Genomic DNA, 41,522 nt, shown 5'->3' with positions numbered 1-41,522 from the left:
GTTGATCGACATGGTGGCGGCTCCTTGAAAGAACACCGCCAGCTTCTCAGGCTACAGGCTCACCAGATGAGCCTTGCTGAGCTTCATGCCTAATCAGGTGACGTTAAGACTGTGCTCGCTGAATTGCGGACAGGCAAGCAGTTCAGCGGCACGCACCACGAAACGTTTGGCATGCGCGCAGAGCAGGCTGACGCCGTCGGCAAGACACTCAATTACTACCGGTCGATCTGGACTGAAGATCCGCAGGCCGCTCCGCGCTTCCTGTGGAACGCCAAGATGCGTTTTGGTAAGACCTTCACCACCTACCAACTGGCAAAGAAGCTCCTGGCCAAGCGGGTATTGGTGCTGACATTTAAGCCTGCGGTTGAGGACGCTTGGAAGACGGATTTGCAAAATCATGTTGATTTCGATGGATGGCAATATCTGTCACGATCCTCAGGCAGCGACCCCACGCAGATCGAAAAGCACAAGCCAGTGGTCTATTTCGGCTCGTTTCAAGACCTGCTCGGACGCGATGCTGCAGGCAATATCAAGCCGCGCAATGAGTGGTTGCACACGGTGAATTGGGATTTGGTGGTCTTTGACGAATACCACTTTGGAGCTTGGCGCGACACGGCCAAGGAGCTGTTCGAAGGAGAAGAGGATGTAGTTGCCAATAAGGAGTCCAAATATGCTAATGACTTAGACGCCATCAATGAAGAGTTGACAGTCTTGGCAGGCAAGGAAGCCGAGTTCCTCCCCATCACCACGCGGGCCTATCTCTACCTTTCTGGAACGCCGTTCAAGGCTTTGGCGATGGGGGAGTTCATTGAGGAGCAAATCTTCAACTGGACCTATACCGACGAGCAGCGAGCTAAGGCCGAGTACTCAATCGAGCATCCGGGCCAACGCAACCCTTATGCCGCCTTGCCGCAAATGCGACTGCTGACCTACGAGATGCCCGAAGAGTTGCTGACCGTTGCCAGCGGTGGCGAGTTCGATGAGTTCGATCTCAATGCCTTTTTTGAGGCCACAGGGTCAGGTGCAGGCGCTGAGTTCAAGCATAAGAGCGATGTGCAGAAATGGCTGGACATCATTCGCGGCGGGCACATCGATCACGCTAGAAAACATCTGAAAGTGGGCAGCCGGCCCCCACTTCCGTATTCGGATGTCCGCCTGCTGCCTTTTTTGCAGCACTCGTTTTGGTATATGCCCAATGTGGCTTCGTGCCATGCCATGGCGAACTTGTTGGCGGAAAAGCACAACACGTTTTGGCATGCGTACAAGGTGGTTGTGGCGGCAGGTGCGTCCGCAGGCATTGGGTTAGAGGCTTTGCTGCCCGCTCGCCGTGCTATCGGCAACGGTTTTGACGGGCAGACCATTACTCTGTCCTGCGGCAAGCTCACCACGGGTGTCACGGTGGCACAGTGGTCTTCCATTTTGATGCTGCGAAACCTCAAGTCACCAGAGACCTACTTTCAGGCCGCGTTTCGCGTGCAGTCGCCGTGGTCCATCAAGAACCCGAATGGTGACAACCCCAACGAAGAAGAGGTTCTCAAGCCCATCTGTTATGTTTTTGACTTTGCGCCGACGCGAGCGCTCAGGCAACTCTGTGAGTACGGCATGAGCTTGTCGCCAAACCAGGCCAATCCCGAAGCTGCTGTCAAAGATTTAGTGGCATTTTTGCCCGTGCTGGCTTATGACGGCGCGAACATGACACAGATTGACGCGGGCGCCATATTGGATTTGGCGATGTCTGGTACGTCGGCGACGCTTTTGGCCCGAAAGTGGGAGAGCGCGCTGTTGGTCAACGTGGACAACGGCACCCTGAAACGCCTTCTTGACAATCCCGAGGCTATGAAGGCTTTGGAGCGCATTGAGGGCTGGCGCACGCTGGGCGATAACGTGATCGAGACCATTATCAACAAGAGCGAAAAGGTCAAAGATCTCAAGAATAAGGCCAAGGACAAGAAGCTGTCAGCCAAAGAGCAGAAGCAGCTCTCAGAAGCGGAGAAGGAGTACAAGTCCAAGCGCAAGCTGATTCAGGAAAAGCTGATCAAGTTCGCGACACGCATCCCAGCGTTCATGTATCTGACAGACTTCCGTGAGAACACGCTGCAAGACGTCATCACCAAGCTGGAGTCAGGGCTTTTTTTGACGGTCACTGGATTGACGGTGCAGGACTTTCATCTCTTGGTGAAACTCAAAGTCTTTAACACCGAGCACATGAACCAAGCGGTGTTCGCCTTTAGGCGCTACGAAGATGCATCCCTGAGATATACAGGCATTGATAGTCACCCCGGGCTGAGACATGTAGGCCTCTATGACACCGTCGTGGCGAAAGAAGCTGATCCTGTGCCGTATGCTTGATTGAGTGCCGCAAATCGGAGGAGACATAGATGGCCGAAGTCACCCGCCGCCGCACTGGCGAATTCCTGCGCGAGCTGTTCAGCATTTTGATGGCCGCACCTGATGGGCTGCGCGCCAGCGATGCTTTGCGGGTGCTGGCCGGTCGCTTCACCTTGTCGCCCTACGAGGCCGAGAATTACGAATCCGGCTCCCGGCGCTTTGAAAAGATCGTTCGCTTTGCCACGGTGGACTGTGTCAAGGCGGGCTGGTTGCTCAAAGACAAAGGCGTGTGGTCCATCACCGACGAGGGACGAGCCGCACATGCTGAGCTGCCCGACCCCGAAGCCTTTTACAAGCGTGCGTGCAAGCTATACGCCGAGTGGAAGGCTGCACAGCCAGACGCCGAGGGCGGCGCAGCAGCGGCGGCCTCGGCCGCCAGCACGGTGGCTGAAGAAGTGGACAACAACGCCAAGTCCGTCAGCGTGACTTTTGAAGAAGCAGAAGAGCAAGCCTGGGCCGAGATTTCTCAATACCTGCGCTCGATGAACCCCTATGACTTTCAAGACTTGGTGGCCGACTTGCTGCGGGCCATGTCGTTTCATGTGACATGGGTATCGCCACCGGGCAAAGACGGTGGCCTAGACATCCTGGCTTGGCCGGACGCTTTGGGCACCCGGCCGCCCCGCATCAAGGTGCAGGTCAAGCGCCAGCAGCAAGCCGTCAGTGTCGACGGCCTGCGCTCGTTCATGGCCTTGCTGGGTGACGGCGATGTGGGCTTGTTTGTCTGCACCGGTGGCTTTACCAAAGATGCCGAAGCCGAGGCGCGCACCCAAGAGAAGCGCCGTGTCACCCTCATCGGCCTAGAAAAGCTGTTCGACCTGTGGGATGAACATTACGACAAGCTCACAGACCGGGCACGGCGCCGCCTGCCGTTGAGGTCGATCAGGTTCTTCGCGCCGGAAGGATAGGCAATTTCTGAACACTGTGGCGCTAAGGCAGCGCTGGTGACTTGGAAAGCGCACACGAATCCGTTCGATCAAGGTCAAACGACTCGTTCACATCATCAACATCTTCACCGCCACCGCGCCCAGCACGATGGCGATCGCATAGCGGATCAGCGCCAGAGGGGCGCGGGTGCTGATGACGGCGCCGATCAGCACGCCGGGGATGGAGCCCACCAGCAGGCTGAGCAGCAGCGCGTAGTCCACATTGCCCATGGTCAGGTGGCCGAGGCCCGCGATCATGGCCAGTGGGATGGCATGGGCCAGGTCGGTGCCCACCAGCTTGGAGGGGGTCAGGCGCAAGGGGTAGAGGTAGACCAGCATCACCGTACCCAGAGCACCGGCGCCGATGGAGGTCAAGGTCACCAACACGCCCAACACCACGCCGCCCAAGACGGTGAGCACGGGCTGTACGTGCTTGAACTGGTCGGAGTTTGTGACGCGGATCTTGCGGCCTAGGCCCTGCAACTGGTCTTTGAACAGAATGCCCAAGGCCGTGACGATGAGCATCACGCCCACCATGTCGATGATCAAGCCGCTTTTGACGCGGTTGGCGCCCGAGAAGCTCATCCAAGCGAGTGTCAGGGCCGCTGCGGGTAAGCTGCCCCAGGCCAAGCGCTTGACCACCTGCCAGTCCACCGTGCCGTGGTTGTGGTGCACGCCCACGCCAAACATTTTGGTGATGGAGGCATACAGCAGGTCGGTGCCCACGGCCGTTTGCGGCGAGACACCAAACACCAGCACCAGGATGGGCGTCATCAAGGCGCCGCCACCCACGCCCGTGACCCCGACCACCAGGCCCACCAGCAAGCCCGCGAGGGAGTTCATCCAATCCAGTGCCACGTTCAGATCCCTCATTTCAGCCCAGCAGGGGCTGACCAGGGCGCATTCTGTCTGCCGCTGTGGTGGCCCAGCCGACATTCGGCCCACCAAGTGCCTGGATCCCCCACGCTTGAGGGGCTCTTTCAAGGGTGTGTGGTGTGATTCAGCGCACCAAAGAGGTGAAATGCAGGGTCCAGCGTTTCAGGAAGCCTATGCACACCGCCGTCCTCTCGTTTTGGTTTGAAGAGATAGAAGAGCGTCTTTGGTTCGCCACCGACAGCGCGTTTGATGCGCTGATCCGTCAGCGCTTTGAGGGCGTGATGAAGCAAGCTGCAGCGGGCGAGTTGTGGGCTTGGCGGGCCACAGCACCAGGGCGGCTGGCCGAGGTCATCGTGCTGGATCAGTTCTCGCGCAATGTCTATCGCCAAACCCCGCAGGCTTTTGCCCAAGACCCCATGGCGCTGGCGCTGGCGCAAGAGGCGGTGGCCGCCGGGGCGCTGCAGGCGCTGGGGGAGCGCCAGCGCAACTTCTTGCTGCTGCCCTATATGCACAGTGAATCAGCCGCCATTCATGCAGTGGCTGAGCCCTTGTTCAAGGCGCATGCATCGGCGTCTAACCATGATTTTGAGCTGCGCCACAAAGCCATCGTCGATCGCTTTGGGCGCTATCCGCACCGCAACCACATTTTGGGCCGCACCTCCACACCCGAGGAAGAGGTCTTCTTGACCCAGCCGGGCTCGGGCTTCTGACGCCGAGCCGCCTGCGAGCCTTAGTAAGGGTGGCTGTGCAGCAGCATCTGCGCCACCACAGCGGCCGCGATCACCCCCGGCTCTTTGCCGCTGATACCGGCCAAGCCGATGGGGCACACCATCTGGGCCAGCGCCGCTGGGGGGTGGCCCCGCTCGGCCAGCCGGTGCTCAAAGCGCGCACGCTTGGTGGCCGAGCCGATCAGGCCCAGCCAGCCGGCGTCGCCACGCTGCAGAACGGCATGGGTTAACGCCAAATCTAAGGCATGGCTGTGGGTCAGGATGAGGTGAAAGTCGCCCGGCTGTGCGTCGGCCACTTCATCCTCTAGAGGCTGAGCGGCCACGGTGTGGATGTGGGCGGGTAGTGTGGCGGCCGGAAACTCATCGTCGCGCTCGTCCAGCCAGCGCACGGTGCAGGGCAGGGTGGTGCAAGCCTGCGCAATGGCCCGGCCCACATGGCCGGCACCATAGAGCTGCAGCCTGAAGCGTGGCGGCGGGGCGGCCCATGCCGCCAGGCTCTGGGCGCTGAGGGGCTCAAAGTGCAGGCTCAGCGCACCGCCGCAGCATTGGCCCAGGGTGGGGCCAAGGCTGACACGCCACTCGTCCGGGGCCGTGTGGCCCTGGGCCAAGGCGGCGCGGGCGCGGGCAATGGCCTCCCATTCCAGGTGGCCGCCGCCAATGGTGCCCGCCACGGCGTCGGCGCTCACCAGCATGGTCACTCCTTCCTCGCGTGGCACCGAGCCGCGCGTGGCGCCCACCCGCACCAGCATGGCGGGCAGGCCGCTAGCCAGCCAGGCCTGGGCGGTGGCAGCTGTCAGCTCCGGCGCTGCAATCACGGGGTTTGCACCGCCTGGATGGCGCGCAGCAAGGCCTCGGGCGTGGCCGGGGCTGAGAGCGGCGGCTGGCAGCTTGGCGCGCCACAGGCGGCCACCGCATCGCGCAGCGCCAAGAACACGCTGAAGGCCAAGAGCAGCGGCGGCTCGCCCACCGCCTTGCTGCGGTGGATGGTGTCCTCCACATTGCGGTTGGCAAACAAGCGGGTGTGCAGGGCCTCAGGCACATCATTGGCCGTGGGGATTTTGTAGGTCGAGGGGGCGTGGGTCAGCAGCTTGCCGCTCTGTGGGTGCCACACCAACTCTTCGGTGGTCAGCCAGCCCATGCCCTGCACAAATGCACCCTCAATCTGCCCGATGTCCAAGGCCGGGTTCAGCGACTGACCCACGTCATGCAGCAGGTCGGCGCGCAGCAGCTTCCATTCGCCCGTCAGGGTATCTAGCAGCACTTCGCTCACCGCCGCGCCATAGGCAAAGTAGTAGAAGGGTCGGCCATTCAGGGTTTGGCGGTCCCAGTGCAGGCCGGGCGTGGCATAGAAGCCATCGGCCCACAGTTGCACACGCGCCAAATAGGCCTGGGCCACCGCGTCTTTGAAGCTGAGGCGCTGGCCCGCCGGGCCGTGCAGCTCGCCTTGGCTAAAGCCAATATCAGTGGCCGCGCAGCCCCAAGTCACGGCCACCATCGCGGCCAGGCGATCGCGGATCTTGCGGGCCGCGTCTTGGGCGGCCTTGCCGTTCAAGTCCGCGCCGGTGGAGGCCGCCGTGGCCGAGGTGTTGGCCACCTTGCTGGTGTCCGTGGCGGTGATGCGCACCTGGGCCATCTCCAGCCCCAGCTCATGCGCCACCACCTGCGCCACCTTGGTGTGCAGGCCTTGGCCCATTTCGCAGCCGCCGTGGTTCACCAGCACCGTGCCGTCGGTGTAGACATGCACCAGCGCACCGGCCTGGTTGAAGTGGTTGACGTTAAAGGAGATGCCGAACTTCACCGGCGTCAAAGCCAAGCCTTTTTTGAGCACCGGGCTCTCGGCGTTGAAGCGGGCGATGTCGGCCCGGCGCTGCGCATAGTGGGCTTGCTCAACCAGCTCGGCGGCCAAGGCGGGCATGACGTTGTCGACCACCGTCTGGCCATAAGGCGTGTTGTTGCGCTCGGTGTGGCCATACCAATTAGCTTGGCGCACGGCCAAGGGGTCAAGCTGCAGATGGCGCGCAATGTGGTCGATGACGACTTCGGTGATCAGCGCCCCCTGCGGCCCCCCAAAGCCTCGGAAGGCGGTGTTGCTTTGGGTGTGCGTGCGGGGCAGGGCGCCCAGCAGCGAGACCTCGGGCAGCCAGTAGGCGTTGTCGATGTGGCAGAGCGCGCGCGTCATCACCGGCGGCGAGAGATCAGCCGAATGCCCGGCATGGCCCAGCAGGGTCACGTCCAGCGCCTTGATGCGCCCGGCCTCATCAAAGCCCACAGCCCAATCAAACTCAAAGCCGTGGCGTCGGCCGGTGATGAGCATGTCGTCATCGCGGTCTGGCCGCAGCTTGACCGGGCGATTCAGCTTGGCTGCCGCCAAGCCCGCCACGCAGGCGAACAAGGCCGACTGCGACTCTTTGCCGCCAAAGCCACCGCCCATGCGGCGGCATTCCACCTGCACGCGGTGCTGGGGCCAGTGCAGGGCATGGGCCACCAAGGCCTGCATCTCGCTGGGGTGCTGGGTGGAGCACCAAATCTTCAGCCCGCCATCGTCTTGCGGTGCGGCATAAGAGATCTGCCCCTCCAGATAAAACTGCTCTTGCCCGCCCAGGCTGAACTGGCCGCTCAAGCGATGCGGCGCTTGCGCCATGGCGTTGGGCACGCCGGCGCCTGAGGCACTGCGCTTGAGCTGCATGGGCGGCACGACGTGCTCACCGGCGGCATGGGCGGCACGCAAAGAGAACTGTGCGGGCAAGGCCTCATGCTGGATCACCCGGGCGGCCTGTGCCGCTGCGCGGCGTGCGGCCTCTCGCGTGGTGGCGACGACTGCAAACACTGGCTGGCCCAGATAGCGCAAGCTGCCCTCGGCCAAGATCGGGTCGTCATGCACGATGGGGCCGCAGTCGTTGGGGCCGGGAATGTCTTGGGCGGTGAACACGGCCACCACGCCGGGCAAGGCCTTGAGCGCGGCGACATCAATGCCCAAGAGGCGGCCATGGGCCACGGGTGACAGGCCCAGCGCCGCATGCAAAGTACCTTGTAGCTCGGGCAGGTCGTCCACATAAGCGGCGCGGCCGGTGACATGCAGCGTGGCGGATTCGTGGGCCAGTGACTGGCCGACAGGCCCAGGGGTGGCGGTGGGCATCGCGGCGGGTGTGCTCATGGCTGGGCCTCCGTGCTGATGCGCCAGGCCGAGGCCGGCAAGGGCTTGAGCGGCCGGGTGGCCAGCCACAGCCGCCGAAGCAGCGCGGCCGTGCCTTGCTGGCGGTAGTGGCTGCTGGCGCGCAGGTCGCTCAAGGGGCTGAAGTCTTGGGCCAAAGCCGCCTGGGCGGCTTGCAGCGTGGCTTCGGTCCAGGCTTGGCCTTGCAGGGCAGCTTCGGCGTGGGCGGCGCGTTTGACGATGCCCGCCATGCCGCCAAAGGCCAAACGTACCTCCGCAATGCGGGCGGCTTCGCCTTGGCCCTCCAGCCGCAGCGCAAAGCCCGCGCTCACCGCGCTGATGTCGCAGTCCCAGCGTTTAGAGAGCTTGTGCGCTTGCACCTGCCAGCCTGGCTGGCCGGGCGGGGCGCTGGCGCGGGTGTCCAGTGGCACGCTCACGGCGGTGATGAACTCGCCGCGCTGTAACTGGTTCTTCATGTAGTCGAGATAGAAGTCTTGCAGCAACAGCGTGCGGTGCTCATCCCCGCGCCGCAAATGCAGGCTGGCGCCCAGGGCGATCAGCACCGGCGCCGCATCGCCAATGGGTGAGCCATTGGCCAAGTTGCCCACCAAGGTGCCGGCATGCCGCACGGGTGGGCCTGCAAAGCGCTGGCCCATCTCTGAAAGCAGGGGCCAGTGGCGGGCAAGGGCCTTCCAGGCGTCTTCCAGGGGCACGCCCGCGCCGATGAGCAGGCTGTCGGGGTGCTCCTGCACCTGCCGCAGGCTGGCCACATCGCCCAGCCAGATCATGCCGGGCAGGGTGCGCATCTGCTTGGTCACCCACAGGCCCACATCGGTGGCTCCGGCCACCAGGCGGGCGTCGGGGTGGGCCAGGCGCAGCGCGGCCAAGCCCTCTTCGGTGCGTGGCGCCCAGAAGGGGGTGTCGGCATGGGGCCAGTGCAAGGGGTCATCGTTGCGCAGGCTTTGCAGTTGCTCGCGCAAGCCCTGCAGCGGCAGTGCGGGTGCACTGCCGGGCGGCAACATGTGAATGCCAGCGTCCACGATGGGCCGGTAGCCGGTGCAGCGGCAGAGGTTACCTGCCAGGGCATCGCCCACCTCCGCACGGCTGGGCGTGGTGCCTGCGCGGGCGTGGTGCTCATGAAAGGCGGCCAGCGTCATGACAAAGCCCGGCGTGCAAAAGCCGCACTGGCTGCCGTGGCAGCGGGCCAGGGCGTCTTGGGCGGGGTGCAGTGGGCCGTCAGGCGCGCCCAGGTCTTCGACGGTCAGCAAAGCCTTGCCGTCTAAGGTGGGCAAGAAACGGATGCAGGCATTGACGGTGCGTAGCGCCAGGCCGTCGGCCTGCACGGCGGCAGAGTGGGCAGGGGAGTTGTCTTCCGTCAGCTCGGCCACGATGACGGTGCACGCACCGCAATCGCCTTCGGCGCAACCTTCTTTGGTGCCGCAGGCGTGCTGGTCTTCGCGCAGCCACTGCAAGACGGTCTGTTGCGGGTTTCCTCGGGGGATCTCGACCACCTGGCCTCGGAAGACGAATCGCAAGGGGCGCTCAGTGCCGTGTTCTGCCATGGTGGTCGAGGAGAAGAGGGGGTGAGAAAGGCCAAGCGCTGATGCGCCAAGCCCACACGGTAAACCCAGTCGGGGTGATTGTGTATATGGTTTACATCATGATTGGAATACGATTGAACATATGACGCAACAGCCGGATTTGGCGAACATCGACCTTCATCTTGTGAGGGTCTTGCATACCGTGATCAGTGAACGCAGCGTCTCGCGTGCCGCTTTGCGCCTGGGCAGCACCCAGCCGCAGGTCAGCGCCCAGCTCAAGCGCTTGCGCGGGCTGACGGGCGACGCGCTCTTGGTGCGTTCAGGCACGGGTTTGGTGCCCACCGATGCCGCGCTGGACTTGCTGGCCCCCGCCGAGCGCCTGTTGCAAGAAGCGGCCCAGCTCTTTGGCGCCCAGCGCAAAGCGGCGGCCTTTGAGCCCGCACGTGCGCAGCTCACCTTCAAAGTCGCGGCGGCAGACTATCTGGACCCTTGGTTTTTGCCCGGCGTGGTGGCGCGCTTGCAGCGCGAAGCGCCGGGCGTGACGCTGGAGATGCACCCGTTGTCGGCCGACTCCAACTACCAACGCAAGCTGGCCCTGGGCGAGGTGGATCTGGTCATCGGCAACTGGCTCTCGCCCCCGGGCGAGTTGCACCTGGGCAAGTTGCTGAGTGACGAGGTCGTCTGTTTGGTGGCAGCCGATCACCCGGCGGTGAAGAACCCCCGCGCTTGGGACACCGAGCGCTATCTGGCCAGCGACCACATCGCCCCCACGCCGCTGCACCCCGGCGCTTTAGGCGTGATTGACGAGTTCTTGGCCGAGCAAGGCATGGCGCGGCGCATCACGGTACGCACCGCGCACTTCAGCTTGGCCCCCATGATGGTGGCCCGCAGCCATTTGGTGCTGACCACCGGGCGGCTGTTTTGCCAGCGTCACATCCATACCCTGCCGGTGCGGGTGGTGCGCTGCCCAGTGGCCTGCCCGCCGCTGGCCTATTACCAACTTTGGCATGAGCGCAACCACCACTCGCCCGCCCAGCGCTGGCTGCGCGAGCAGGTGCGCGAGGTGACGCGCGAACTGCAGGCCCTGGGTGGCGCCACTCGGGTAGTTACATGAACAAGCACTCTTCTACACGCTTGGCCCTGCGCGGCGACCTGATCGACTTCACCGCCCCGCCCGCCCTGGAAGACCCACACTCGGCGGGCGTGCGGGTGCGGCCTGACCATTGGCTGCTGATCGAAGACCAGCGCATCGTGGCGGTGCAAGCCGAGGCGCCGGGGCCAGAGTGGCCGCAAGAAGACCATCGTGGTCGTTGGATCTTGCCGGGCTTCATCGACACCCATGTGCACAGCGCGCAGATCGATGTGATCGGCGCCTGGGGCACGCAGTTGCTGGATTGGCTGAACACCCACACCTTCCCCGCCGAGGCGCGCATGGCCGACGAGGCCCATGCGCAAGCGCTGTCGGCGCTGTTTTTGGACAGCCTGTTTTCGCACGGCACAACCTCGGCCATGGTCTTCCCCACGGTGCACAAGCATTCGGTAGACGCACTGTTTGCCGCCGCCCAGGCGCGGCAGATGCGGCTGATCACTGGCAAAGTGCTGATGGACCGCCATGCGCCAGATTTTTTGCGCGACGACGTGGCCCAGGCTGAGCGCGACTGCACCGAGCTGATCACCCGCTGGCACGGCCAGGGCCGCTTGGCCTATGCCGTGACCCCGCGTTTTGCGCCGACCTCCACCGACGCGCAACTGGCCATGGCCGGCGCCTTGATGGCCGCACACCCCGGCCTCTATATGCAAACCCATGTGGCCGAAAACCGCGACGAAGTGCGCTGGGTGGCCGAGCTGTTCCCAGAGGCGCGCAGCTACCTGGATGTCTATCAGCGCTTTGGCCTGCTCGGCCCCGGCGCGATGCTGGCCCACGGCATTTGGCTGGACGATGAAGACCGCGCCCTGCTGCGCAGCAGCGGCGCCGCGCTGGCGTTTTGCCCCTCGTCCAACCTGTTCTTGGGCAGTGGCTTGTTTGACTGGGCGGCGGCGCAAGCCGCAGGCACGGCCGTCAGCATGGCGTCCGACGTGGGTGGGGGCACCAGCCTGTCCCTGCTGCGCACCTTGGCCGACGGCTACAAGGTGCAGGCCATGGCGGGGCGGCATGTCTCGGCTTGGGCCTTGTTGCACGCCGCTACCTTGGGCGCCGCCACGGCTTTGGGCCTGGCGCACGAAATCGGTGCCTTAGAGCCCGGCCTGATGGCCGATGTGGTGGTCTGGGACAAGGCGATCACGCCCCTGGAGGCCCGCCGCCAAGCCGTGGCACAGGATGTGCATGACGCTGTGTTTGCCTGGATGACCCAGGGCGATGACCGCCATGTGGTGGAAACCTGGGTGGCTGGGGGATTGCGCTATCGGCGCCCGTCGCTGGCCGAGCCACAATTGAGAGCTTGACCAGCCACTCCAAAGAATGTTGTTGAGGATGCCTGCATGACCGCTCCCCCGAAGTCCAACGCGCCGCTGAGGCTGGAGCTGCGCGGCATCACCAAGCAGTACCCGGCGGTGCGGGCCAATGACGCGGTCAGCCTGCGCGTGGCCCCCGGTCAGATCCATGCCGTGCTGGGCGAAAACGGCGCGGGCAAGTCGACGATGATGAAAATCATCTACGGCGCCGTCAAACCCGACCAAGGCCAGATCCTCTGGAACGGCCAAGCCGTGCAAGTGGCCAGCCCAGCAGCGGCGCGGCAGCTGGGCATCAGCATGGTCTACCAGCATTTTTCGCTGTTCGACACCCTGACGGCGGCCGAGAACGTGTGGCTGGGCCTGGACAAAGCCATGCCCCTGCCCGAGGTGGTGGCCCGTATCCGCGAGGTCTCTGAAGGCTATGGCCTGCCGGTGGACCCGCTGCGGCCGGTGCACACCCTGAGCGTGGGCGAGCGCCAGCGCGTGGAGATCGTGCGCTCGCTGCTGACCAAGCCGCAATTGCTGATCCTTGACGAGCCCACCTCGGTGCTGACGCCCCAAGCCGTGGAAAAGCTTTTTGTGACCCTGCGCCAGTTGAGCGCCGAGGGCTGCAGCATCCTCTACATCAGCCACAAGCTGGATGAAATTCGCGCCCTGTGCCACCACTGCACGGTGCTGCGCGGTGGCAAGGTCACCGGCGAGGTCGACCCCACGCAAGAGAGCAACGCCAGCCTCTCGCGCCTGATGATTGGCGCCGAGCCGCCCACCTTACACCGCCAGGGCAGTGCGGCGGGGGCGGCGGTGCTGGAGGTCCAAAACCTGTCGCTGGACCAGCAAGACCCGTTTGGCGTGACGCTCAAGGGCATCAACCTGCAAGTGCGCGCCGGCGAGATCGTGGGCGTGGCGGGGGTGTCGGGCAACGGCCAGCAAGAGCTGATGGCCGCACTCTCGGGCGAAGACCCGCGTGCCCAAGCCGGCAGCGTGCAATTGTTTGGCAGCGACATTGCCCGCGCCTCGCCGCGCAAGCGCCGCGCCCTGGGCCTGCACTTTGTGCCCGAAGAGCGCTTGGGCCGCGGTGCGGTGCCCACGCTGTCGCTGGCGCAAAACACCTTGCTGACCCGCACGGCGGCGGTCAAAGCCGGGGGCTGGCTGAACTTGGCGCAGACGCGGCAATTGGCAGCGGACTTGATCGCCCGCTACAACGTTAAGGCGGGCGGGCCGGATGCGGCGGCGCGCTCGCTGTCAGGCGGCAATCTGCAAAAGTTTTTGGTCGGCCGCGAGATCGACGCCAACCCCAAACTGCTGATCGTCTCGCAACCTACGTGGGGCGTGGACGTGGGGGCGGCGGCGCAAATCCGTGGCGCCTTGTTGGCCCTGCGCGATGCGGGCTGCGCCCTGCTCATCGTCAGCGAGGAGTTGGACGAGTTGTTTGAGATTTCGGACCGCATGGTGGTGATGGCCCAGGGCCGCATCAGCCCTTCACTGCCCACAGCCGAGGCCACGATTGAGCGCATTGGCGCTTGGATGTCTGGTTTGTGGGACGCGCCCTCAGCCACGGCGGCCGCAGCCGCTGCAAGCAAGGAGGGCGCTCATGTCGCTCATTAAGCTCGAAGTGCGGCCGCAGCCCTCGCGGGCCTTTGCTTTGGCCTCGCCGCTGATCGCCCTGGCCATCACCGTGGTCATCGGCGTCATCATGTTTTGGCTCCTGGGCAAAGACCCGGTCAAGGGCTTGCAGGTGTTCTTCTATGAGCCCATCAAGAACGCCTATGCCTGGTCGGAGCTGAGTGTCAAAGCCACGCCGCTGATCCTCATTGCGCTGGGCTTGGCGGTGTGCTTCCGGTCCAATGTTTGGAACATCGGCGCCGAGGGGCAGTTTGTGGTGGGCGCGCTGGCGGCAGGCTGGGTGGCCATGCAGGCGGGGCCCGACACCGGCCGCTGGATCGTGGTGGCGGTGCTGGTGGCGGGCATGCTGGGCGGCATGGTCTGGAGCGGCATCGTGGCCCTGCTGCGCGACCGCTTCAACGCCAATGAGATTTTGGTCAGCCTGATGCTGGTCTATGTGGCCGTCATGCTCTTGTCTTGGCTGGTCTATGGGCCCTGGAAGGACCCGAATGGCTATAACTTCCCGCAGACCATCACCTTTGAGGCGGTCACCAAGATTCCGCGTCTGTTTGACGGCCTGCGGGCCAATGCGGGCAGCCTGATCGCGCTGGTGGCCATGGGGCTGTTGTGGGTCTTCATGTTCCGCACCTATCGGGGCTTTGCCATGCAGGTCGGGGGCTTGGCCCCGGCGGCGGCGCGCTATGCAGGGTTTTCCTCGCGCACCTCGCTCTGGACGGCGCTGCTGATCTCGGGTGCGATGGCCGGCTTGGCTGGGGGCTTGGAGGCCGCCGGGCCGCTGGGCCAGTTGACGCCTTATGTGCCAGCAGGCTATGGCTTTGCCGCCATCATCGTGGCCTTTGTGGGGCGGCTGCACCCGGTGGGCATTGTGTTCTCGGCCTTGCTGATGAGCATGTTCTACATCGGGGGCGAGCTGGCGCAATCGCGCTTGGGGCTGCCCAAGGCCTTGACGGGGGTGTTCCAGGGGCTGCTGCTGTTCTCGCTGCTGGCCTGCGACACCTTGATCCACTACCGCATTCGCTGGGGCCGGGAGCAGAGCGCATGAACGAAATTTCATTGCTGATCGCCGCCACGCTGAGTGCTGGCACGGTCTTGGCCATCGCGGGCTTAGGCCTGCTCATCAATGAGCGCGCTGGCATCGTCAACCTCGGTGCCGAGGGCATGATGCTGGTGGCCGCGATTGCCGGGTTTGCCGTGGCGGTGCGTACCGGCTCTGACAGCTTGGCCTTCATGGCCGGCATGGGGGCGGGCGCGGTGTTGGCGCTGGTCTTTGGGTGGCTGGTGATCTGGCTGAATACCAACCAATACGCCACCGGTCTGGCCTTGAGCCTGTTTGGTGTCGGGTTTTCTGCGTTTGTGGGCGCGCCCTTCACGCAAGAAAAGCTGGGCGACCGGTTCAAGTTTGAGATTCCTTGGCTGGCGGATATCCCGGTGCTCGGCCCGGCGCTGTTCAAGCAGCACCCCATGGTCTATGCGGCCATGCTGCTGGCGCTGGGCTTGGCCTGGTTTCTCTACCGCACCCGTGCGGGGCTGGTGCTGCGGGCGGTAGGCGAGTCGCCCGAGTCGGCCCATGCGCTGGGCTACCCGGTGCGGCGTATTCGCTTGTTGGCCGTGGTAGTGGGCGGCGCGCTGTGCGGCTTGGCCGGCGCTTATCTGTCAGTGATCTACACCCCGCTGTGGGTCGAGGGCATGGTGTCTGGTCGTGGCTGGATTGCCCTGGCGCTCACCACCTTTGCCACCTGGCGGCCCGCGCGCATCTTGCTGGGGGCGTATTTGTTCGGGGGCGTCACCATGCTGCAATTCCATCTGCAAAGCGAGGGCGTGGACATCCCCAGCCAGTTCCTGACCATGCTGCCTTATCTGGCCACCATCGTGGTGTTGGTGCTGATCTCGCGCAACCCCACTTGGATCAAGATGAACATGCCCGCTTCTTTGGGCAAGCCTTTCACACCCGGCGGATAATGTGCGCCGCAACCACCCCCCCTCTTGAGGAGACCCCATGACACTTCGCTCCAAGCGTACCTTGTTGAAGCTCGCTGGCTTCTCGACCCTGGCTGCCACGGCAGCGCTGGTCGGTTGCGGCAAGCCCGCTGAAGCCCCCAAGGCCGCAGCACCTGCGTCTGCCCCGGCCGCCTCGGCACCTGCGTCGGCCGCCGCCAAGGCTGAGCCGCTGAAGATCGCTTTTGCCTATGTCGGCCCGGTGGGCGACGGCGGCTGGACCTTCGCCCACGACAACGGCCGCAAGGCCATCGAAAAGGAATTTGGCGACAAGGTCGTCACCACCTTCGTCGAAAAGGTGCCTGAAGCCGCTGACGCTGAGCGCGTGTTCCGTGACCTGGTTGGCCAAGGCAATAAGCTGATCTTCGGCACGACCTTCGGCTACATGGAGCCCATGCTCAAGGTGGCCCCCGACGCCAAGGATGTCAAGTTTGAACATGCCACCGGCTACAAGACCGCCGAAAACATGCGCACTTACGACAGCCGCACCTATGAAGGCGCGTACATGGCGGGCGTGATCGCAGGTTCCATGACCAAGTCCAACACCTTGGGCGTGGTCGGCTCTATTCCAATTCCTGAAGTCATCCGCAACATCAACAGCTTCACCATGGGCGCGCAGAGCGTGAACCCCAAGATCAAGACCAAGGTGGTCTGGGTCAATGAGTGGTTCAACCCGCCCAAAGAAACCGAAGCTGCGACTGCCCTGATCAACGGTGGCGCCGACGTGCTGATGCAGAACACCGACTCGCCCGCCGTGCTGAAGACGGCGCAAGAAAGAGGCAAGCGTGCTTTTGGTTGGGACAGCGACATGACCGCCTACGGCCCCAAGGCGCACCTGGGCTCGGCCGTCATCAACTGGGGTCCGTACTACATCAAGTCCACGCGTGAGGCCCTGGAAGGCACCTGGAAGGGTGGCGAGTCCGTGTGGTGGGGCGTCAAGGAAGGTGCCATCGACATGGTCGGTGTGGCTGAAGACGTGCCTGCAGACATCAAGGACAAGGTCGAGAAGATCAAGGCCGGTTTGAAGGATGGCAGCTTCCATATCTGGAAAGGCCCCATCGTCGACAACACCGGCAAGGAACAGATCGCCAAGGACACCGTCGCTGACGACAAGTTCCTGGGTGGTGTGAAGTTCTACGTCAAGGGTGTTGAAGGCAAGGTGCCTGGCGAGGGCAAGTAAGCCCTTCTCATGCGGCGGAGGGGCCCTGCGCGCCTCCCCGCTCCAACACAAAGGCCGCCTCTTGAGGCGGCCTTTGTCCTTCTGGGCGCTGGTGCTTACTTGGCTTCAATGCGCCCATAGGCGCCGCCCGTGCCGCCACCGGTGCTGGAGGCATAGAACAGCTGGTTAATGGCCTGGTTTTGCACGCCGTTGCCAAAGGCAAAGCCCCACAGCCCTTCAATGCGCAGCAGGCTGCCATCGGCCTTGCCCAGGCTGCCGCGGTAGCTGCCGGTGCTGGGGTCATAGGCGTGGATCACGCCGTCCGCCACGCTGCCCACCAAGAGTGAGCCGCTGAGCGTGCCGAAGTTGGCGGGGGCCATGGCCAGGCCCCAGGGCGAGTTCAACTGCGCCCCTGCCGACACCAGGTGTTTGATCAGCCGACCCTCAGTGTCGAACACACTGACTTGGCCGTTACCTGCTTCATTCAAAGGCTTCAAGCCGCTGGCATCGGGCCGCGCGTAAGCCACATAGAGCTTGCCGCCGATCTGCTGGATGTTGAAGGGCTTGTAAGCCGAGGGACGAAGGGTGTCGCTGAAGCTGGCCGACAGCGTGACAGGGGCAAACTTGGCATCAAAGGCATCGATGCGGCCGTTCTTGAAATCGGCCGCATACAGGCGCCCAGCGCCCGCGGCGTCCGTGGCCACGGCCAAGCCCAGATAGGCACTGCCCTTGCTGCTGTTGTTAATGCTTAATATGGCGTTAGTTCGGTTGACGGTAGGCGCCCAGGCCGAGATCGTGCCGTCTTCTGTGGCGAAGATAAAGCGCGAGGCTGCGGTGACCGTGCCATTGCTGACGCTGAAGTCGGTGGCCGACCCGCTGAACACAATGCCCGTGGGCTTGGACTTCGCCGCGCTGCCCGACGGCACGGCCACCACCAAGGCATTGGGCGTGCCATTGCCGTCATACAAGGTCGAGGTGGCGGTACCCGCGTTGTTCACCCACACCAGCCCGGTGGGGTTGAAGGTCACACCGCGCACATCCACCAGATTGGCGTCTGTTTTGGCGGTGGCTGTGGTGTTGGAGACCAAGGGGGTCGCCAGGTAATTGCCCACGGGGGTTGTCGGGGCATCATCTGCGCCTCCGCAGCCCGCCAGGGCGGCGGCAGACAGGGCAGACAGCACAAGCCAATCACGGCGCGATGGCGCCAAAAGGCGCACAGGGTTGAAGCGAGACATCGAGAGCTCCTCAAGGGGGTGAAGGCAGAAAGACCTGCCACGCTGCGTGTGTGCCGCTGGACGCCACTCTGGTTGCAAGCACCCTCGCCGAAACCGTGTCAGCAGTGCCATCACCCGGCGATACTTAGGCCTATCTCACACGCCACGCCTGTGCGTCTTGGAGCCCCTATGCCGACTGTTTCGCCCGCCTTGCTCTGTGCCCTGCCCAAGGCTGAGCTGCACATCCACATTGAAGGCTCACTAGAGCCCGAGTTGATCTTTGCCTTGGCCCAGCGCAATGGTGTGACGCTGCCCTATGCGAGTGTGGAGGCCTTGCGCGCGGCCTACGCCTTCACCGACCTGCAGAGCTTCTTGGACATCTATTACGCAGGTGCCAGCGTGCTGCTCAAAGAGCAAGACTTCTTCGACATGGCCATGGCCTACTTCGAGCGAGCTGCAGCCGACAACGTGGTGCATGCCGAGCTGTTCTTTGACCCGCAGACCCACACCGAGCGCGGCGTGCCCATGGGCGTGGTCATCCAAGGCTTGAGCAGTGCGCGGCAAGAGGCACAGCAACGCTGGGGAATCAGCAGTGCGCTGATCCTGTGCTTCTTGCGCCACCTCAGCCAAGCCTCGGCCTTTGACACCCTAGAGGCGGCCCTGCCATGGCGCGAGCATTTCATCGGCGTGGGCCTGGACAGCTCTGAAATGGGCCACCCGCCAGAGAAGTTTGCCGAGGTCTTTGCCCGCTGCCGCGAACTGGGCCTGCACATCGTGGCCCATGCCGGCGAGGAGGGGCCACCCGCCTACATTTGGAGCGCGCTCGATGTGTTGAAGGTGGAGCGCATCGACCACGGCGTGCGCGCCATTGAAGACGCGGCCTTGATGCAGCGCTTAGCGGCTGAGCGCATGCCGCTCACGGTGTGTCCGCTCTCCAACGTCAAGCTCTGCGTCTATGAGCACATGAGCCAGCATCAACTGCCCGCACTGCTGGATGCAGGCTTGGTCTGCACCATCAACTCCGACGACCCCGCCTACTTCGGCGGATACATGAACGCCAACTGGCTCGCCACCTTCGAAGCCTTGCCCCAGCTCGGCTTGGCCCACGCCCGCACGCTGGCGCTCAATAGCTTTGAGGCGAGCTTTGTGGATGAGGGGACGAAGGCGGGGTGGCGGCGCAAGCTGGATGAGGCTCTTGCTGCCGTTGGGTGACAACATGCTGGCCCGCACGCTGTGACAGGCTCAGGGCAGAGGGCGCAAAAGGTAAGCGACAAACTTGCCGTCAGCGACTCTCCTGGCCCCAGCGCCTGCGATCAGTCCTTGGTCATTGATGGCATAGGCCGGTCCGACCGGCCACCAGATCGCTTTTTGATCTGCTGTCAGCAGGTTTCTAAGATCAGTTGCCGCGCCATCCTTAAACAAAATGCCGTGAGCCCATGCAGCATTCTCACCGCCAACCACGAGATTCGAACTGTTGATGGCAGTTGCGTATGTTCTAAATCCGTAGGCTGAACCCAGGTTCTGGGCAGTATCCGGAGATGTCCACGATGCTGCGCGTTGCGACGCATACGTGTTGGTCGGCTCAAGATTGGAGTGGCCCACCACCACATTCAACTTGTTGATGGCCGCTGCATACGTGCTTGCCCCGTCACTCAAGGGCGTCAGCCAGGAGATCTGGCCCTTCTGATACACGAATGCTCGCGTGGGCACCGCCCCTGAGTTGTCTATGCCCACAGCAACCCCTCTTGAGTTGATGCCTGTGAGAGTGGTATTGATCAATCCAGTCAGTATTCCTACATTGACGCCCTGATCGATGCGGTTGAAGATGTAGGCATCTTTGCGTACCGAAGACACGGACAATCCGGCCATACGCCCGTTGTTGGACGCATTCACATAGTTGTCAGTGCCGACAGGGACCTGCAGAGCGCGGAATTTCCCCCTTGTCGTGAGCTCGATAATTCTGACGTCGCCACCCTCTTTGGGCCAATAGGTCAGCGTGACATTTCCCTTGGGGTCGATGGCAGCCCTAGAACAGTAACTCGCATCGCTGGGGAGAGGCAGCAGGCTGTAGGTGCCGTTGACGTACTTGAAACAGGCTTGAGGAGCGCTGCCACCGTATCTGGTCCCAACAACTGTGCCATTCTCTGAAATGCTGCTGGGCCATACATTGCTGCCATCCGGTGATCTTGCCCCCGCGATACCGGACCCAGTCCAGTCGCTAAGTTAGCCCTGGTGGGCGGGTTGATTCTGCCGCCTTCGGAATTCTCTGGGCGACATCATCTTCAAACTTGAATGGGGATGAATGTTGTTGAAGTGCTCAAATGCCCCTGGCAATTGAGCTAGCACTGTGGGTGCGTCACGCAGGTCCATTCGGCTCATGTAGTCGCGCTTGAAGGTGTTGACGAAGCTCTCTGCCATGCCGTTGCTCTGTGGGCTGCACACTGGTGTGTTGATTGGCTTGAGGCCCAGCGACCTAGCAACGCCTCGTGTTTCGTGCGCGATGTAGGCGCTGCCGTTGTCCGTGAGGAATTCCAGCTCAAGCGCCTGAGGCAATGCGTCCACAGCGCCGAAGCGGCGCTCCACTGCCTCGATGAGCATGTCGCGTACGGGCCCTCCTGGCAAGCCCTTGCCCTCCCAAGCTCGCCATGCCAGGATCTCCCTGTCGCAGCAGTCCTTTGCGAAGGTGGCAGTGACGGTCTGGCCTGAGTCGCACTTGATCTCGAAGCCGTCGGAACACCAGCGCCTGTTGCTCGTTGAGACGCTGACCTTGCCATCGTGGACGCGACTGGCCTGCCGCCGTTTGGGTGCCTTGGGCAGTAGCAAGTGTTCCTGCGCCATGACTCGGTAGATGCGCTTGTGGTTCACAGGTGCTTGGCCTTGCGCGCGCCTCTCTCGATTCAGCAGCGCACCAGCCCTGCGATAGCCATAGCTGGGTAGGTCTGCAACATGACGTCGCAGATCATTGACCAGCTCCTCATCAAGGGCAGGATGGTGGCTACTGCGACCGTCCTTCCAATCGCTGGGTCGGTGATGTCGCACATGCAGATTCGAGCGCGCCACACCCATAGCTGCGCAGACCGACTTCATTGGTCGTCCCCGGGCAACAAGGGTGAGCGCGCAATCCACTTTTTTGCCGCAGCAATCTCCACGGCTTCCTTGAGGATCTCGTTCTCCAAAGTCTTCTTGCCAAGCACGCGCTGCAGCTTGGCAATTTCGGCCCTAGCGGCAGCCAGCTCAGAAGCGGGAACCACCGCCTCTCCCGCGCCAACCGCCACCAGCGCACCTTCACGCTCCAGTCTGCGCCAAGTGAACAACAGACTGGCCGAAACACCCTCTTGGCGCGCAACGAGCGAAACACTCATGCCTGGCTCATAGGTCTTGCGAACCAAAGCCGCCTTCTCAGCAGCCGACCACCGCCGCCTGCGTTGATCTCGCGTGATGACCTCTATGGTCTCTGTATGCCTAGTCATGTGCACAGTCCTTTGCCTATACGAAAGATAAGCGATAGACCGTGTCCGGTGGTTCAGGGGGCCATCTCACATTGCTGCCATCCGGGTCGATGATGGCCTCAATTGAGTACTCGGTGGCAAACGCCGAGGCACCTATCGTCGATAGGGCTGCAACCGCCAATGTGCGGTAGGGAAAAGCTGATGTGCTCATGGGGACTCTCCTCGTTTAGAAGTCAGTGTTGTAGATGTGTCTGCAGTCTTCTGCGGAATGGTTTGCCATTGCTGTCCCACATGCCGCATTCGAAGGATTTTCTGGGCCACTTCAAACTGCGTCGATGTGCTCACGCTAGACGCGAGGTGGGATGAGGTGCTCGCCAGCCTGACTTGAGCGAGCTTATGGCGAGGGGCGCATCAGATACGCCGCGCCATTGACACCGTTGTATCGGGAGTTCGCCCCGACGATCATGCCGTTGTCACTGATGGCAACGGCTCGGCCAAGCAATCCGTCCCATAGCACTTTCTTGTCTGCAGGGATCAAGTTAACCAAGTTGCTCATTACGCCATTGCTAACGCGCATGCCAGCAGCGCCCAGTCCGTATCGACCTACAACCACGCCGGTTGAATTGATGGCTTCGCCATGGGTAAACAAGTCAAACAATGTTCCCAAGTTGACCGGTCCGGACTTGCCTTTCCAAGTCACAGCGCGATAACTCATGAAGTCGTCCGCAACGCTTTCTGAGGAGCCCACGGCTGTCCAGCCAGCGTTGATGCCCGCTACGTATGTAGAGCCACCTTCTGACAACGCGCCCAACCAAACTACTTTTCCATCTTTGTAGCGAAATGCCTGAGTGCGGCGGCTGCCTGCAGTTTCCGCGTAACCTACGGCCCAGCCCTTAGCGTTCAGGCCAGTCAGCCAACTGCGCGTTTTTCCCGTAAGCGCTCCGACGTTCACTCCGCCACCCTTCCGGTTGAAGAGGTAAGCCTGCGGTTCCCCCGCTTCCGAAAGGGAGCTGCCAGCCATCCTTCCGCCTTTGCTTGCTACTACTCTGTTGCCGTCGACAGTCAGTCCGTTCAAGCTTAGAAACTGACCATTGGTGGTGAGTTCGACGACACGTGTCGTGTTTGGGTTCTCCGTCGGTACGACAGTCATGGAGATGTTGCCCAGGAGGTCGGTGACCGCTCTCTCGCAACGCAGCGTGTTTGGCGGCAGAGGTAAAGTGGTAAGTACACCGTCCAAATACTTGAAGCAAGTGATAGTCGTGCCGTAGACCTCACCAGCTACCAAACCATTGGTTGCAATGCTGCTCGGTGCTACAACTCCGCCAGTTGGGCTGAGAATCGGTTCGACTTCATACTCTGCGGCCTTTGCTGATGCACTCACCACCAGCAAAGCAGCCAAAGCAAGGGCTTGCCGGGACGACAGGGATTTGGACATGGGAACTCTCCTCGTTCAGAAATCAGTGTTGTAGACGCGAACCCAAATTGTCCGCAAATCTGTAACGCGTTGCTACACCAAACGCCGCATGCTAGGGTTTCCCTGCGCCACCTCAAACTGCGTCGCCGTGCCCACACTCGGCCACTCCTTTAACACATCATCAATCACCCGCATCTGCACATGCAGGCGTTCTGGTGTCATGTTCACTAGGCCATAGCCGCGCTGCTGGCGGGCGCTGAATTGCACGTGGGGGTTCAGGCCCATGATCTCGGCGCTACTCAGGCCGCCGAAGGCGCGGGAGGTGATGCTGGTACAGCAGAACTCTGGCGCCACGATGGGGCCTTGGGTCAGGCCGGGGCCGCTGTGCAAGTGGGCGGCCCAGTGCTCGTGGATGTCGCCGCCCAAGATCACGGGGCCGCTGACTTGGTGCTGCTGCAGGCCGTTGATCAAACGCTGGCGAGAGGCGGCATAGCCGTCCCAGCCGTCGCTGAAGCTGCGCTCGCCCAACACGGGCAGCAGGCGGGGTGAGACAGTGGTGGGCTGGCAGATCAGATTCCAGTGTTGGCGGCTGGCCGCCTGCGCTGGCGATTGCTGCTGCAAGCCCTGCTGCAGCCAGGCCTCTTGCTCGCGGCCCAGCAGGCTGCGGGCCGGGTCGCGGGCCGCGTCGCAATCGTCGGCCTTGAACAGGCCGGCCATGCCGCAGCGCACGGCGTCGTCGCGGTACTGTCGCGTGTCCAGCAAGTGAAACATGGCCAATCGGCCCACCGGCACGCGTTGATAGACCTGCAGTGCCGCAGGCCCTGTCAGCAAGGCTTGCAGGCCGCCCAACACCGCGCGCGGAGAGACCGGCATGTGCTCATACCAAGCCTGATAGGCCGCACATCGGCGTGCCACGCTGCCCCAGCGTGCATGGCCTTGCAAGGGGCCACCCGCATAGTCGTTGAAGACCTCGTGGTCGTCCCAGGTCACCAGCCAAGGGCAGGCGGCGTGCATGGCTTGCAGGGCCAGGTCGCTGCGGGCCAAGGCGTAGAGCTCGCGGTAGTCATTCAGGGCCGTGGCGGCAGCGGAGACCGGGCCTCTGAACTCGCCCACGCGCCCGCCGGACTCATAGATGTAGTCGCCCAAGAACACGACCAAATCGGGCTGGTCGGCCAGCATGGCGCGATAGGCCCCAAAGTGCCCAGCGTGGTAGCGCTGGCAAGAGGCAAAGGCAAAACGCAGGCTGCCCACTTCTTGCTGAGGGCTGGGCAAGGTGCGGGTCTGGCCCGCGGGGCTGATGAAGCCGGCCACGCGGAAGCGGTAGAACAGGCGCTGCGCGGCGGGCAGGCCGGTCACCTCGACATGCACGCTGTGGGCCAAAGCGGGCAGGGCGGTGTGACGGCCTTGCTGCACCAGTTGAGTGAAGCCTTCGTCCAGCGCCAACTCCCAACGCACTTCCAGCGGCACATCGGCCCAGGGGTTGCGGTAAGGGTTGGGCGGCATCAGCCGCGTCCATAGCACCACGCTGCTGTCGCTGGGGGCACCGCTGGCCACGCCCAGGCTAAAGGGATTGGCCTCTATGGGGGCGTGGGCCCACAGGCCGGTCGGCAACAGCAGGCCCAGGGATTGCGCCAGTGCGGCTTGCCACCAGCGGCGACGAGACATCGACATAAAGCAAGAAGCTGAGTGATCAGTCGTTCAGAGGCGGGATGGCCGATTCATGCCGACCCATGATGCCACCTGACTGAACCCCAGCACGGTGGCGATGACCTACGCGCGCCCCTTGGGGCTCGACGCAGCGGGGAATTGTGCCTCCAGGCCACGCCGTGGCGAAGGAGTGCCCGGTGTGCTGGCATATCCCAAGCGCGTCCACATCTGCACGGTGTGTCCAGACGCACCACCACCCATGAGCCTGTGTGCTGCATCGTAATGCGCTAGCTGCTCGGGGTACTCCTGCAGCGCTTGCGACAAAGGGTGCATGGACAGCCCGTGCGCGGTGGCGGCCAGCTGCAAGCGCACATAGGCCCGACCGGCTTGCAACTGGGTGCTGCGGTCGTTGGCTGCGGTGCGGATCCACACATAGGCGGGCGTGCTGGCGATGTTCTGGTTGAAGCTGGCGAGCTGCTCTTTGATCTCGCTGCTGTCAGGTGCCGATGCTTTGCTGCGGTCGAACAAGCCTAGGGCGTTGATGAGCCGAATGTCAGGTCGGTTCAGGGCGATACCGTCACGGTGCTGGGCAATTTCAGTGGGGCCGATGCGCAGCAGGTGGTAAGACTCCAGCAGGGTCCGGGGGGTCACCAGTTCGGTCTGCCAAGCCGCCATGGCAATGCGGCCATGCTCTCTGAGGGCCTCGCCCTGGGCGCGGGTGACCCACCCGAGGGTTACCGGCCACGCTGCCACGCTGTCACCCATGGCTTTGAGGGCCTCAGGCGACGGGTCGCGCGCTTCGTAGGCACCACGGTGGGTGTGGCGCTTGAACACCTGGGCAAACAGTGGGTCCGGTGACACCGTGGTGTCGGGTACCAAGCGAATGTGCGCCGTCGGACGCGCGTCCGGCTGTGCTCCGTATGACCCCTCTGGAAATGTCGTGATAACGGCACGGTGCCCCCGCTGACGCGCAGCCATGTCGAGGAGTTCGAGAAAAGTGCCTTGGCTGATCACCATCTGCCGAGACAGTGGATCGGTCTCGGGCAGCAGCCTCGCCATGTCCATGCGCAACACCATGGTGTCGGGCTCAGGCAGGTCGACCACCCACGATTGCAGGTTGTGGGCGTGTGGCGCCAGCAAGGCATGCGACAACACCCATCGACGCAGGTCTAGTTCGGCCGAAGGGGCCTGCCAAGCGGCCACCGCCTCAGCGGGCAGGTCAGACGAGCATCCGGACAGCACCGGGGCGGTTGCGGCCACCACAACCCCGCCGCCTGCAATACGTAGCCATTGACGTCGATCCATTGAGCACTCCATCAGGTTCACAGCGATGGAGCCGATTGTGGAAAGCGGTCTGGAGGAACACAATTGCATAAATGATGCATGCAGTTATTCAAATATGAATGTATCGAGCTTCAACTGGACGCTGATCCAGTCCTTCTTGGCAGCCTTGGAGCATGGCAGTCTGTTGCGAGCGGCCAAGGCCACGGGTGTCAGCCAGCCCACATTGGGTCGGCACCTGGCCGAACTTGAGTCCCAACTGAAGCTGGTCTTGTTCGAGCGCACCGGCCGAGGGCTGCAGGCCACGGAGCATGCGCTGGCCTTGGCGGACGCGGCCCGCACCATGCAGGAGGGCGCTCATCAGTTCTCGCGGCTGGCCAGTGGCGCCAGCCAGGCAACGCAGGGGCGGGTGCGCTTGTCGGCCAGCCAGCCTGTTGCATGCTTCTTGTTGCCCCCGATGTTGGCTCGGCTGCGGCAGGCCTTGCCCCACGTGATGATCGAACTGGTGGTCAGCAACACGGTGAGCAACCTGCTGCGACGAGAGGCTGACATCGCCTTGCGCATGGTGTCCCCCGATCAACAAAGCCTGGTGGCCAAACGCATTGGGTGGGTGAGCCTGCGGGCCTGTGCAAGCCAGCAGTATCTGCAACGCTCGGGCACACCGCAGCGTCTGGAGGACTTGCCACAGCACGATGTGATCGCCGGCGATCACAACCGGGAAGTGGACCGTGGCTTCGAAGCCATGGGCTTTCCTGCTGGTGCACTGCGAGCGGTCTTGCGTACCGACGATCTGATCGCACAGTGGTCGGCGGTCCGCGCTGGGTTGGGCGTGGGCTTCATGAGCGAATACCTGATCCGTACCGACCCCAATGTGCAGACGCTGCTGCCCATGATGCCGTTGCCTGCGCTGCCCATGTGGCTGGCCGTGCATCGTGAACTGCGCACCAGTGCGCGCATCCGCGCGGTGTACGATTTTTTGTCGCATGAAGTGGCGGCAGCTCTGGCACCGGTGCCTGCGGGACACCAAGGTTGAGGCTTGCCACGTGGCATGCCGCCCGGGGGCGCTCAACAGACATTAGAGGCCATGGCCCATTGGGCGGTGGGCGGCCTGACTATGATGACCCTAGCTTCACGAATTCATCAGCTTCTGCCCCATGCTCATCATTCATGCTCACCCCCGGCCTTCGCAGTCCCGGGTGGTCCAAGATCTTTTATCGGTGCTGCAATCACGGCCCGGCGCTGAGGTGCGTTCGCTCTACCAGCTCTATCCCGATTTCGACATTGATGTCGAGGCCGAGCAGCAAGCGTTGCAGCGCGCCCAGCACATCGTCTGGTTGGCGCCCGTCTATTGGTACAGCGTGCCCGCCTTGATGAAGCACTGGATAGACCAAGTGCTGGCCCACGGCTGGGCTTATGGCCACGGCGGCGAGGCCCTCCAAGGCAAAGCCTGCTGGTGGGTGGCGAGTGCCGGTGGCTCGGAGGCGGCCTACACGCCCGAGGGCATGCACAAGCGGCCCTTTGCCGACTATGTGGCGCCCATTGAACACACGGCCCGCTTTTGCGGCATGCAGTGGTTCAGGCCCTTTGTGGTGCACGGTGGGCACTCCACCGCCCCAGAGGTGCTGAGCGGCTGGTGTGCATCGCTCAAGACGCAGTGCGAGGCCTTTGAGGCCTTGAGCGCGCAAGGAGGAACCGCCCCATGATGCAAGCGATTTTGTTTTTGGCCGCGGCCTTGATCTTTGTGCCGCTGGCCGTGCGCTTAGGGCTAGGTTCGGTGCTGGGCTACTTGGTGGCCGGCGTGGTGATCGGGCCGGTCGGCCTAGGCCTGGTCAACGACCCGCAAGCCTTGCTGCATGTCTCAGAGTTGGGCGTGGTGCTGATGCTGTTTGTCATCGGCCTGGAGCTGGAGCCCAAGCGCCTGTGGGAGATGCGTGGCGCGGTCTTTGGCGGCGGCACGCTGCAAATGCTGGCCTGTGCGGCCGCACTCTTTCCGGTCGGCTTGTTGGTGGGCTGGACCTGGCAGGCCAGCCTCATCGGTGCCTTGGCCTTGGCGCTGTCGTCCACCGCCATCGTGGTGGCCTTGATGCAAGAGCGCAATTTGATGGCCGCCCCCGTGGGCCGCAGCGGTTTCTCCATGCTGCTCTACCAAGACATTGCGGCCATTCCGCTCTTGGCCTTGGCGGCCGTGTTGGGCACGGCCGCACCTGATGCCCAAGCTGTCGACCACCCGCACCACGGGCCTGTATGGCAGATCGCGGCCGTGGCGTCGGTGGTGGTGCTGGGCCGCTATGTGGCCTATCCGGTGATGCGCTTTGTGGCCCGCATGCAGGTGCGCGAGCTGTTCACCGGCTTTGCGCTGCTGCTGGTCTTGGGCGTGGCGGCTTTGATGGAGCATGTGGGCCTGTCCATGGGCCTGGGCGCCTTCTTGGCCGGGGTGCTGTTGGCCAGTTCCGAGTATCGCCATGCACTGGAAACCGACATCCTGCCCTTCAAGGGGCTGCTGCTGGGCCTGTTCTTCATCGCCGTGGGCATGAGCATGGACTTGGGCCTGCTGGCCAGCATGCCTGTTCAGGTGGTGCTGGGTCTGGTGGCGGTGGTGGGCTTGAAGCTGGTGGCGCTTTGGGGCCTGGCGCCTTGGGTCGGGCTGAAAGGGCGCGATAAAGCCCTGCTGGCCGTCCTGCTGTCGCAAGTGGGCGAGTTTGCCTTTGTGGTGCTGGCGGCTGCCAAACTCTCTGGCGCGCTGCCCGAGGCGCAGGCCAATTTGCTGACCCTGATCGCCGCGCTGTCCATGGTCAGCACGCCTTTGCTGCTGATGCTGTTTGACCGCTGGTGCCGCCAAAGCACCCAAGAGCGTGAGGCCGATGCCATCGAAGACGAGCACCCGCCCGTCATCGTGGCAGGCTTTGGGCGCTACGGCCAAACGGTGTGCCGCCTATTGTTGGCGGCGGGTGTCAAACCCACGGTCATCGACCACGACGCCGACACGGTGGACAGCGCCCGCCGCTTTGGCTTCAAGGTCTACTTTGGTGACGCCACGCAACCCGACTTGCTGCATGCCGCAGGCATCCACCATGCCAAAGCCATGGTGGTGGCGGTCGATGATTCGGCCCAGTGCAACCGCTTGGTCGAAGTGCTGCAGCACGAGTTTGCCCATGTGCACATCGTGGCCCGCGCGCGCGATGCCCTGCACGCCATGGAGCTGGCCGAGCTGAACGTGCCCCATGTGGAGCGCGAGGTGTTTGAATCTTCGCTGCGCAGCGGGCGCTCGACCCTGGAGGCCTTGGGCATGGACCGCGCCCAAGCCAAACTGATGGCCGACAACTTCAGGCGCTATTCACTCGACTTCTTGCGCAAAGCCCAGGCTGAGCGTCACAACGAAGAGGACCTGATCGTGCGCGTGCGCCAAGCCCGCGAGCAGTTCGAGCGCGAGATGCAAGCCGACCAAGAGCGCCAAGCCCGCCATGACGGCAAGGCGGGTTGGCACGCCTCATGACATGAGGCTCAGGCTCAATGCACCTTGAAGCTGGCCACAGCGCGCACCAGCTCTTGCGCCTGACCTTTGAGGCTATCGGCTGATGCGGCGGCTTGCTGCACCAGCGCAGCGTTCTGCTGGGTGGCCTGATCCATCTGCGTGATGGATTGGCCCACCTGCTGCACACCGGCACTCTGCTCTTGGCTGGCGGTGGAGATTTCTGAGACCACTTGGTTGACGCGCTCGATGGCGCTGACGATCTCTTGCATGGTCTGGCCGGCCTTGTCGACCAGCACCGTGCCTTGGTCCACACGCTCCACACTGGAGGTGATGAGTTGTTTGATCTCTTTGGCCGCGTCGGCCGAGCGCTGCGCCAGGCTGCGCACCTCACCGGCCACCACCGCAAAGCCTCGGCCTTGTTCACCGGCTCGGGCGGCTTCCACCGCTGCATTCAGGGCCAGGATGTTGGTTTGAAAGGCAATGCCGTCAATCACCGAGATGATGTCGTTGATGCGGCGTGAAGAGTCATTGATGCCCTTCATGGTCTCGACCACCTGGTTCACCACCTCACCGCCCTGGGCGGCCACCTGAGAGGCCCCCAGCGCCAGGCTGTTGGCTTGCTTGGCGTTGTCGGCGTTGTTGCGCACCGTGGTGCCCAATTCGTCCATCGTCGAGGCGGTCATTTGCAAGGCGCTGGCTTGTTGCTCGGTGCGGTTGGACAGGTCTTGATTGCCCTGGGCAATCTCGCCACTGGCCGACGCAACGTTTTCGGCGCTGACCCGCACGGTGGCAATCACCTGAGCCAACTGCACACCCATGCCATGCAGCCCGGCCAGCACGCTGCCAGCAGGGGCTTGGGCATGCGCTTTGGCGGCGTTCAAATCGCCCGTGGCCAATTGCTGCACCACTCCGACAACGGTGTCAGGGTCGGCACCCAGACGGCCGTTAATCCACCACCATTGGCGCAGGGCCCAAAGGGTGCAGGCCAGCGTGAGCAGGCCGGCTGCGGTAACGATCATGACCCACAGCTTGCGTTGCGCGACAGCACTGGCGACTTCAGCGGCGGTGCGCTCGTCCAGCAGGGTCAAGAACTCATTGACCGGAGCCATGATCTTGCCCTTGTACTGGTGGTAGGTCAGGTCATGCATCATGGCCAGCGCCTTGGCGTTGTCGGGCTCACCCTTCTGCGTGAACTGGCCTTTCTCGTCCTTGAACAAGCCCTTGACCATGTTCATGGCCACGGTCTCGGTGTTCACCAAGTCGTCAGAGTTCTGCTGCGCTTGCTTGAGCTTGGCGAACTCCGCCTCGGTGAAGCCTGCGCGCTTCATCAGCTCTTGCAGCGGCACACTCTCGCCTGCGGCGGGGGGGACCGCCATGTTGGCCGCGCGGAAGTCCCAGTAAATCCGCTCGTAGTGGCTGGGGCGGGGCTTCTTGCCGTTGCGGATGTCCAGAATCTCAAAGTATTGCTGCTCCCAGCGCGCGTCCCCGGTGGCCACATAGGTGCGTGCCAGTCGGGTCAGGTCGTCAGAGCTTTGGCGCAGCTCATCAGCCAGCAGAAAGCTCTCGTAGCGTTGGCTGGAGGCTGTGATGACCTTGTTGTCAGCCCTCACCATGGCCATGAAGCAAGCGGCCAAAACGGCCAGGCCGAGCACGATGGCGGTGATGGGGGTGCGAAATCGCTGCACAGAAGTGGACATGGCGGGCCTTGTGGGGCAAGTTCTCAACGACACACTGCCTGCCCCTTTGGGCACCATGGCAGCAACTTGCTCACATCATCCAGGCCCTGGCCCTTCGCGATACCCTGAAAACACGACCGAAGTCAGCCCTGTTCAGCGGCCGTCCAAGCCGATGGCGCTTCGAAGCGCTCGTTGAGCAAGGTCGAGATGCAGTGGTCGCGCCATGCGCCGTTGATGAACAAATAGCGCAGGGCCAAGCCCTCTTGCACAAAGCCCAAGCGCTGCAGCACGGCGCCGCTGCGCAGGTTGCTGGGCTGCCAAGCGGCTTGAAGGCGGTGCAGGTTGACGCGCGGCGAGAACATCTCTGCGATACCGGCTTGCAGGGCTTCGTGCATCAGGCCCTGGCCTTGTGCGGCGGCATCCAGGGCGTAGCCCAGTGCGGCACTCTGAAAAGCGCCCCGTGCCACTTGGCTGAAGTGGATGGAGCCGATCACACGCTCGGGCTCTTCCAGCGGCTGCAGCCAATAGCGAAAGGCCTCGCCGCGCGCAAAGGCCGCCACGCCTTGCAGCACACGCTCGGTTTGGCCGTCGGCGCTGAAGAACTCCGGCGGCGTGGGTGGGTCCCAGGGGGCGAAGTGGGCGCGGTTGAGCACCATATAGTCGGCCACCGCAGCGCCTAGGTGCGGGTTGTTGCCCACCAGTCGCAGCCGGGCCGTCTGCAGCACCGGCTGAGCGGCGCTGAGGGCGACGGGTGCGAGCGGTGTCACCTGCATCAGTCGCGGAAGTTCTGCTGCTTCAACGGCTGGTCGGCAAAGTCTTTGCGCAGCAAGGCGATGGCGGTTTGCAAGTCATCGCGGTTCTTGCCGGTGATGCGCACTTCGTCGCCCTGGATGCTGGCCTGCACCTTGAGCTTGCTGTTTTTGACGGCGCCGGTGATCTTCTTGGCCAACTCAGCTTCAATGCCGGCCTTGATCTTGTAGACCTGCTTGACCTTGTCGCCGCCGATCTTCTCGATCTTGGCGCTCATGTCCAGGTAGTTTACGGTCACGCTTTGCTTGGTGAGCTTGCCGATCAGCACGGTGCTGACCTGCTCGATCTGGAAGTCGCTGTCGCCAATCAGCACCAGCTCCTTTTCCTTTTCTTTCAACTCCACGCTGGCGCTGGTGCCCTTGAAGTCAAAGCGCGTGCCGATCTCCTTCTCGGCGTTGGCCACCGAGTTCTTGATGGCGACCATATCGGGTTCAAGCACAACGTCAAAACTAGGCATGATTTATCTCTGGCTGCGGGGCACGGGGCCACCATGAAAAAAGCGGAAAATTCTGCCATGCAGATCGAAACCGGCGTCAGCCTCAAGCCCTACAACACCTTTGGCCTGCCTGCCTTGGCAGGCCGCTTGGTGCGCATCACCTCTGAGGCCGATGTCCGCCGCGTGGTCGATTCACCGGACATGGGCCGCGCGCCCAAATTCATTCTGGGCGGCGGCAGCAACGTGATTCTCACCCGGGACATGCCCGAATTGGTGCTGAAGATCGAAGTTCCGGGCCTGAAGGTGCTGGAAGACGGCCCCGAGGCGGTGGTGGTTGAGGCCGGTGCGGGCGAGCGCTGGCACGACCTGGTGGCTTGGAGCCTGGACCAAGGCTTGGGCGGCCTGGAGAACATGGCCTTGATCCCAGGCACCGTGGGGGCCGCGCCCGTGCAAAACATTGGCGCTTATGGCTTGGAGCTGAAAGACCGCTTTCACTCGCTGGACACGGTGGACCTGACCACCGGCCGCACCGTCACCCTCTATCCCGATCAGTGCCACTTTGCTTACCGCGACAGCGTCTTCAAGCAGGCTCTAGCGGGCAAAAGCGTGATCACCCGCGTGCGGTTGCGCCTGCCCAAGCCCTGGCAGCCCATGCTCAGCTATCTCGACCTAGAGCGCAAAATGGCCGAGACGGGCAACGCCAGCCCCGACGCGCGCACCATCTTCAACTGGGTCTGCGAAATCCGCCGCGCCAAGCTGCCCGACCCGGCCATCATTGGCAATGTGGGCAGCTTCTTCAAGAACCCGGTGGTCAGCCCGGAGCAGTGCAAAGACATCATTGCCCGCGACCCGCACATCGTGCACTACCCCATGCCCGATGGCAGCTTCAAACTGGCAGCCGGTTGGATGATTGACGCTTGTGGCTGGAAGGGCAAGACCATTGGCCACGCCGGGGTCTATGAAAAGCAAGCCCTGGTGCTGGTCAATCGCGGCGAGGCGGTGGGCTCCGAAGTCCAAACCCTGGCCCGCGCCATCCAAGAAAGCGTCTATGGCCGCTTTGGCATCCGGCTGGAGCCTGAGCCGGTGATGGTGTGATCACTAGGATTTGTATGTCAACAGACCCTAGGTCCTGAACCACAGCCACAGCGGCAGGCCCGCATACAGCAGCAGCAAGCCCAGCCGCTCCAGCAGGGGGCGCAGGCGCGCGGCGGTGTCGGGCTGGACTTGGCGAAGCAGCGCGATCACCCCTTCCAGCCCCGCACGCAGCACCGCTGCGCACAGCACCACGCCCATCAGCCACATGGCCCACCACAGCGCAAAGCCGCGCAGATAGGCCTCGGCCCCCAGGCTCTGCCACTCGCCCCAGGTGCCGCCAAACACAATGTGCTGGTGCAGTCGGAAGGCCACCCCGGCCAAGGCCAAAGGCAGCAGGCCGAATTTGCAGGCTGGGTGGGCCCAAAAGAGTGTGGGCTTGGCCGCCGGTGGCAGGGCTGAGGACGCCGCCCGCAGACTGCGCCGGGCGGCCCAGGCCCAACCCCAAGCGCACAGCTGAGGCAGCACCACCAGGGCGGCAAAGAGCTTGAGCTGCAGGCTGGCCTGCGGCCGCCACGTGGGCAGCAAGAGCCAGGCCAGCGCAAGTGCCAGGGCGGTGGCGCCGACCAGCACTTGCAATCCGCGCACGGCCAGTGGCGGCGTGGCCATGGCGGGTGCTGGCCATGACACTGCAGGGGGCTGCGCGCTGGCCGCAGGCCAGACCCAGCGCCGCCAAGTCTTCAGCCCCAGCAGCCCCAAAAAGGCCCAGCACACCCCACCCACCCAATCGCCCCAGGCCAGCATCAAGGTCGGCGGTGCGGGGCCTACAGGCACCTCGGCCACCACCAAGGCACGCTCGCCCAGGCCGGCGCTGGCCACCACCCGGCCCAGCGGGTCGAACACCGCGCTGTAGCCACTGGGCGTGACGCGGAACTGCGGCAGCCGCGTCTCAATGCTGCGGAACAGGGCGACGGCCTGGTGCAGCTTGGCGCCTTGCGGCGCGTGCTTGAACCAACTGTCGTTAGACAAAGTCAGCAAGGCCTGCGCACCCTGGCGTGCGCCCTGCACGGCCAAGCCCGTGTCCACGTCGTCCAGGCAGATCATCGGCAGCACAGGCACCTCGCGGCCGTCTTTGAGCCGCAGGGGGAACACCCTGGCGCCGCTGCCAGGCTGCCAGCGCCCCGCCCAGGGCAGCCAGCGTTGCAGCAGTGGGCCGTCTGCCCAAGCCGGCACGGTCTCCGTCAAGAAGAACAGCCGGGTCTTGCGATAGAAGCCAAGCAGGCCGGTGTCCGGGTTCACAAAGGCGGCCGCGTTGAATTCGCCCTGCTCGTCGCGCTCATAGGTGCCCAGCACAAAGGGCACACCGGCGGCCTGGATGGTGGCCAAAATCTCTTGATCGAGTTCGGCGCCCACCTCGCTCTTGGCCTGGCCCAGCGTGGTGGGGTAGGCGGTCTCTGTCCAGACCACGGCCTGAGCGCCTTGGCGCTCGACAGCGTCATAACTCATCGCGAAGTGGGTCTCCAGCACTTGGCGCACTACGGCATAGCTGCCATGTTGTTCGCGCAGGGCTTCGTAGTCCGTGATATTGGTCTGTACCAGGGCTAGGCGCAGCGGTGGGCCGGGCGGCGGTGCCCAGGTCATCAGCACCACGGCGCCGTAGGCGCTCAGCACGGCAGGCCCCAAGGCCGCCCAGCCCAGCGGCTTGAGCCACTGCGCAACACCGGCCTTGCGCTGAGCCCAGGCGGCGGCCAAGGCTTCGTTGCTGAGCAGCAGCATCAAGGTCAGCCCCGCCGCGCCGCCCAAGTCGGCCGCTTGGCGCAGCAACAGGGCGGGTGCTAGGCCGTGGCCCAGGGTGTCCCCCAAAAGCTTGGGCCAGGCCCATTCGGTGCCCACCCAGGCGGCGGCCCCGGCCCAGGCGCCGAGCGCCGCCCCGTGGCGCTGGCGCACGCTGTGGCGCACCAGCGCAAACACCAGCACTTGCGGCTGCAACAAGGGGGCGGCCAACAGCAGTGCCAATAAGCCGCCTGCGCTGCCCCATTGGGTGTAGTGCCCGATGGCCACGCCAAACCAGCTCAGGCAGGCGGCGCACAGCAGCACGCTGAACAGCCAGCCTTGCAGCAGCGCACCGCGCAGGCTGTGGGTTTGGTTCAAGTGGATGAGCCAGGGCAGCAAGGCCACCACCCCCAGCCCCCACAGGCCAGGCCCTTGCGCATAGAGCGCCAACAGCACGCCGCTGAGCACAATATGCCCCAGCCCGCTGCGCAGGCAAAACGCCAGCGCTGGCTTCATGGCTGGTGGCTCCGGGGGGCGGGCAGGGTGATGGTGCGCAGGGGCAAGCCTTCGGGCGCCATCTCGGGGGGCACCACCCGGTTGCGCAGGTCTGGGTGGGCCAGCACATAAGGGTGGTCGGGCGTAAACATCAGCACGGCCTCAATGCGTTGGCCGTCATCGGTGGCTTGATGGTGGCGCATAAAGCCAGGGGGCAGTTCAAAGTCTTGCGGCACCGCCAAGCCGATCAAGGGCGGACGGGTGCCTGGCGGGTTGAACGCGCCCAAACCGCTGCGCACACCGGCTTGGTTCAGGCGCTGGATGACCTCGGCCATGGCCGGCGCCTGCCCAGGCGGCACGTGGGCGGCAAGGTCGGTGTGGGCTGCGGCCGCGCTGGGGCCAGACGCTGGCGCGGCGGCAGGCACTGCCTTGATGCCTGCGGTGGGCACCGGGGCTTGGGCCGAGGAAGCTGCGACGCTGATCGCCTGCTCGGCTGCAGGCGGGTGGGCTGTTTGCACTTCGGGCACTTCGTCGGGTGCAGTGGGCCACCACACGGCCAAGGCCACCACAGCCGCCAACAAGGCCACCCAGGCCACGCCGTGCCTCAGGCTCAGACCCCGCTCTGCGGCCTCAGTGAACGGCATGGCGGGCCTGCGTCAACACGACTCAGGGCGCCGGTGGGTTGGACGTGGAAAGACGCCAGCCCATGCGCTCGTGGCCGTACTGGTTCCACAAAGGGCTCTTGCCATTGGGGAAGCTGGTGGTGCGCGGGGCACCCTAGCCCTTGGTGTCGCCAAACAGGCCTGAAGTCACCGTGGTGCCGGTGTAGGTGGGGTGAACATCGTCGGACTGGATGTAGTCGAAACTGCTGCCGGCCGAGGTGAACTTCTGGCTGGCATCACGGAGGGTGTTGCGCAGCGTCGAGGTGATGCGCAGCACATAGTTCTGCTCTGTCTCGCCAGGGATGTAGCGCAGGCCGTCCACATCGGCCAGGCCATCGCCATTGGTGTCGTAGTCGGCGCCCATGAACTCGGCAAAGTTGTCGGCGCATTGAAAGCCCTTGGTGCGGGCCAGTTCGCACATCCAGTAGTTCATGCGGGCGAGTGAGGGCAAGAAGCGGTCCCGCATCTTCACCGTGGCACCGGTGCTGGGGTCTTTGCAGGTGCTTTGGGTGTTGTCGGCGTCGTAGCCGGGGTAGTAGAGGTTGCCAATGATCTTCAGCTTGATGCCCGGATAGGCGTTGGCATTGATGTAGTCCATGGCCTTGCCGACATAGGTCTTGCAGGTGGCTTCGGCATCCGTCAGGACTTTGTAGTTGCAGGTGCCGTTCTGGTTCTTGAAGGCGGTGCGGGCCTGCAAGCCGTCGTTGCCGCACATCTCAAAGGTCACCACCCGCGTGCTGCTGTGCCGCATGAACGAGCGCTCGGCGACGATCTTGTTCTGATACACGTCTTGTGCCACCGCGCCTGACTTGGTGCGACGCACGCTTTCGATGTCGGCATTCCAGCTGGCGGACAAATACTCAGCATCGACCGTCGGGGCGGCATACTTGGCCGCGCTGACGGTGGAGCCGTTGTAGCCCGCATAGATGGAGTCCCCATAGGCCACGACCCGGTACTTGGTGCTGGTGCCTGTGCGGTTGATCGTCCAAGACACGTTTTGGTTCAAGGTGCTGGCGGCCACATCGGCCCCAAAGCTCAGCAAGAGCAAGGTGGGGATCAAGCTGTGTGTGGCAAGGCGGGATGTGAATCGCATGACGGGTCTTTCTCAGCAGGGATGAATGCCGGGGCAGCGCACGGGGCGTCGCATCAGGGCCGTGGTAGGGCGCTGCGCAGTGTCCGCCAAAGCGCGGCATGGCCGCATCCCCGCTATCCCTAAGGCAAAAAGCCCATGCTCCTGCAAAGCTGCTCGCTGGTGGCCCAGGCGTCCTCCAGGGCTTGAATGTCGGGCAGGGGCTCTCCGGCTTTGGCGGCCAGCTCTAGCGCTTTGGCGTGCTGGGCCACCAGCCCCAAACCCAGCAACTGGGCCGCCCCCTTGATTTGGTGCGCCAGGCCCGGAACCTCGCTGGCCTGGCCTTGGCGCACGGCCTCGCACAGCCGGGTGTAGCTGGCGTTGTCATCATCAAAGAAAGACTTGAGCAAGGGCCGCAGGCCCTCAACCTTGAGCAGAGCGCACAGCTCCAACAAGGTTTCTGCTTGCAGGTGCTGCCGCATGGCGCCCGGTGCTAGGCGGGTATTGCGGGGGCTGCGGGGTGCGGGCGGGCGTGCAGCTTGGCGGCTCGGTGCAGGCGCCGCAGCAGGCTGAGCCTGCGCAGGCCCGGGCAGCGAGACACTGCCGGGGTGGGGGCCGGCCTTTGAAGGCTGCGGTACTGAAGCCGATGCCTGCCCGGCTGGGCTCAGGGGCCGCAAGCCGGGCAGGCGGCGCAGGGCGGCTTCCAGCTCGGGCCAGCGGAAAGGCTTGCTCAAAAAGTCGTTCATGCCCACCAGGCGCACTTGCTCGCGGGTGTCGGGATGGGTGTCGGCGGTGAGCGCAATGATGGGCACGCCGCCCAGCGGTTGCGGTCGGGCTCGCAGGGCGCGCGTGGCTTGCAGGCCGTCCATGCCGGGCATGTGGATGTCCATCAAGATCAGGTCCGGCAAGCGGCGCTCGGCCTCGCGCAGCGCCTGCTCGCCATTCAGCGCAAAGCGCACGCTGTGGCCCAAGCGGGTGAGCAAGGTGCCCACATACATGCGGTTGGTTTCGTGGTCTTCAGCCACCAAGATATCGAGTGCAGGCAGCATGGACCATGCCTGCGGTGTCGCCGAAGACGCTGCCGCGCTGCTTTCACTCAAGTCCAGCGGTAAAACCAACCTGAAGGCGCTACCGACTTGCGGCTGGCTGGTGACAGTGATATCGCCGTGCATCAAGCGGGCCAGGCTGCGGGAGATCTCCAGACCCAAGCCCGTGCCGCCATACTTGCGAGAGATGCTGTGGTCACCTTGGCTGAAGCGCTGAAACAGCCGCTGCTGCGTCGCCTCGTCCATGCCAATGCCCGTGTCTTTGACTGTCAGACTGATGCGTGCCGGGCTGTTGCCGTCACCGGGGGCTTCTTGCCTCGCCTCCAGGGAGACCTGGCCTTGGTCGGTGAACTTGAGTGCATTGCTCAGCAGATTGAACAAGATCTGCTTGATGCGGGTAGGGTCGCCTCGCACCCAGCGTGGCAGTGCAGCGTCTAGGCTCAAACTCAGCATCAGGCCCTTGGATTGGGCCGAGGGGGCCATCACCGTTTCCACATCGCTCAAGAGCCGGTGCAAATCCATGACCTCGGCCTGGAGGGTCATGCGCCCGGCCTCCAGGCGTGAGATGTCCAAGATGTCGTTCAGCACGGCCAGCAGGTGTTCCGCAGCTTCTCGGGCCGTGTGCACAAAGCGGCTTTGCTCGGCGTTCAGCGGTGTGTCGTCCAGCAGCGCCAACATCCCCAACAGGCCGTTGAAAGGCGTGCGCAGCTCGTGGCTCATATTGGCCAAAAAGGCCGACTTGGCGCGGTTGGCGCCATCGGCAGCCTCGCTGGCCTCGCGCAGCCCTTGGGCCAGGGCTTCCAACTCGCGCCCTCGCTGCTCGGCCGCGCGCAACTGCCGCACCACAATGATGGCAAAGGCCAGCATGGCCAGGCTGAGAAAGATCGTCAGGCCAATGCCGATGTGGATCTGCTCACGGATGGCCTCATTGCGCAGCGCATTGCGCTCAGAGTTCAAGCGGGTGGCCAACTGTGTCAGGCGGTGCAGAGGCTCGCGCAGTTGAACCAAGGCTGCCCGCATTTCATTCAGCGAAGCGCTGGGCACCTGGCCCACCGTGTCTTCACCCAAGACCGTGTCCCAGATGGCAATAAAGTCTTCGAGCTGGGCGTAGGTGGCGGTGTGCTGGGGCGTTGGGGTGATGATGTGGCCGATGGCGGCGGGCGCGATCATCTTGGCGCGGCTGACAAAGATCTCATAGCGCTCCAGCAGCGCTGTTTGATTCAAGGCCGGCGGTGCTTCAGCGGCGTCCCGCAGCGCTTCAGACAGCAGCAAGGACTCGGTCTCTAGCTGCTGGAAGCTCCATACCGCGTTGTCATCGGTGTGACGCTGTGTGCCATGCAAGAGAGAAAACTGCCGCGATTGCACCCACGCCACGGCCGCAAAGGCGGCAATCAGCACCAACCCAATCAAGAGGGTGAAGCGGCCCGAGGGCGAGGGGCTCCAGCGCCAACGACCGGCTTTGGCAGCCCTCACAAGATGTCCAGGCGCCGCAATTGCCAAATGGCACGGCCGTAATGCACCTGGGTGCGCAGGGCCGAGCTTTGATCAAAGGGGTACATGATCAGCAGCGGGCCTTTGTCTCGGATGCGCATGGGTTGCCCGTCTACCAGCCGCACCAGCACCACGCTGTACTTGTCAAAGTCTTCAGTGGGAATCTCAATCTGGTAATTGTTCAAGGCCGTTGCGCGCACCTTGCCGCCGGTGGCCCCCACGCTGGCCAAGACATCACGCATCAGCGGCCCGGTAAAGCGGGTGGGCTGCTTGTGCCAGGGGCTGGTGGTGATCAGAGTGTGCTGGGGCAGCGCGACCAACATGGCCATGTCGAAATCTGCACGGTCGCTCGCATTGCGATGCACGATGTCGCCCGCCACGCTCAGCACCACCGGGCCGGTGGGCTTCTCTAGGGCCATGACTGGCAGGGCCAAGCCCCCGCACAGGGCAAGCAATGAGGCGCGACGAGTGAGGTAGACCATGGCAGACAGCTCAATGGCAGCAATGAAACTATTTTAGTCGCGTGGGCGACAGGCCCCCCCCGGGCTGGCCCCGGTGGTGAGCCCTCGTCGTTGGGGTTAGCCTTGGAGCCTCTAAAGGGAGACCCCATGGTGCCTGCTGACCGTCCCCACCTGGCCCACTGGCCACGCCGCCTGCCACGCCAACTGGTGCTGCCTGAGACCACGCTGTGGTTCAACCTGGAGGTCTCTGCCGCGCGCTACCCCGCCAAGGCGGCCTATGTGTTTTTTGGCCAGCCGCTCAGCTTTGGCCAGCTCAAGGCCCAGGCCGAACGTTTGGCCGGGTGGCTGCAAGCCCAGGGCGTGGGCCGGGGCGACCGGGTGGCGCTGTTTTTGCAAAACTGCCCGCAGTACGTGGTGGCCTTTTATGCGGTGATGCGCTGCGACGCCGTGGTCGTGCCCGTCAACCCGATGAACAAGGTCGATGAGTTCGGCCACTACATCACCGACCCGGCCACCAAGGTGGTGATTTGCGGCGCTGATGGTGCTGCCGTGGTGCACGGCGCCAATGCCGCGCTGCCGCCGGAGCGCCAGCTCAAGGCCCTGCTGGTGACCCGCTATGCCGACGCCATGCCCGAGGTCACACCGCCTGAGCTCTCGCCCGGCCCCGCCTTGGAGGCCTGGCTGCGCGCCGATGCCCCCGCCTTGACGGGCGGTGTGCCGGTGACCCGCTGGATCGACGCACTCGCGCAAGGCCTGGCCCCCGCCGGCCCGCCCCAGGCGCAGGCCGACGACCTGGCCCTGCTGCCCTACACCTCGGGCACCACCGGCCTGCCCAAGGGTTGCATGCACACCCACCGCACGCTGATGCCCAACGCCATCGGCGGCGCGCTGTGGAGCCATGCCAGCGCCGAAACCGTGAGCTTGGGCGTGGTGCCCATGTTCCACATCACCGGCATGCTCTATGGGGTGCTGAGCCCGGTGCTGACGGCGTCCACCGTGGTCATCTTGCCGCGCTGGGACCGCGAGCTGGCGGCCCGCCTGATCGCCACCTATGGCGTGACGCACTGGACCTGCATCCCCACCATGATCATCGACCTGCTGGCCAGCCCCAAGCTGGCCGAGTTCGACCTGTCGTCACTCACCTATCTGTCACGTCTCATGTGATCATTGGCCGATTCGAAGCTGGCCGCTACTTCAGGCCAGAGCTGTCCTGAGCGAGTTGCTGGCTTCGATCCCAGAGAGTTCATCATAGCCAG

General features: G+C 63.7%; 34 protein-coding genes. 15 read left to right on the top strand and 19 right to left on the bottom strand.

The features are described 5' to 3' along the window. Window positions 1-111: 111 nt before the first annotated feature. Both ACIQ3Q_RS16765 and ACIQ3Q_RS16760 read left to right on the top strand, forming a co-directional pair. A complete protein-coding gene (locus ACIQ3Q_RS16765) occupies window positions 112-2,349 on the top strand; it encodes a DEAD/DEAH box helicase family protein (RefSeq protein ID WP_396270330.1) in 2,238 nt (745 codons plus the stop codon). Window positions 2,350-2,378: 29 nt separating this feature from the next. Beyond that, window positions 2,379-3,296, top strand: a complete 918-nt coding sequence (locus ACIQ3Q_RS16760) for a restriction endonuclease (RefSeq protein ID WP_396270329.1) — start codon at window positions 2,379-2,381, stop codon at window positions 3,294-3,296. Between the two features lie 87 nt (window positions 3,297-3,383). Here the strand turns inward: ACIQ3Q_RS16760 and ACIQ3Q_RS16755 are convergent, their stop codons facing one another. Next, window positions 3,384-4,172 (bottom strand): sulfite exporter TauE/SafE family protein, encoded by a 789-nt coding sequence (locus tag ACIQ3Q_RS16755; RefSeq protein ID WP_396270328.1) that lies wholly within the window; start codon window positions 4,170-4,172, stop codon window positions 3,384-3,386. Between the two features lie 191 nt (window positions 4,173-4,363). Here ACIQ3Q_RS16755 and ACIQ3Q_RS16750 point away from each other — a divergent pair, with 191 nt between their 5' ends. Beyond that, a complete protein-coding gene (locus ACIQ3Q_RS16750) occupies window positions 4,364-4,900 on the top strand; it encodes a DUF924 family protein (RefSeq protein WP_396270327.1) in 537 nt (178 codons plus the stop codon). A 20-nt stretch (window positions 4,901-4,920) separates the two neighbouring features. Here the strand turns inward: ACIQ3Q_RS16750 and xdhC are convergent, their stop codons facing one another. From xdhC to xdhA, 3 genes are read right to left on the bottom strand one after another with little or no spacing between them, the layout of a single operon-like run. Beyond that, complete coding sequence (gene xdhC, locus ACIQ3Q_RS16745; protein ID WP_396270326.1) at window positions 4,921-5,733, bottom strand: xanthine dehydrogenase accessory protein XdhC; 813 nt, start codon at window positions 5,731-5,733, stop codon at window positions 4,921-4,923. Continuing rightward, window positions 5,730-8,072: a xanthine dehydrogenase molybdopterin binding subunit gene (gene xdhB, locus ACIQ3Q_RS16740; RefSeq protein ID WP_396270325.1), complete on the bottom strand. Its 2,343-nt coding sequence runs from the start codon at window positions 8,070-8,072 to the stop codon at window positions 5,730-5,732. Before xdhB ends, xdhC begins: the two co-directional genes overlap by 4 nt. Next, a complete protein-coding gene (xdhA, locus tag ACIQ3Q_RS16735; RefSeq protein ID WP_396270324.1) occupies window positions 8,069-9,631 on the bottom strand; it encodes a xanthine dehydrogenase small subunit in 1,563 nt (520 codons plus the stop codon). Before xdhA ends, xdhB begins: the two co-directional genes overlap by 4 nt. Before the next feature lie 121 nt (window positions 9,632-9,752). Between xdhA and ACIQ3Q_RS16730 the strand changes: the two genes are divergently transcribed. The 6 genes from ACIQ3Q_RS16730 to ACIQ3Q_RS16705 are packed head-to-tail and all read left to right on the top strand — an operon-like array spanning window position 9,753 to window position 16,859. After that, a complete protein-coding gene (locus ACIQ3Q_RS16730) occupies window positions 9,753-10,724 on the top strand; it encodes a LysR family transcriptional regulator (protein ID WP_396270323.1) in 972 nt (323 codons plus the stop codon). Then, complete coding sequence (guaD, locus tag ACIQ3Q_RS16725) at window positions 10,721-12,052, top strand: guanine deaminase (protein ID WP_396270322.1); 1,332 nt, start codon at window positions 10,721-10,723, stop codon at window positions 12,050-12,052. The genes ACIQ3Q_RS16730 and guaD overlap by 4 nt, the downstream gene beginning before the upstream one ends. Window positions 12,053-12,088: 36 nt before the next feature. Then, window positions 12,089-13,666 (top strand): ABC transporter ATP-binding protein, encoded by a 1,578-nt coding sequence (locus ACIQ3Q_RS16720; protein WP_396270321.1) that lies wholly within the window; start codon window positions 12,089-12,091, stop codon window positions 13,664-13,666. Further along, window positions 13,653-14,726, top strand: coding sequence for an ABC transporter permease (locus ACIQ3Q_RS16715; protein ID WP_396270320.1), 1,074 nt, complete (start codon window positions 13,653-13,655; stop codon window positions 14,724-14,726). The genes ACIQ3Q_RS16720 and ACIQ3Q_RS16715 overlap by 14 nt, the downstream gene beginning before the upstream one ends. Next, window positions 14,723-15,643: an ABC transporter permease gene (locus tag ACIQ3Q_RS16710; protein WP_396270319.1), complete on the top strand. Its 921-nt coding sequence runs from the start codon at window positions 14,723-14,725 to the stop codon at window positions 15,641-15,643. Before ACIQ3Q_RS16715 ends, ACIQ3Q_RS16710 begins: the two co-directional genes overlap by 4 nt. Window positions 15,644-15,680: 37 nt before the next feature. Continuing rightward, complete coding sequence (locus ACIQ3Q_RS16705; RefSeq protein WP_396270318.1) at window positions 15,681-16,859, top strand: BMP family ABC transporter substrate-binding protein; 1,179 nt, start codon at window positions 15,681-15,683, stop codon at window positions 16,857-16,859. Window positions 16,860-16,954: 95 nt separating this feature from the next. Here the strand turns inward: ACIQ3Q_RS16705 and ACIQ3Q_RS16700 are convergent, their stop codons facing one another. After that, window positions 16,955-18,073 (bottom strand): TIGR03118 family protein, encoded by a 1,119-nt coding sequence (locus ACIQ3Q_RS16700; protein ID WP_396270317.1) that lies wholly within the window; start codon window positions 18,071-18,073, stop codon window positions 16,955-16,957. Between the two features lie 168 nt (window positions 18,074-18,241). Here ACIQ3Q_RS16700 and ACIQ3Q_RS16695 point away from each other — a divergent pair, with 168 nt between their 5' ends. Further along, window positions 18,242-19,264, top strand: a complete 1,023-nt coding sequence (locus ACIQ3Q_RS16695; RefSeq protein WP_396270316.1) for an adenosine deaminase — start codon at window positions 18,242-18,244, stop codon at window positions 19,262-19,264. Between the two features lie 30 nt (window positions 19,265-19,294). Here the strand turns inward: ACIQ3Q_RS16695 and ACIQ3Q_RS16690 are convergent, their stop codons facing one another. From ACIQ3Q_RS16690 to ACIQ3Q_RS16665, 6 genes are all read right to left on the bottom strand, one after another. Then, complete coding sequence (locus tag ACIQ3Q_RS16690) at window positions 19,295-19,921, bottom strand: hypothetical protein (RefSeq protein WP_396270315.1); 627 nt, start codon at window positions 19,919-19,921, stop codon at window positions 19,295-19,297. 354 nt (window positions 19,922-20,275) lie between these two features. Then, a protein-coding gene (locus ACIQ3Q_RS16685; RefSeq protein ID WP_396270314.1) for an IS3 family transposase occupies window positions 20,276-21,522 on the bottom strand; the annotation gives its coding sequence in 2 pieces (ribosomal slippage) (window positions 20,276-21,177 and window positions 21,177-21,522; 1,248 coding nt in all). A 16-nt stretch (window positions 21,523-21,538) separates the two neighbouring features. Continuing rightward, window positions 21,539-21,712 carry a hypothetical protein gene (locus ACIQ3Q_RS16680; protein WP_396270313.1) on the bottom strand — a complete coding sequence of 58 codons (174 nt, stop codon included), beginning with the start codon at window positions 21,710-21,712 and terminating at the stop codon, window positions 21,539-21,541. A 183-nt stretch (window positions 21,713-21,895) separates the two neighbouring features. Next, on the bottom strand, window positions 21,896-22,936 hold the full coding sequence (locus ACIQ3Q_RS16675; protein WP_396270312.1) for a hypothetical protein: 1,041 nt from the start codon (window positions 22,934-22,936) through the stop codon (window positions 21,896-21,898). Window positions 22,937-23,008: 72 nt separating this feature from the next. Continuing rightward, the gene (locus ACIQ3Q_RS16670; protein WP_396270311.1) at window positions 23,009-24,586 is read right to left on the bottom strand and encodes an alkaline phosphatase D family protein; all 1,578 of its coding nucleotides are present in this window, start codon (window positions 24,584-24,586) and stop codon (window positions 23,009-23,011) included. Between the two features lie 99 nt (window positions 24,587-24,685). After that, window positions 24,686-25,867 carry an Acg family FMN-binding oxidoreductase gene (locus ACIQ3Q_RS16665; RefSeq protein WP_396270310.1) on the bottom strand — a complete coding sequence of 394 codons (1,182 nt, stop codon included), beginning with the start codon at window positions 25,865-25,867 and terminating at the stop codon, window positions 24,686-24,688. Between the two features lie 94 nt (window positions 25,868-25,961). Between ACIQ3Q_RS16665 and ACIQ3Q_RS16660 the strand changes: the two genes are divergently transcribed. The 3 genes from ACIQ3Q_RS16660 to ACIQ3Q_RS16650 all read left to right on the top strand — a co-directional run bounded on the left by ACIQ3Q_RS16660 (window position 25,962) and on the right by ACIQ3Q_RS16650 (window position 29,336). Then, a complete protein-coding gene (locus ACIQ3Q_RS16660) occupies window positions 25,962-26,876 on the top strand; it encodes a LysR family transcriptional regulator (RefSeq protein WP_396270309.1) in 915 nt (304 codons plus the stop codon). 121 nt (window positions 26,877-26,997) lie between these two features. Next, complete coding sequence (locus tag ACIQ3Q_RS16655; protein ID WP_396270308.1) at window positions 26,998-27,546, top strand: NAD(P)H-dependent oxidoreductase; 549 nt, start codon at window positions 26,998-27,000, stop codon at window positions 27,544-27,546. After that, window positions 27,543-29,336: a monovalent cation:proton antiporter-2 (CPA2) family protein gene (locus tag ACIQ3Q_RS16650; protein WP_396270307.1), complete on the top strand. Its 1,794-nt coding sequence runs from the start codon at window positions 27,543-27,545 to the stop codon at window positions 29,334-29,336. The genes ACIQ3Q_RS16655 and ACIQ3Q_RS16650 overlap by 4 nt, the downstream gene beginning before the upstream one ends. A gap of 14 nt (window positions 29,337-29,350) precedes the next feature. Here ACIQ3Q_RS16650 and ACIQ3Q_RS16645 read toward each other — a convergent pair whose 3' ends face one another. The 3 genes from ACIQ3Q_RS16645 to ACIQ3Q_RS16635 all read right to left on the bottom strand — a co-directional run bounded on the left by ACIQ3Q_RS16645 (window position 29,351) and on the right by ACIQ3Q_RS16635 (window position 32,258). Next, the gene (locus ACIQ3Q_RS16645) at window positions 29,351-31,012 is read right to left on the bottom strand and encodes a methyl-accepting chemotaxis protein (protein ID WP_396270306.1); all 1,662 of its coding nucleotides are present in this window, start codon (window positions 31,010-31,012) and stop codon (window positions 29,351-29,353) included. A 122-nt stretch (window positions 31,013-31,134) separates the two neighbouring features. Beyond that, window positions 31,135-31,764 (bottom strand): GNAT family N-acetyltransferase, encoded by a 630-nt coding sequence (locus ACIQ3Q_RS16640; protein ID WP_396270305.1) that lies wholly within the window; start codon window positions 31,762-31,764, stop codon window positions 31,135-31,137. Continuing rightward, window positions 31,764-32,258: a YajQ family cyclic di-GMP-binding protein gene (locus tag ACIQ3Q_RS16635; RefSeq protein ID WP_396270304.1), complete on the bottom strand. Its 495-nt coding sequence runs from the start codon at window positions 32,256-32,258 to the stop codon at window positions 31,764-31,766. Before ACIQ3Q_RS16635 ends, ACIQ3Q_RS16640 begins: the two co-directional genes overlap by 1 nt. 33 nt (window positions 32,259-32,291) lie before the next feature. Here ACIQ3Q_RS16635 and murB point away from each other — a divergent pair, with 33 nt between their 5' ends. Next, window positions 32,292-33,332: a UDP-N-acetylmuramate dehydrogenase gene (murB, locus tag ACIQ3Q_RS16630; RefSeq protein WP_396270303.1), complete on the top strand. Its 1,041-nt coding sequence runs from the start codon at window positions 32,292-32,294 to the stop codon at window positions 33,330-33,332. 27 nt (window positions 33,333-33,359) lie between these two features. On the opposite strand, the gene lnt is transcribed toward murB, so the two are convergent. From lnt to ACIQ3Q_RS16605, 5 genes are all read right to left on the bottom strand, one after another. Next, complete coding sequence (lnt, locus tag ACIQ3Q_RS16625) at window positions 33,360-35,558, bottom strand: apolipoprotein N-acyltransferase (RefSeq protein WP_396270301.1); 2,199 nt, start codon at window positions 35,556-35,558, stop codon at window positions 33,360-33,362. Further along, a complete protein-coding gene (locus ACIQ3Q_RS16620; protein ID WP_396270300.1) occupies window positions 35,555-36,181 on the bottom strand; it encodes a hypothetical protein in 627 nt (208 codons plus the stop codon). Before ACIQ3Q_RS16620 ends, lnt begins: the two co-directional genes overlap by 4 nt. A 133-nt stretch (window positions 36,182-36,314) precedes the next feature. Further along, on the bottom strand, window positions 36,315-37,292 hold the full coding sequence (locus ACIQ3Q_RS16615) for an SGNH/GDSL hydrolase family protein (RefSeq protein WP_396270299.1): 978 nt from the start codon (window positions 37,290-37,292) through the stop codon (window positions 36,315-36,317). Window positions 37,293-37,411: 119 nt separating this feature from the next. After that, window positions 37,412-39,787 carry an ATP-binding protein gene (locus ACIQ3Q_RS16610; RefSeq protein ID WP_396270298.1) on the bottom strand — a complete coding sequence of 792 codons (2,376 nt, stop codon included), beginning with the start codon at window positions 39,785-39,787 and terminating at the stop codon, window positions 37,412-37,414. Beyond that, the gene (locus ACIQ3Q_RS16605; protein WP_396270297.1) at window positions 39,784-40,287 is read right to left on the bottom strand and encodes a hypothetical protein; all 504 of its coding nucleotides are present in this window, start codon (window positions 40,285-40,287) and stop codon (window positions 39,784-39,786) included. The genes ACIQ3Q_RS16610 and ACIQ3Q_RS16605 overlap by 4 nt, the downstream gene beginning before the upstream one ends. A gap of 126 nt (window positions 40,288-40,413) precedes the next feature. On the opposite strand from ACIQ3Q_RS16605, the gene ACIQ3Q_RS16600 reads away from it, so the two are divergent. After that, window positions 40,414-41,430, top strand: coding sequence for an AMP-binding protein (locus tag ACIQ3Q_RS16600; protein ID WP_396270296.1), 1,017 nt, complete (start codon window positions 40,414-40,416; stop codon window positions 41,428-41,430). Window positions 41,431-41,522 lie beyond the last annotated feature (92 nt).

Source organism: Ideonella sp., from assembly GCF_044358605.1.
Taxonomy (GTDB): Bacteria; Pseudomonadota; Gammaproteobacteria; order Burkholderiales; family Burkholderiaceae_C; genus Ideonella.
Note: the sequence above shows the minus strand (reverse complement) of the source record. Positions and strands in the feature narration are given on the sequence as shown.

Coding starts and splice junctions, on each gene's coding strand:
- ACIQ3Q_RS16635 (WP_396270304.1), bottom strand. CDS start 32,258: ATGCCTAGTTTTGACGTTGTGCTTGAACCCGATATGGTCGCCATCAAG.
- ACIQ3Q_RS16665 (WP_396270310.1), bottom strand. CDS start 25,867: ATGGATCGACGTCAATGGCTACGTATTGCAGGCGGCGGGGTTGTGGTG.
- ACIQ3Q_RS16675 (WP_396270312.1), bottom strand. CDS start 22,936: ATGTCCAAATCCCTGTCGTCCCGGCAAGCCCTTGCTTTGGCTGCTTTG.
- ACIQ3Q_RS16670 (WP_396270311.1), bottom strand. CDS start 24,586: ATGTCGATGTCTCGTCGCCGCTGGTGGCAAGCCGCACTGGCGCAATCC.
- ACIQ3Q_RS16655 (WP_396270308.1), top strand. CDS start 26,998: ATGCTCATCATTCATGCTCACCCCCGGCCTTCGCAGTCCCGGGTGGTC.
- ACIQ3Q_RS16720 (WP_396270321.1), top strand. CDS start 12,089: ATGACCGCTCCCCCGAAGTCCAACGCGCCGCTGAGGCTGGAGCTGCGC.
- ACIQ3Q_RS16695 (WP_396270316.1), top strand. CDS start 18,242: ATGCCGACTGTTTCGCCCGCCTTGCTCTGTGCCCTGCCCAAGGCTGAG.
- ACIQ3Q_RS16645 (WP_396270306.1), bottom strand. CDS start 31,012: ATGTCCACTTCTGTGCAGCGATTTCGCACCCCCATCACCGCCATCGTG.
- ACIQ3Q_RS16650 (WP_396270307.1), top strand. CDS start 27,543: ATGATGCAAGCGATTTTGTTTTTGGCCGCGGCCTTGATCTTTGTGCCG.
- ACIQ3Q_RS16700 (WP_396270317.1), bottom strand. CDS start 18,073: ATGTCTCGCTTCAACCCTGTGCGCCTTTTGGCGCCATCGCGCCGTGAT.
- ACIQ3Q_RS16710 (WP_396270319.1), top strand. CDS start 14,723: ATGAACGAAATTTCATTGCTGATCGCCGCCACGCTGAGTGCTGGCACG.
- ACIQ3Q_RS16615 (WP_396270299.1), bottom strand. CDS start 37,292: ATGCGATTCACATCCCGCCTTGCCACACACAGCTTGATCCCCACCTTG.
- ACIQ3Q_RS16730 (WP_396270323.1), top strand. CDS start 9,753: ATGACGCAACAGCCGGATTTGGCGAACATCGACCTTCATCTTGTGAGG.
- ACIQ3Q_RS16605 (WP_396270297.1), bottom strand. CDS start 40,287: ATGGTCTACCTCACTCGTCGCGCCTCATTGCTTGCCCTGTGCGGGGGC.
- ACIQ3Q_RS16715 (WP_396270320.1), top strand. CDS start 13,653: ATGTCGCTCATTAAGCTCGAAGTGCGGCCGCAGCCCTCGCGGGCCTTT.
- ACIQ3Q_RS16600 (WP_396270296.1), top strand. CDS start 40,414: ATGGTGCCTGCTGACCGTCCCCACCTGGCCCACTGGCCACGCCGCCTG.
- murB (WP_396270303.1), top strand. CDS start 32,292: ATGAAAAAAGCGGAAAATTCTGCCATGCAGATCGAAACCGGCGTCAGC.
- ACIQ3Q_RS16690 (WP_396270315.1), bottom strand. CDS start 19,921: ATGGCCGGATTGTCCGTGTCTTCGGTACGCAAAGATGCCTACATCTTC.
- lnt (WP_396270301.1), bottom strand. CDS start 35,558: ATGAAGCCAGCGCTGGCGTTTTGCCTGCGCAGCGGGCTGGGGCATATT.
- ACIQ3Q_RS16705 (WP_396270318.1), top strand. CDS start 15,681: ATGACACTTCGCTCCAAGCGTACCTTGTTGAAGCTCGCTGGCTTCTCG.
- ACIQ3Q_RS16680 (WP_396270313.1), bottom strand. CDS start 21,712: ATGAGCACATCAGCTTTTCCCTACCGCACATTGGCGGTTGCAGCCCTA.
- ACIQ3Q_RS16660 (WP_396270309.1), top strand. CDS start 25,962: ATGAATGTATCGAGCTTCAACTGGACGCTGATCCAGTCCTTCTTGGCA.
- ACIQ3Q_RS16640 (WP_396270305.1), bottom strand. CDS start 31,764: ATGCAGGTGACACCGCTCGCACCCGTCGCCCTCAGCGCCGCTCAGCCG.
- xdhA (WP_396270324.1), bottom strand. CDS start 9,631: ATGGCAGAACACGGCACTGAGCGCCCCTTGCGATTCGTCTTCCGAGGC.
- ACIQ3Q_RS16750 (WP_396270327.1), top strand. CDS start 4,364: ATGCACACCGCCGTCCTCTCGTTTTGGTTTGAAGAGATAGAAGAGCGT.
- guaD (WP_396270322.1), top strand. CDS start 10,721: ATGAACAAGCACTCTTCTACACGCTTGGCCCTGCGCGGCGACCTGATC.
- xdhB (WP_396270325.1), bottom strand. CDS start 8,072: ATGAGCACACCCGCCGCGATGCCCACCGCCACCCCTGGGCCTGTCGGC.
- ACIQ3Q_RS16760 (WP_396270329.1), top strand. CDS start 2,379: ATGGCCGAAGTCACCCGCCGCCGCACTGGCGAATTCCTGCGCGAGCTG.
- ACIQ3Q_RS16620 (WP_396270300.1), bottom strand. CDS start 36,181: ATGCCGTTCACTGAGGCCGCAGAGCGGGGTCTGAGCCTGAGGCACGGC.